This window comes from Streptomyces sp. NPDC055966 (assembly GCF_042269865.1).
Classification (GTDB): Bacteria; Actinomycetota; Actinomycetes; order Streptomycetales; family Streptomycetaceae; genus Streptomyces.
This window is the reverse complement of the sequence record NZ_JBHJYK010000035.1, coordinates 1-55601: the sequence shown is the minus strand read 5'-3', so window position 1 is coordinate 55601 and position 55601 is coordinate 1. Positions and strand designations below refer to the sequence as shown.

Sequence of the window (55601 nt, the reverse complement as noted above, 5' to 3'; positions counted from 1 at the left end):
GGCCCGGCTGGAGGGCCGGGCCGGGGCCGGGGTGCTCCAGCCCTGGCGGGATGCGCGCAAACTGCTGCGCAAGGAGCCCATCACTCCGGTGGGCACCGGACCCGCGTTCCGGGCCGCCCCCGCCCTGCTGGTCGCCACCACCGTCGTGGCCGCCGCGCTGGTGCCGTTGCTGTCCACCGACACCCCGGTCAGCGGGCACGCGGACCTGATCGTGGTGGTGGCGCTGGTCTCGCTCGGCACGCTCAGCCTCGCTCTGGCCGGGCTGGACACGGGCACCGCGTTCGGCGGGATGGGCGCCTCGCGGGAGATGACGGTCGCCTCCCTGGTCGAGCCGACGCTGCTGCTGTCGGTGTTCGCGCTGTCGATACCGGCCGGGACGACCAACGTTCCCGCGATCGTCTCCGGCGCCATCCACCAGCCGGCCCGACTGGCCTCACCGGCCGGGCTGCTGGCTGTCGCCGCCCTCGCCGTCGCCGTACTCGCGGAGACCGGCCGGATCCCGGTCGACAACCCCTCCACCCACCTCGAACTGACCATGATCCACGAGGCGATGGTGCTGGAGTACGCAGGACCCGATCTCGCGCTGGTCGAACTCGGCGCGCAGATGCGGCTGACGCTGCTGCTCGGGCTGCTGTCCTCGCTGTTCGTGCCGTGGGGCATCGCCACCGACCCCTCCTGGGCCGCCCTGTTCGTGGCGCTGGCGCTGTTCGCGGTGAAGGTGGCGGTGCTCGGGGCCGTGCTGGCGTCGGCCGAGGTGATCTGGGCCAAGATCCGCCTGTTCCGCGTGCCCGAACTGCTCGCCGGTTCCTTCCTGCTGGCGCTGCTCGCGGTGACCGCCTCGTACTTCCTGAACGGAGCCGCATGAGCACCGGCCTGTACACCCAGCTCCTCGATCTGGCGTGCGGCGCCTTCCTGCTGGCGGCCGTACTCGTGCTGTGGCGCCGTGAACTCGCCGCGATCGTCCGCGTGTTCGCCCTTCAGGGCGTCGCCCTGGCCGCGATCGGCCTGCTGCTCGGCGCGCATGAGGAGCGGTGGGACCTGACCGCCGTGGGCCTCGCTGTCGGGGTGCTGCGGGCGGGCGTACTGCCGTATCTGATCCGGCGCGCGCTGGCCGCACTGGCCGCCGACCGCGGGAGCGAGGAGGTCCGCGAGACCCAGCCGCTGGTCAACATCGCCGCCTCCCTGCTCACCGCGGCCCTGCTGACCCTGCTCGCCTACGCCGTGGCCCGGCCCCTGACCGACCTGAACCCGACGCCGGCCACCCGCGCCCTGCCGGTCGGCCTCGCCGTCGTCCTGATCGGCTTCTTCGTCCTGGTCACCCGCAGACGCGCACTCGCCCAGGTGGTCGGCTTCCTGCTGCTGGACAACGGCATCACCGCCACCGCCTTCCTGGCCACCTCCGGCGTCCCCCTGATCGTCGAACTCGGGGTCTCCTTCGACGTACTGCTCGCGGTGCTGGTGCTGCAGATCCTCACCACCCGGATGCGGGAGGCATTCGGCACGACCGACATCGACGACCTGCGGGAGCTGCACGACTGATGCCGTATCAATCAGGAGGGGCCGCGCTGCTGTTGGCCGCTCCGGTCGCCGCGCCGCTGGTGGTCGCCGCCGCGTACGCGCTGACCGGGACACGAGCACCTCACGCGCCGGTGGGCGCGCCCGAACAGCCCGTGGCGATCGCGGAGACGGCTCTCCGGCCGGCCGGGGAACCCGAGTCCGGGCCGGTCCCCCGGCGGTATCCGGCGGACTGGGCCGCACTCGCCTCGCCCGTGGCGATCCTGCTGTGCGGGAGCCTGCTGGCGGCGGGAGTCCTCGACAAGGGGCCGCGAACCGCCTACTCCGGGCTGCTGCGGGCCGACGCCCTGACCGCCTGGATGCTGCTCGTCGTCGGGGCCGTCGCGCTCATCGCGTGCGGAACGGCGCCGGCGTATCTGGCGGGCGAGCGGGCGGCCGGACGGGCGAGTGAGCGCACGGTCTGGCGCTACCACGTGCTCGTGCAGGCGTTCCTGGCGGCGATGTGCCTGGCCGTGGTGACCGCCAACCTCGGCGTGCTGTGGGTCGCCATCGAGGCCACCACCATCGTCACCGCGTTCCTCGTCGGCCACCGCCGCACCCGCACCTCGGTGGAGGCGGCGTGGAAGTACGTGGTGATCTGCTCGGCCGGGATCGCGCTCGCCTTCCTCGGTACCGTGCTGATCTACTACGCGGCCCGGCAGGCCGGCATCGCCGAGGCATGGGCACTGGACTGGCCCACCCTCGTGGCCCGTGCCGACCGGCTCGACCCGGCGGTCACCCGGCTCGGCATCACGCTCGTCGTCCTCGGCTTCGGCGCCAAGGCCGGTCTGATCCCCCTGCACGCCTGGCTGCCCGACGCCCACAGCCAGGCGCCCGCGCCGGTCTCCGCGCTGATGTCCGGGGTGCTGCTGTCGGTCGCCTTCGCCGCGATCCTGCGGTACCGGGTCATCGCCGACGCGGCCCTGGGCACGGACTTCACGCGTGTCCTGCTCGCCGGGATCGCCCTGCTCACCCTCGCCCTCGCCGCCGGTCTGCTGCTGGCCCAGCGTGACTACAAGCGGATGCTCGCCTACTCCAGCATGGAACACATGAGCCTGATCGCCCTCGGCGCGGCGATCGGCGGCCCGCTGGCCCTGGCGGCCGTGCTGCTGCACATCGCCGGGCACGGGCTGGCCAAGTCGGCGGCCTTCTGCGCCTCCGGCCGCATCCTCCAGCTGACCGGCACCACCAGGATCGGCCGGGTCCGCGGGCTGCTCGCCCAGGCGCCGTCCCTGGGCGGGGTGTTCGGGTTCGCAGTGGTGGCGCTGATGGCCTTCCCGCCGTTCAGCCTGTTCGCCTCCGAACTCGGCATCGCCCGGGCCGGTTTCGCCGCCGGGTCCGGGCTGGCCTGGGTGACGGCGGCGGCCCTGCTCCTGGTGCTGACCGCCTTCGCCGCACTCGCCGCCCGTAGCGCCCGGATGCTGCTCGGCCCCGCGACGGCTCCCCCCGCCGGCTCGGGCGGGCCGGGCGTGTGGCCGCTGGTCCTGGGCCTGGTGGCCTGCGCCGCGCTGGGCACCGCCACCGGCCCGCTCACCGACCTGCTGCACGCCGCCGCCCAGGCGATCGGAGGCCACTGACCCGATGCGCACCACGCACGAGATCAGCCTCGTCGAACTGCCCCGAAGGGCCGAGGAGTTGCTGACCGGCGGGCACCGCCTTGCCCTGGTCGCCGCCCATCACGACGAACGCGGCATCCGGGTCGTGTACGTGTTCGCGGCGGGCCCGCCCGACACCCGCACCGAGCTGCACGTCCGCCTCGACCCCGACCGTCCCGCACTGCCGACGCTGGCCCATCTCTCCTTCCCGGCGGGCCGGTTCGAACGTGAGATGCGCGACCTGTTCGGCATCGTCCCGCAGCACCACCCGCTGCCCCATCGCCTGGTACGGCACTTCCACTGGCCCCGCGGCTGGTATCCGATGCACCCCGACGCCGGACCGCCGCCGCCCTTCGGCGAACAGGAGGGCCTCTACCCCTTCCTTGAGGTCGAGGGCGACGGCGTCTACGAGATCCCCGTCGGACCGGTGCACGCCGGGCTCATCGAGCCGGGCCACTTCCGCTTCTCCGTCGTCGGCGAGACCATCCTGCGGCTCAAGGCCCGCCTGTGGTTCGTTCACAAGGGCATCGAGAAGCTCTTCCAGGGCCGCACGATCGCCGCCGGTCTGCCGCTGGCCGAACGCGTCAGCGGCGACACCGCGGTCGGCCACGCCCTGGCCTACTGCCTGGCCGTCGAGGAGGCCACGGGCACCGTAGTACCCGCCGAGGCCCAGCGGGCCCGCGCGATGCTGCTGGAGCTGGAGCGGATCCACAACCACGTCGCCGATCTCGGGATGCTCTGCAACGACGTCGGCCACGGCATCCTCAACGCCCATGCCCAGCGTGTCCGCGAACAGCTCCTGCGCCTGAACCGGCGGACCACCGGCCACCGGCTGCTGCGCGGCGGCGTCGTGCCCGGCGGAGCCGTCCTCCAGTCCGTGCCCGACCCGCGGGCCCTGCGGACGATCGGCGAGGACATCCGCGAGATCACCGACCTCGCCCTCGGCCACTCGACCGTGCGCGACCGCTTCACCGGCACCGCCGTCCTGAAGACCCGGGCGGCCCGGGAGATCGGCTGCCTCGGCTACGTCGCCCGCGCCAGCGGCCTCGCCCACGACGCCCGCGCCGCACACCCCTTCACCGACTACGGCGCACGCCTGGACGTCCCCGTCCACACCGACGGCGACGTCCTGGCCCGCTTCCTCGTGCGCGCCGAGGAGATCGACACGTCCCTCGCCCTGGTCCGGCACCTGGCCGACGGCCTCACCGCCGCGCGCACCGTCGTGGGGCTCTCCCCCGCGCCCGGTGACCGGGCCGGTGACGGTGTGGGGCTGGTGGAGGGCTGGCGCGGCACCATCGCCACGCGCGTGGAACTCGCGGCCGACGGCACTCTGACCCGGGTCAAACCGGTCGACCCGTCCTTCTTCAACTGGCCCGCCCTGCCCGTCGCGCTGGCCGACACGATCGTCCCCGACTTCCCACTGACGAACAAGAGCTTCAACCTCTCCTACGCGGGCAACGACCTCTGAAGAGGACCTGCCTTCGGCGGCGGTCCACGCGTCGGGGGTGTCCAGGAGGCGGATGCCGAACTTGGCGGCGCCGAGGGGCTGGGGGTGGATGGACAGGCGTACGGCGTGCGGCTCTTCAGCGCCCAGGGCACGGAGAAGGCGTACTCGACCAGGTGGTGGTCGCAGTAGGGCACACGCACCTCCAGCCCCTGCACGATGCTCAACCGGTCCTTGCCGTAGAGGAGTTGGCGCAGCCAGCGGGTCAGCGACAGGTGCTGCAGCTCGCGCTGACGGTGCTCGGCGGGCGTCTCGCCGTCGGCATGCGGTACGGCGGCCAGGGCACTCGCGTACATGTCGGCGCGGGCACCATCGACGGCACGAGCACCGGCACAGCCAGCAGCGCGGTGACGAGAAGCCGGTTCTCCTCCCGGCGGGCGTCCACGTCCTCGTCGTCCCCGTCGCCCTCGTGGCCCTTCTCGCCCCCGTGCTCCTCGGGCGGTTGCGGCAGGGCGGCCGTGTACCCGGCCTTCTCCACCGCCACGACGAGTTCCTCGGGCGCGATCTGAGGCGGATGGCACACCCGGGCCCGCCCCGTGGCCGGATTGACGGTCGCCGTGACCCCGTCCAGCCTGCCGAGTTTCTTCTCGACCCGCCGCACACATGCCGCGCAGGTCATGCCGCCGACGGTCAGATCCGTTGTCATCAGGGTGACCACGGCTTCCGCACCACCGCACCGGCGCCGGAGAAAGAGGGGGAAGAAGATTGCCGCGACTCGTGCATCAACCGCGTCTCCGGATCACGTCGTACGGCGTCGGCCGGATCGAGCCGTCCCGCTTCATGTGTCGGACCGGCCGACAACCGAGTTCCGGAGAGGAGAGGTGGCGCAGGTCACGCGGGGAACGGTCAGACCCGTACGTCCCGCGCAGCGCACCGCAGGCGAAGGGGAGAAACCCCGCCGGCCGACCGTGGGCGTCCGGACCGTGCGGTCCGGGCGCCCCTTACGGTTTCCGCGTCACCGCGGACCGGCCGTCAGTAGCGAATGACCGGCGGCCGTTGGGCGGGCGTGTGCGGCGCACGGACGGTGCCGCTCGGCGTCATGGAGAAGGAGCCGCCGGACAGCGGTCCCGGTGCATAGCCGCCGCTGGTGAAGGCCTGGGGATTCGTCGCGTCGAACGACTTGCCGTCCACCGTCACACCCGAGAAGTCCAGCTTGCTGAAGGACGGATAGCTCTGGGTGGGGGATTCGATGACCGCTTCGGCGCTGGCGTTGCCGGCGCCGAGGTTCTTGGTGACGTGTTCGGTCCAGCCCTTGGTGTTGTCGGTGAGGGTCAGCGTGTAGCTGCCGCCGCCTTTGGAGACCACTGAGGCGGTGATGCTGTCGCCTTCGGAGACCGGGTTGTTCCAGTACACCGGGGCGGCAGGGTACATCTCGTACCAGGCGGAGAGGACCGGCGACCCGCTGGAGCAGTCGGTCTGTACGCCGGTCTGCTCCACCGTCTGCGAACCGTAGCCGTCCAGGCCGACCCAGGGGGCGAACAGGTCGTTGGTGCTGTTGCACGTGACGTGCGGTTCGGTCCAGGAGCCGCTGATGGTGCCGAAGCTGCCGGTGGCGACGTATCCGCCCCAGTTGCTGTCCTGGAATCCTCCGTCGAGCGGGCCGAAACCCGTACCGGTGGCGGCCGCTGACGTTCCGGCACATGCCGGGACGAGAGCGACGGCGGCGAGGAGCAGCCCCGCGGCTGCCGCTCGGCCGGTGAAACGACTGCGTCTGGTTTCTGTGTACGTGCCCATGTAACCGGTCTCCTGTGGGGGATGGAGTCGATGATCGGGGGCCTGTCAGACCGGGGTTCATCGTGGGTGTGGCCTGCGTGAACCCTCAAGAGCCAGGCGCCAACCGGAACCCGCCATGGCGAGAACATGACACAATGACCGGGTGGCGAGTACCGCTCGTCGAGCCTCGCCACCCGGAGCCGAAGGGCGGTCAGGGTGTTCCCAGCCGGTTTCCACACTGCGTCAGGCGGAGCCCAGCCGCCGGCGCCCATGCGCGCGGCTTCGGGTGGTCTGCTCGAAGGCCTCGGCATTCCTGAAGCGGAACAGAACACCTATCTTCGTGTCCTCGCATCTGCGCACTGTACGACAGCCGATCTCGCCACCGAGTCAGGCATCACGGCGGACCGCGCCGAACGGCTGCTGGCCGCGCTCGCCCGACAGGGCCTGGTCACCCGGCACGACGGCGTCCCGGTCCGCTGGTCGGCCACGGCGCCCGACGTCGCCGTCGAGGCACTGCTGCTGCGCCGGGAGGAGGAACTGCTGCGCACCCGCGGCCGGGTGGGCGAGCTGATGCGGACCTACCGGAGGGCCCAGCCACCGCAGAGTGCCGATCTGGTGGAGGTGGTCACCGGCCAGGCAGCCATCGCCGAGCGCTGGCGGCAGATGCAGGACGGTGCACGCCGTCATCTCCTGCTGTTCGACAAACCCCCGCACATCTCCCCCACCGACACCGAACTGGAGCGCTCCCTGCTGGCCCGTAGAGTGCGGATCCGCGCGGTGTACGAGGCCGGCTCGGTCAGCGCCCCAGGCCGACTGGCCGAGATCCGTGAGGTGGTGGGGGCCGGGGAGGAGGCGCGGATACTGCCCGAACTCCCCTGCAAGCTGGCCATGGTGGACGACCGCTGGGCGATGCTGCCGGTGGCCACCGGCTCCGAGTTGCAGGCCGCGGTGCTGGTCCGCGCCTCGTCCCTGCTGGACGCGCTGACCGGGATGTTCGAGGCGTACTGGCATCGGGCGGTACGGGTGCCGGACGCCGGCGGCCCGGCGCTCCGCGCGGGGAACCGCCGGGGGGAACTGCTGACGCTGCTGTCGGCAGGGTTCACCGACGACAGCATCGCCCGCCAGTTGGGCGTTTCACCGCGCACCGTCCAGCGGTGGGTGCACGAGGTGATGGACGACCTCGGGGCGCGGACCCGCTTCCAGGCGGGCATCCAGGCGGCCCGGGCCGGACTGCTCTAGTACGCCACGGGACGACCGCCACCACCACAGCCGCCGCCGTGAACATGACGCCCGGCCCGCCGCTACGGGGGAGAGCGACGGGCCGGACACTTCACGATGCCAGACTCCCCCGCTCCCGCGACAGAAGCGAAATGGCCAGGCGCACGCTGTCACAGTCGGCGAGCACGACCGGCCTCCCGCTCCACGCCCGTCACGGCTTCAGGCGAGGCCGGACGGTCTGCGTGGCGGTGGGACGGCACGGAGCAGCTCCCACAGGGGGCGTGAGCCGGATGCCCACACCCCTAAGGCGTGGCGGTCGACGACGTGCAGCCGCTGCTGTTCGGCGAAGGCCACGGCGGGCGCGGTGACGCGGCCGTTCGTGACGATCACCGCGATGTCGGCGCCGTGGACCTGGCGGGCGGTGCCGTTGAGGACCTGGAGGTCCGGTGTGCCGACCGCGGAGCCGGCCAGGCCGTTGCGCCGGTGTTTGCACTGGATCACCCAGCGCCGCCCGTAGGGGTCGGTGGCCTTCACGTCGGCGCCGAGGTCCCCGCCGCCGCCGACGCGGAGCGCGTCCTGGCAGCCGTCACGGCGCATCAGGTCCCGCACCGCGTCCTCGAACCGGGTGTGATGCAGGGCGTCCAACTCGGGCAGCGCGTACCGCAGGCCCTGCGCACGCACCGCTTCCCAGCGCGCGCCCTGCTGCCGTTGGTAGAACCAGCCCCCACCGACCAGCGCCGCGAGCACGGCGACGACGGCCAGGATCCACCAGTGCGCCAGCAGCCAGTTCACGACGGCCACCACCAGCGTGATGCCCAGGACCGCGGCCACGAGGAGACCGATCAGCCGGTCGTCCGCACGTTGGCGCCGACTTCTGGCAGGTCTTCGGGTACGCCGCCGCGTCTGCGGGCGCCCCTTACGGGTCCGGGGGCTCACCGGCCGACCCCTCTGACGCCGCTCGCCGGCTGCGTCAGAACGTCGAGGACGCTCCGGCCCGCCGGAGTGGGACGCCGTAACCAGAAGAAGACGACGACCGTGAGCAGCCCTGCCACGTCCATGGTCAGCAACCGTCCATACCTCCCCCGATGACCGGCCATCACCCCACAGGGAACGCGCTGCCGCCACCCCGGCCTTCATGTGTAGCGGCGCCTCGGCGATACGGGAGGCTGGTTGCCGACGAATGGCACAAACCCATCGGACCTGGCCGAATACCGCACCGCAGGTCAGCCGCCGACGCAGCGCACCGCGTCATGCCTGTTCGGGCACCTCATACTGCCCGCCCGGACCTGGCGTCGGCCGGTCCCACCGGTTATCCAGGAGAAGTTGACCATTCCGCCCGGCAGGAGAGGCCCCGTTGCACGATCGCGAGAACGCCAGAGCTGTCGGGACCGACACCGGCCGTGGCCCTGTCCGTAAGCCCGCACCCGCACCTCTCTCGCCACAAACCAGCCTGCTCGGTCTCCAGGGCACGGTCGGGAACGCCACCGTCCTCCAGATGCTCCGCCGGGCCGACCAGAATGTGCCCGCGGTGCAGCGGTCCGCCGTGCACGACGTCCTGCGCACGCCCGGGCGCCCCCTGGACGATGCCACCCGCACCGACATGGAAGCCCGGTTCGGCACCGACTTCTCCGACGTCCGTGTCCACACGGACGCGGCCGCCAAGGCGTCCGCCGCCGAGGTCGGCGCCCGCGCGTACACCAGCGGCCACCACGTGGTCATCGGCGACGGCGGCGCGGACCGGCACACGCTCGCCCACGAACTCACCCACGTCGTCCAGCAGCGCAGAGGTCCCGTCGCCGGCACCGACAACGGGGCCGGCCTGAAGGTCTCCGATCCCTCCGACCGATACGAACGCGAGGCGGAAACCAACGCCAGGCGCGTGCTGAGCACCGTCCCCGTACAGCGCTCGTCCGACGAGGCGGGGGCGCGCCGGCGGACGGGCGGACGCGACGTGGTCCAACGGATGCCGACGTCACCGGCAAGCGCGCAGACACAGGACGAGCAGGTGCAGCAGCTCGGCTTTCTGGTGGCGTTCTACGTCCCTGTGGAGACGTTCGGCGAGAACGGGGAACCGCCTGCCATGCCGACGCAGGCGTGGCTGACCCGGCAGTCCCCGGACGACGTGGATCTGCTGCGGGTCGAGAGTTCGTTCGCGCCGCCACGCCAGTCCTCGGGGCGCAGGGGCAACGCGGTACAGACCCAGTGGTCCGCCGCCTACCAGTCGTCGTTCTTCGTCTACACGATCGAACTCGTCAACGACCCCGGCGGTCTTGTGAGCCGGACCCTGATAGACACCGACGCCCCGTTCACCATTACGCGCAGGATTCCACGCGGTTCGGGCGGGCGGTCCAGTGGGCGCACGTACGCTTTCGGAGACAGGTGGGGCGTCGATCCGTCCTCCGGGCTGAGCAAGGAGACGGCCGCGCAGCTCTACGGGCTGGATCCCGACGGTTACGTGGAGCAGGGCGACGCCGCTCGACAAGGCCTTGCCCAGCTCCCGTCCGACACCACCCAGGCTGTCACCTTCTACGTTCCCGCCGGACGCAACGACCCGAAGTTCCTCAACAACGACCGGCGCTTCATGTCCACGCAGGGATTCGACGCTCTGGGCAACGCCACGAGGTGGGCCACCGCGCTGTCCGCCCGGCCGCAGGTGGACCGCCGTGACGGCCAGCGCAGCACTGCCGCCGCCATGGGCAACACCCAGGCGCATGCGTGGATGGGCCCTGGAAACGGGGGAAGCGTGGGGCAGCTCGCCAAGTACGAGTGGTGCCATCTGGTGGGTGACGGTGACGGCGGCCCGAGCGCGCCGGAAAACCTCGTCATCGGTACCAACGCCGTGAACACGGAACAGTTGGCGATGGAGACCGGCCTGAGGGATCTCGTTCCCCAGGTCCGAGCCCGCGGCTTCGACATCCGGCTCCAGGTCATCGCCTCCTTGCAGGAGGCTCCGATGGAGTCCGAACACTCCCCCTCCGACTTCGGTCTGCCCGACCTGCTGCAGGCCGACTGGATCAGTTACGACATCTCCCTGGTCCCTCTCGGACAGGTGAACGGCCGACAGCGCGCCGTTCACCGCCAGATCATGGACGCGACGCGCGGCACCATCACCGAGTCCGAGTTCGTCGTCCTCCAGGCAACCGTGAAGCGAGCGATCCGGGCCGCGCTGGACGGCTGACGGGGCGGATAGATTGTCGGCGACGGCACCCGGCGGCGGGCAGACGCGTCAGGGGCCCACGGACCGAGAGGGAGCGCCCAGCGTGCACCAGGACGTAACCCGGTCTCTTCCCGCGCCCGGCGGCGCCCTCGTGCCACGCCTGGTCCCGGTGCGCCCACGGGCTGCGGTGCTCCTGCTGCACGGCGGGAGCGAGACCAGCCTTCGTCCCTCGCGCCGCTGGCACCCCGCGGCACTGCGCATGACGCCCTTCCAGCGGGCCATCGCGCTCGCACGGCCGCACGACGACATGCTGATCACCCAGGTGCGCTACCGCGTACGCGGCTGGAACGGCAGCCGCGCCGATCCGGTGGCGGACGCCGACGAGGCGTTGCGCCAACTCGCCGCGCTGGCCGGCCCGGTGCCGACCGTCCTCGTCGGACACTCCATGGGGGCGAGGGCCGCGCTGCACGCCGCCGGCCATCCTCAGGTGTGTGCGGTGCTCGGCCTGGCGCCCTGGTGGCCGAGGGGAGAGCCGGTGCGCCAGCTGACCGGCCGTCGTGTGGTCGCCCTGCACGGCGATCGGGACCGGGTCACCTCCCCCGGTGACTCGGCCGACTATGTGCGCCGGGCCCGGGAGACGGCGGCCGGAGCGGCGATGGCCGTCGTCCGGCACGGTGACCACGCGATGCTCCGCCGCCACCGGTTCTGGCACCGCACCGCCGCGAGCGTCGTCGCGCACCTCGTCGACCCCGACCGCTGTCCGGACCCCCTGCCCGTGGAGTGCTACGGGACGGGGCCCGGTCCGCTGCTGTGACCGGTGTACCCGCGTTGCCGGCGGGGAGGACGCCTAGGAGGCCGCGGTCTTGGCTGCGCTCCTGTCGGCGCGCAGACGCGTGGCCAACTCGGTGACCGCGGCGTAGAGCGGCTCCCGCTGATCCACTCCCCATCGGTGAAGGTAGACGAGAAGCTGGGTGACGACGGTGTCGTATTCCACGACAACGGAGCTGTTGGGGGCGGTCAGTCGCTCGATGTGCATCAGCCGTTCGTGGGTGGCGTCATCGATCTTGCCGCTCGACTTGAAGAGCGTCGCGTAACGGCCGACCCCCTTCATCGGCTCGACGGCATACTGCAACTTGGCCGCGAAGAGGTCCTTCTGCTCGGCGGTCAGCGCCTGGCTCTGATTCAGCAGTGCTTTCAGGCTGTCGATCTGGGCTGTCCGGTCCCTGGCCAGATTCCGGATCTCGTCATCGCTCAGCCCCTGCCTCAGGAGCAGCAGGATCTCACTGTTGCCGTAGGTCTCGCCGGCGTCCACGTGGGTGAGTTCATGGGCGAGCGAGCCGAGGCGCTCCGTCGCGCCTGCCGACTGGGACAGCGCGTGCTTCATGGTGTACTTCTCGGCAGTTCCATCGGGAGAGAGCGAAGTCCCCGGCATTCCGGTCGTGAACTTGACGATGCCGCTGTGCGCGAGCAGGTCACCGAGGACGTCCCGGGTGATCTGCGGAGCGGCGGCGTCCGACCGGATCTGGCCCAGCAGCCGCAGATCGTCCTCGACGAGGCGGCGCCGATCGTCCTCCGACAGGCCGTTGACGACCCCGTTCAGCCAGTTCGCGAGGTTGGTGTTGGCGGCGGAGAGGTCGCTGTCGACGGGGGCGTTGGTGACCTGGATCTGATGCAGGATCGTCTCCTGCGCGGCCAGCAGACCGCGCGCCTTCGCCAGCTGGTCGGCTTCCCGGTCGACGTCGTCCAGTTGCTGGTAGATCTCCGCGTGAGCCGCTACCTGCCGCAGGATCTCCTCGATGACGGCCGGCAGCCGGATCCGGTTGGATTCCGCGTGGCTTTCGGCGACCAGGGCGTCGACCGCCTGTTGGTGCCTTCCCGACTTGGACTGGTCACGGTATTCCTCAGCGGCGCCCCTGAGCGCATCCAGTTGCCGGCGCCTGGCCATGTAGCTGTTCACCGGCAGCTGGTGATAGGCGGCGAGAGCGTCTTCGACCCGTACGATCGAGGAGCCGCGCTTCTCCAGGAGACCGACAGCGGTCCTCCGCCGGAATTCGACGACCGAGATCAGGCGTGCGACAGGCAGAGCGGCCCCGGCGTGGGGGGCCGAGGCGGGTGCGGCAGGGGTGCCGGCCATGACGTCGGCCGCCACTCTTTCCGCCTCGCGCTCGAAGCGGTCCGAGGGATCACTGATGGCCAGCCCGCCACCGGTGTCCGTGCCGGCGACCGGGCCACGGCGCTGCTGGACGACGTGCGTCAACTCGTGGGCGAGCACCTCGCGGCCCGAGTCGGACGCCGTGTCGTACCGGCCTCGCTGGAAGACGATGTGGGAGCCGGAGGTGTAGGCCTGCGCGGCGACCGACGTGGCGGACTCGTGTGCCGCGCGGTCGGTGTGCACGCGGACGTCGGAGAAGTCCGCGCCGAGCGCGGATTCCATGTCGGCACGTACCGCGTCGCCCAGGGGACGTCCGGGAGAGCGCAGTACCTCGTGGACCGAGGCGGACTGGCCTTCGGCCGCGTCGGCGGGCTCTGCCCTGGCCCGGCTGAGTGCCTCGCCGACCGCGGCGTTGCCGATCAGCTGCTGCAAGGCGATCACGGCGTCCGGTCGCAGCGGTTCCGGCCGCGGCGTGTCCGCACGCTCCGGGCGTCGCGGCTCCCTCGACCGCTCCGTGGCGGTCTTGCCCGTGTTCCCGGCCGCGGTGGCATCCTCGGGTTGCTTCTTGTGTCCGCGCACGCCTCTCCTCACCGCACCGAGACTTACCGTTCCGGTGTAGGGCGAGGACGGTCCCGACCGTCAGGTCGAAACGGGCAATGTGCGGGCAGAGTCGATGCCTGGCGGGTTCCGGCTGCGGCAGCTTCGAGCCTTCGGGCACTGAAGTGCGCCTGCTCGGGCCGGCCCTGGCCCCGCGGCGTCCGTGTTCCCGCGCGCACCGCGTCGGTCCTGTGCGGTGGCGGTGCGCCGTCGGTGGTCGTCCGACTCCGGGGTCAGTAGGCGGAGTTGACGTTGTCGATGGAGCCGTAGCGGTGGGCGGCGTAGTTGGCGGCCGCGGTGATGTTGGCGACCGGGTCCGTGACGCTGCGGGCGGTGCCGGAGACGTGGTAGGCGTTGAAGGTGGGGTCGATGACCTGGAGCAGGCCCTTGGAGGGGGTGCCCTTCTGCGCGTTCACGTCCCAGTTGTTCTGGGCGGCGGGGTTGCCGCCGGACTCGCGCATGATGTTGCGCTTGAGACCGTCGTAGCTGCCCGGGATGCCCTTGGCCTTCATGATGCCGAGGGCCTGCTTGATCCAGCCGTCGAGGTTACCGCTGGTGCCGGACTTCTGCCGGGAGATGGTACGGCTTTCACTGCCCGCGACCTTCTTGGAGGCCGTGACCGCATGGGAGGCGGGCGCCTGCGTCGCTTCGGCGGCCTGCGCGGTCGTCGGCATCAGGGTCAGGGCCGCGGCTGCGGCGCCGGTCGTGGTGATGCCGGTGAGGGCGAGAGTGCGCAGGCGGGCGATGCGGGTGCGGGCGGTCATGGTCATGCGGAAGTAACCCTTCGTGGGGGACATGGTCGGTGCAGGCCGCCTCTGACGGCTGCGTGGGGCTGGGCCCCGTGCTGCGGGTGGGAGTGACGGTCCCGGCGGGAATCCGCTCGGTCCGTCGCTTGGTCCCGGCAACGACAGCAATGGTTAGCGGCGGACCCGGCCGAGCGCAATGATGTGACGTACTACGCCACATCGTGGCAATGTCGGAAATGATGGGTTATGACGTATTTATTCCCAGCTCACGCCGCTCCGGTCCTACGATCCCGGATAGGATGTGATCTGGCTCCTATGGGTGGCGTCACGTCTCCAGGCCCCTCGGAGGTGTCGGCAGCGGCCCGGCCGAGGGCGATTCCGGAACCCCGCCCGGGTCGGGGGGCGAACCGGGAATGGGGGCGGCTGAGGACTCGGGCGCCCTAGGCCCCGGTATTGATGAGCGGCTCGTCGCGTGTGAACGGACGGAACCCGACGCCGTAGTACAGCCCACGTGCCTCGGGATGCCCCGGCGCACCCAGACAGGCGACCGTCATGTGACCGGCACCGGCCTCCCGGGCCAGGTGCATCCCGTGCAGCAGCATCGCGCGGCCCAGCCCGAGCCGCCGGTAGTCCGGATGCGTGCCGACCGGCTCGAATTCGGCGGTCCGGTTCGCCTCGTCGAGCCACATGATCGTCGATGCGGCCATCGTTCCGTCCGGTGCCTCCACCAGGAGGTGCAGGTCGCCGCGGTACGGCGGTGTCCGCCGGACACCTTCGTAGGCCTCGGCCGTGTACGTCGTCGGAGCCCAGGCGTCCACATGAGCCTGGACCGCGGCCCGTGGCCCGGCCTCGTCGGCCGTGCGGAACCGGAAACCGTCCGGCAGCACCGGCTGCTCCAGGACATCGAGGTCCCGCACGTTGAGCTGGGTCCAGGAACCGGTGTCGCCGAGCGAGTCCGGATCGGTGTGATTACCGTGTGCCGCCCATCGCGTCAGGGCGAACTCATCGCCAGCGGCCGGCACCACCGTGCGCTCGACGCCGGGCGCCACGGCGTCGTACCAGCCGATCACCTCGTCCACCAGCTCGCGGTGGCCGGGATGAACCTGGTACACCAGACAGGCGCTGGTGACGTCCGCCACCGACCCGTCGCTCCGCCTCGCCCGGTGCGGCAGTCGAGCCCAGCCCCACGCGACCAGATCGGCACCGGAGAACCACAGCCGACGGAGCCAGCTCTCGCCGGCGCGTGCGTGCCCCTTGCCCCAGATCCAGGCCAGCTCGCCGTACGACGCGTCGCTGTTGACCAGGTCGGGACGGACGGCAGTGACCCGCTGCGCCAGGCTCTGCATGAGCTGTACATCCGCAGCCGTCAGGAGCTCGGAGTCATCCATGGTGCGCCACTGTGCCAGTGCTCGGCCAAGCCTGCGAACCATTTTCCAGGGGCCAGGACCTGAGCGGCCGACGGCTCAACTCCCTTGGCGCAGTTCGCCTTTCCCGGCTGGATCAGCGGGAACGGCGGCGTGCGGCGTCCGCGCTCGTCATCCTCCCCTGGGCACCCACCTTGTACCGGCCATGCTCCAGGAAGTACCGCAACGCCTCCGGCGTGCCGTCGTCGAGGGCCCGCTCCGCGGCCGTGCGCAGTGCCGCGCCGGTGGCCGGATCGGCGAGGATCCGGAAGATCGCCACGCGGTCGTCCTCGGCCCGGGCGAGGCGGTAGCCGGTCTCCAGGAAGGCGCGCAGGGCGGCCGGCGTGCCGTCGTCGAGGGCCTTGGTGGCCTCCCTGACGACCGCCTTGTCGTTGTTCTGGCGAGCGACGGCGAGTATCCGGAAGACGGCGACGCGGTCGTCCTCCGCCCGGGCCGCCGACCGGCCGGTCCTCAGGAAGTTCCGCTGGTCCTCGATGGTGCCGTCCATGGCCTTCTGCGCGGCGGCGTAGACCGCCTTGCCGGTGCCCGGGTCGGCGATGATGCGCATGATCGCGATCCGTACCTCGTCGTCGGACATCTCGTCCACCGGGGTGGTCGATCCGTCCGCGTCGGACCTTGCCGCCGCGGAGGTGGTCGAGGCACCGGCCGGGTGGTGCGCGGACGCGGGGGCGGCGGACGCGGGGGTCGCGATCAGGAGCGCGGGCGTCAGCGCGGTGGCCGCGACGGCCAGGGCAGCGCGGGTCAGTCTCATGTGTGGGCCTTCCTTGTGGGGGTCGAGAACACGGACTACGTCCGGAGATCATCGCGGGGAAGGCGCCGGAATCCATTGCCGGAACCAGGAAGTCTTCACGGTGTCCTGGCTGCCGATGCGCAGGCCGCCGACGTCAAGCGCCGCACCGCCCGCAGGAGATGCCCATCGGCGACGGGCCGGCGGGGTCGGCGACGACGTGTTCGACCATGACCGGGTCGCGCGCGGGGGCTTCACCCTCACCGACCACGACCTCGCGGCCAACGCCTTCCCCCTAACGTCCGCCCGTGGCGACGCGTATGACGGACAGTCAGGAATCCCGCTGCCGTCTCTCGCCCGCACATCGCCATGGTGACGAGACGTTCGTGGGAATCGCCGAGGCATATGGCGCGTACCCCGGCGCAGAAGGCGTCGCGGCGCCAGGCGCCGCCTGAGCGACGGCACCATCGTGATCTCCGAGTCCGTCACCCCTCCCCGACCGCATCCGGCGGAACGCAGCCTCGACGGGGGAACGCGTCCTGAACCTCGCCAGCGACTCGGCCGTCGTCATCCCCGCATCGAGCCCGAGGTGATCGCCAACCTGGTCGTCTACCTCGCCTCACCCCACGCCTCCGCCACGACCAGCGGGGCGGTACCGCGCGCCGGCCGTCATGCTGGACCACACTGGAAGGGGAGGCGTGCACAGGACAGGGGGCACAGCCGATGCGTGCATGGGTGGTGGCCCGGCCGGGGCCTGTCGAGCAGGAGCCGTTGCGGCTCGTCGAGCGGCCCGTGCCGGAACCGGGATCCGGTGAGCTGCTCGTGCGGGTGCGGGCGTGCGGTGTGTGCCGTACCGATCTGCACGTCGCCGAGGGTGACCTGCCGGTGCGCCGGGCCGGGGTGACGCCCGGCCACGAGGTGGTCGGCGTGGTCGACGGCGCCGGTGCGGGTGTGAGCGGGTGGGCGGCCGGCGACCGCGTGGGAGCGGCCTGGCTGCGCCGTACGGACGGCACCTGCCGGTACTGCCTGCGCGGGGCCGAGAACCTGTGCCCCGGCTCCGAGTACACCGGCTGGGACGCCGACGGCGGCTACGCCGAGTACACCACCGTCCCGGCCGCCTTCGCCTACAGGCTGCCTGCGGACGTCGACGACGTCGCGCTCGCACCGTTGCTGTGCGCGGGCATCATCGGCTACCGGGCACTGCTGCGGACGTCACTGCCGCCGGGCGGGCGTCTCGGACTGTACGGGTTCGGCGGCAGCGCCCACCTGTGCGCGCAGGTCGCCCTGGCACAGGGAGCGACGGTCCATGTCCTGACCCGCGACGAGGCCTCGCGACGGCTCGCCCTCGACCTGGGCTGTGCGTCGGCCCGCGGGGCCTACGACGAGCCGCCGGAGCCGCTGGACGGGGCGATCCTGTTCGCACCGGCCGGTGAGCTCGTGCCGGTGGCACTGCGGGCACTGGACCGGGGAGGGGTCCTGGCGGTCGCGGGCATCCATCTCAGCGATGTCCCGGTGCTGCGTTACGAGAGCGAGCTGTTCTACGAGAAGGAACTGCGCAGCGTCACCTCGAACACCCGGGACAACGGCCGGGACTTCCTGGCACTGGCGGCCCGGTACGGCGTCCGGGCCACCACACATCCCTACCCGCTCTCCGAGGCGCAGCGGGCACTGAGCGATCTGAAGGCGGGCCGCTTCGACGGGGCGGCGGTACTGCTGAACGACCTGTGAACCCCAGCGCGCCGCGGATCCAGCGCGGGCGGGGATGTCAGGACAGCCACTCGGTGTAGCTGGTGGGGGCGAGGTGGGCGTTCCTGTCCGTGAGGACGTCGCCCTTGACGGCGGCGAACATGCCGGCCGTGGGGTCGGTGACGACGGTACGCTTGTCGCCCTTGCGGGACAGGGTCATCCGGCCCAACTCGTCCAGGGGGTAGATCTCGGGGCCGGCGACGTTCCGGATGCCGTTCAGCGGGGCCCCCGCGGCGACCTCCGCCACCGCGGCGGCCACATCCTTGGAGGCGATGGGCTGGATGGGCGTGGCGGGCAGCCGGACGGTGTCGGCGTCAGCCGTCCAGGACAGGACCGCGTCCATGAAGTCCATGAACTGCGTGGCCCGCACGATCGAGTAGGGGATCGGCCCGGCTGCGAGGATCTTCTCCTGGAGCAGCTTGGCGCGGTAGTAGTCCAGCTCGGGCACCTGGTCCACGCCGACGATCGAGAGGACGACGAAGTGGCCGGCACCGCCCTTCCGGGCCGCGGCCAGGAGGTTGTCCATCGAGGTCTGGAAGAAGGCCAGGGAGGCCTCGTCGAAGGTCGGGGAGTTCGTCAGGTTGACGACGACGTCGGCTCCCGCCACCGCCTCGTCCAGCCCCTGACCGCTGATGATGTCGACTCCGGTGGACTTCGAGTGCGGTACCGCCTCGTGTCCGGCCGCGTTCAGGTCCTTGACGACCTGCGACCCGATCAGTCCGGTACCCCCGATGACTGCGATCTTCATGACATACCTTTCGTCCGGATTACGTGCGCAATATGGCATACGGAACGTCGTGTGGGCGGGGCATGAATCAGCCCGTCGCACCTGTGGACCGACCGAGGAGGGGCCGCGTCAGAGTCCGTCGACGAACGTGACCGTCTCGTCGAGCGGCGCCCGGCCCGTGCGCTCACCATGGACCTTGACGTCCTCATATCCGATCGCCATGCCACAGAAGAGGACGAGGTTCTCCGGCGGTGACAGGACTTCCGCGACGGTCCTGCGGTACTCCGACCACGCCATCTGCGCGCAACTGTGCAGACCTTCGGCGCGGAGCAGCAGCATGACGGTCTGCAAGAACATGCCGACGTCGGACCATTGGGCCGGGCCCAGGTCGCGGTCGATGTAGCAGAACAGGGCGGCGGGGGCTCCGAAACAGTTCCAGTTCTCGGTGGCGGCCCTCCGGCGCGCCTCCCAGTCCTCGCGGGCGATGCCGAGTGCGCCGTAGCGCACCTTGCCGAAGTCGGATCGGCGCTCGCGGTACGGGGACTTCAGGTCGGGCGGGTACATCTCGTACTCCCGCTCGTCCCAGGGGTCGCCTGCGGCCAGCCGTTCGCCGGCACGCTTCTTTATCTCGGCCAGCGGCCCGCCGGTCACCACGTAGGCGCGCCACGGCTGGATGTTCGATCCGGACGGCGCCCAGGCCGCGGCGGACAGCACCCGCTCCAGCGTTTCCCTCGGCACGGGCCGGTCGGTGAACGCGCGCACCGCCCGTCGGCTCGTGACGGCCTCATAGACGTCCATGATCGCCCGCCTCCATCCACTCAACGAGTTCAGCTTCGTTACGCTCAAGATAGTATCACTCGATACCGTATCGAGCTCAACTATCTCGGCGTGGATCTCGGCTCTCGGTGGTGCGCGCGTCGCGACCGGCGCGGCCGGAAACCGGCGCGCGGGCGCCCTTACGCCTCGCCGTCCACGGGATGGGCGAGCCGGGTCAGCAACTCCGTCAGTTGCTCGGGCTCCCCGGCGGCCAGTTCGGCGACCAGACGCTCGGCCAGCGGCTCGGCGGCCACGTGGGCCGCATCGAAGAGTTCGATTCCCTCAGGGGTGATCTCCACCGCCCGCGCCCGCCGGTCCCCCGGAACGGCCTTGCGTACGGCCAGACCCTTGCGCTCCAGGTCGTCCACGACCCGCATGATTCCCGCCTTGTCCGACCCGGTCGCCGCCGCCAGGTCCCGCTGCACCGTGGGCCCGTGGTTGACCAGCACGATCAGCACGGCGAAATGTCGCAACTCGATGCCGAGCGGCCGAAGCGCTTCCCCCATCAGCGCGGCAGCACGCCAGTGAGCCCGGCGCAGCAACAAGCCCAGCGCGAAGGGCGACCGGTCCCCAGGGCGGTCGGTCGCGCGCGGGACGGCGGGTTGACGAGGAGCATTGGCAGCCATGAGGGAACATTACCAGCCATCCACTCATTCGATACGGTATCGAATGAAACCATATGAGGGGTGGCTTTCGCGGGGCCCGGCCTGTGAGATCAGGCGGCAGGTCAGCCGGTGGGACGTGGGGCGCGCAGATGGGCCCGCTTCTTCAGTTCGTCCTCGTCGACCAGGGTGAGCATCGGCTGGCCCGGGGCGCACATCATGACCAGGACGAACCTGGCCGGCGCGTCCGACAGGGCGTTGCCGTCCTGGTAATGGATCACGTCACCACCGGGCTCCCAGAACGTCTCACCTGCCTTGATCACGCGCTCCGGCTCGCCCTCCAGCTCCCACCGGACCGCGCCGTCGATCACGTAGCCGAAACACGGCCCCGAGTGGCGGTGCGGAGGAGTCCCGGGGTCACCGGGAGGCCACTCGACGAGGACGGTCATCCCCGAAGCGCCCTCGGGAATGAACGGCGGCTTGACGTCCGCCAGCATCTTGGGTCCGACCCCGGTCACCGATGCCATCTCGCGTATCTCGCGCACGGTGCTGCACCTCCTGGGCCCTGTCGTCGGACTCCCGCCCGCAGGGGCCAAACGGCACTCCACGGCACTCCGGCCGCAGGTCCGTTCCACCGCCGAGCGGGCAGCGCGCCGGCCTTCCTCGCCTGGACGCCGTTCCGGTTCATCTCACGGTTACACGTTTTCACACTCACGACCGACGGCATCTCGGGGCGCGACCTCGTCCCGCCGGAGGCACCGCCCACGATGCTTCGCGGGCTCGCGCACCCCTCGGCGTTTGACATCGGTGTCGGGCATCCACCACGCCCGGCCTATGTGCAGATCGTCGAGCAGACCGAGCGGGCGCTCCGGATGGGCGTCTTGAAGGTCGGGGACAGGGTGCCCACGGCCAAGCAGGTGCGGCGGCGACCGCCATCAACCCCAACACCGTGCTCCGGGCCTACCGCGGCACGAAGCAGGCCGGCCTGGTCGAACTGCGCCGGAGCCTCGGAACCTTCGTGACGCGGTCGCTCGCCCGGCCCACGCACATGGACATGCGTGAGGTGGCCGAGTTCATCGCCTCGGGCGCCATCGCGCTGCCGCCGCGGAAGAGGTGGCGCAGGGCGCCGCGGCCTCGGCGCCGCCGGCGGCATCGCCGACGGTGGAAGGCATCACCGGCCGCTGTTTCGAGGACCGTGCCGAGGCCGAGCCGGTCGCCGGCGTCGCACCCTACGCCCTGGACGGCTGTGGGCCGTGTCCGAGGATCTCGCCCGGTCGTCGAACCGGCCACGGGTTCCCGGAAGTTACAGCGAGTCCTCGGCGGGGGCGGCGGGGAACGCGTTGACTCCCGTCAGCTCCGCCGAGAGCTCCCACAGCCGGGCCGCCTGCTCCGGGTCGATCGCCCACTCCTTGACGCCGAGGGGCCCGGCGTCGCCCTCCGGCGCGAGTTCGGCGATGTCGCAGTCCTCCAGATAGACGCCACCGATCCCGTCCAGCTGCGGCGAGGTCGCCGCCCACACCTGGGTGGCCGCACCCTGCGGCGGGGTCTTGAAGCCCTTGGGGTTGAGCACGTTGCCGTCCTCGTCGATCCAGCCCCGCTCGATCATCTCCTCCTTGGGCAGATGCCGCTGGAGCGGGGTGATGATGCCACCGGGGTGCAGGGCGAAGGCCCGGACGCCGGCATCCCGGCCGAGCTTGTCGAGCTGGACGGCGAACAGGACGTTGGCGGTCTTGGCCTGACCGTAGGCCTCCCACTTGTCGTAGCCCTGCCGCCAGTGGATGTCGTCCCAGCGGATGCCGGAGAAGTGGTGGCCACGGGAGGAGACGGAGACGACCCGGGCGCCGCCGCGTGCGAGCGCGGGCCACAGACGGTTGACGAGGGCGAAGTGACCGAGGTGGTTGGTGGCGAACTGGGCCTCCCAGCCGGGGCCCACCCGGGTCTCCGGGCACGCCATGATCCCGGCACTGTCGATCATGATGTCGATCGTCCGCCCGGAGGCGAGGAACCGCTCGGCGAAGCCGCGCACGCTCTCCAGGTCGCCGAGGTCCAGCTCGTCCAGTTCGACGCCGGAGATGCCGGCCAGTGCCTGTTCGGCCGTGGCCGGGCGGCGGGCGGGCACGACCACGTGGGCGCCGGCCTTGACCAGCGCCCGGGTGGTCTCCAGGCCGATCCCCGAGTAGCCGCCGGTGACGAGGGCGAGTTTGCCCGTCAGATCGATGCCGTGCAGGACGTCGTCGGCGGTGCTGGTGGCGCCGAAACCGGATCCGATCTTGTGCTGTGCAGTGCTCATGTCCGGAACGCTACGAATTCGAGTGCACTCGAAGTCAAGTCGCGCCCTGCGCGCCCCGCGGGAAACCGTCTCGTACCACACGCGCCTCACGCGAGTGACGGTTGCAGGGTGGCGGGTGTGGGGCCGTCCGGGCGGACGGTGATGCCGTACGCGGCCTTCTCGGGGGTGGAGCTGAAGACCGGTGTGTGGTGCGGCAGCAGGTGTTCGAGCAGGACCGTCGATTCCCGGAGTGCGAACTGCATGCCGAGGCAGGCGCGGGGGCCGATGCCGAAGGGGTAGTACGCGCCGGGCCGGGTGGGGCGGGCGTCCGGGGTGGTGAAGCGCAGCGGATCGAAGCGGTCCGGATCCGACCACAGTCGGGGATCACGGTGGGTGAGGTACGGGCAGACCAGGATGTCCGTACCCGCGTCGACGGCGTAGCCGGCGAGGGTGTCGTCCTCGGTGGCGTGGCGGGGCAGGATCCAGCCGGACGGGTAGAACCGGAGCGTCTCATGGACGAGAGCCTGGACGGCCTCGCGGCGTCGCTCCGATCCTTCACCGCCCGCCGCGAGGGCTTGCTCACGGGCAGCGGGATTCGCGTCGAGGAGCAGGTAGAGCCAGGTCAGGGTGGTGGCCGTGGTTTCGTGCCCGGCCACGAGCAGCGTGACCAGTTCGTCGCGGATCAGCCGGTCCGTGTACGCGGGGTACTCGGCCGCGGCGTCGATCAGGACATGCAGCAGGCCAGGGCCGTCCGGCCCGGTCGACCCGCTGCGCACGGCTTCGATGGCGTGCCGGGCGACCGCGTCGATCCGGGCGAGATCGGCGGCGACGGCGTCCTGGGCGTGGCGGACGTCAGCCGGCAGCGTCGGCAGCGCGGCTGCCACGGAAGCCACGGCGGCCAGTTCACGATCGGTCTCGTCGTCGAGGGGGTGCCCGGTGAGGGAGCGCCAGATGGTGTCCAACGCGAAGCGCCGCATCTCCTGCCCGACGTCGAAGGACTGCCCGGTACGGGCGTACGCGGCCCAGCGTCCGGCGGTGGTCCGGGCGGCCTCGGTGATCCGCCGTTCGTAGCGCCGCATGCCGGTGGCGGTGAACTGGCTCTGCAGCAACCGGCGTTGCTGCCTCCAGGCGGCACCGGTGGCGGACAGGACCCCGTCGCCGATGAGCAGGCGGGCGCGGTGCGACCGTTTGACGTACCGCTCCGGGTGCCTGGCGAGTACGTGTTGGACCGCCTCCGGGTCGGTGACGAGCACGGTGGGAGCCGGTCCCAGGCGGAACGCGGCGACGCCGCCGAACTGCTCGCGGACCTCGGACAGCAGTTCCACCAGTTCGCCGCCCGCCGCACGCCACCGCTCCACCAGTGCGTGACCGGCTTCGGGGACCGGCCACCCCGCTCCGGAAACGTGTGGGAGGGAGCCGGATCCGGCTTCGATGCCCATGCTTCTTCTCCTGGTTCCCTGGTCTCCTGCCCGGCTCGTCTCGCCGAGGCACCAGACGTAGTGTGGGGTGTGTTCCCCGTGATCTGCACGATCACCTTCGCCGGCTGCTGAGTCTCACGAGAAGACTCGTACCATCGCCGTATGAGACGCACGTCGTTCGCGAACTGGCCGTGTTCGGTGGCCAGGACCATGGATCTGCTGGGGGACTGGTGGACTCCCCTGGTGCTGAGGGAGGCCTTCTACGGGATCCGCCGGTTCGACGCGTTCCAACAGGAGTTGGGCATCGCCCGGAACACGCTGGCGGAGCGGCTGCGCAGGCTGGTGGAGGCGGGCCTGTTGGAGAAGCGGGTGTACGAGACACAGCCCGTGCGCCACGAGTACGTTCTGACCGAGTCCGGTCGCGATTTCTACGGTGTCATCCTCGCCATGACGCGGTGGGGCGACCGGTGGCTCGCGGACGAGGAAGGGGCACCGGTGATCACCCGGCACGAGACCTGTGGTCATGACGCCCACGGGGAGGTGGTGTGCTCGCACTGCAAGGAGCCCCTCGCCTGGGAGGACGTCACCGCACGGCCCGGCCCCGGCTATCCCGCGCGACTTCTCGACCGGCCGGCCGTCCGGCGGCGTTTCCGGCTGGATGAGTCGGGGGAAGGCGCGCCGGATCCGGACGCCGGGTGATCTCGGCGTCCGGATCCGGCGCTCGCGGGACGCCGATCACACACGTATGCGGCGGAAGCAAGTGCGCCGGGTGTCTCAGCCGCTCTGCGACGGCTCAGGGCTCGCGTCGACCTCACGGACCAGTTCGATCGCCCTGGCCAGGGTGTCCAGCCGGTCGCCCAGGGTTTCTCCGGCCGGATAGAGGCGTACGGTGGTGACGCCCGCGTCGCGCCAGACCCGTAGCCGCTCGCGGACCATGTCCTCCGTGCCGATGAGCGTCGTACCGAGCACCATCTCGTCGGTCACGAGACCGACGGCGCCGTCCCGGTCACCGCCCTGCCACCGCTCGCGCACCTCGGCCGCGGCCTCGGCCCAACCCTGTCGGCTGTAGGCGTTGTTGTAGAAGTTGGTGGACGCCGACCCCATGCCGCCCAGGCTGAAGGCGAGTTCCTTCTTGCGTCCGGCGATCATGTGGCGGAGCGCGTCCGCATCCGGTGCGAAGGCGACTTCGGCGCCCTGGCAGACGTCGAGGTCCGCTCGGGTACGACCGCTGTGGGCCAACCCCTCGTCGAGGTGGGCGAAGTAGGCGTCGGCCGCGCCCTCGGGCACGAAGCTGGTGCCGAGCCAGCCGTCGGCGACCTCGCCGGTCAGGCGGAGCATCGCCGGGGACAGTGACGCCAGGTAGACGGGGATGTCGTACTCGGCGCGCATCGACAGTCGCATCGGGACGGCCTCGCTGCCGGCCAGCGGGATCGTGAACTCCGCGCCGGAATAGGAGAGTCGGTCGCCGTCGAGGACCCGTTTCACGATCTCCACGGTTTCACGCATGCGCCTGAGCGGCCGGGCGAAGGGCACTCCGTGCAGTCCCTCGATCACCTGGGGGCCGGATGCGCCGAGACCGAGCAGGAAGCGTCCGCCCGACAGGTTGGAGAGGGTGACGGCGGTCTGTGCGACGGCCGCCGGCGTCCGTGTGCCCAGTTGCATCACGCCGGACCCCAGGAGCAGCCGGTCGGTTCGTGCCGCGTAGTAGCCGAGGGCCGAGGGCGCGTCGGAGCCCCACGCCTCGGCGACCCAGCAGATGTCCAGACCCAGTTTCTCGGCCTCGACGACGAAGTCCGTGTGGCCGGACCAGGATTCCCCGCCCGAGGCCTCGATGGTGGTGGCCGTCCGCATCACGCCTCCGCCCGCTGCTTGATCTGCGCCAGCGTGTGCGTCATGGCGCGCTCGAACTCGCGCATGCGCACGAAGACGATCTTCTGTTCCTTCTCCGGCATCCGGTCGATCGCCATGGACAGCCCGGAACGCCCGGGGCCCAATTGCATCCACTGCGACAGTTCCGTCCCGCCGTCCCTGGGCCGAAGCCGGAAACGCCAGACCGCGGAGGGATGGGCCGGATCCTCCACCGCCCAGGCGAGGACGGACCGCGGTTCACACTCGATGACGTGGGACGTCGTCTCCCACCTGCCGAGCGCCTCGTGCTCGCTGCGGCCGACGAACCTCGCCCCCACCGCGGGACCGGCCGCCCCGTCTAGCCATTCCACGGACCGGAGCTCCTCACTCATGCCCGGCATCAGCTCGATGTCGCTGACCATGGCCCACACCGTGTCGGGTGAGGCGTCGATCCATACCCGCACCTCGGTCGTGGGTGTGTCCGCGTAGCACGCGCCCGTCCATTCCAAGACCGCCCGCCTCCTCGTCAATTGTAATCTTGACCTCCAGAGTTGCTTTATGAGACTTACGTGTCAAGGACGCAGGTCCACGGACGACGCCCGTGGGCGGACACGGGCCGGCCACGGGGCGGGGCCGCTGTGCCCGGACCGTACGAGCCAAGCCGGACCGGTGTTCCGCCGGCACGGAACCGGGGTTCTTCGGCCATCTGCCGCTTCGTTCGCGGCGTTTCCCCCTCGCGGCGGGAGCCCGGCGGTCGCCCGGTGAAGGATCCCGACTGTGGAGAGCCGAATATCCCGCAGCGAGAGATCACCCGCCCCCGAGACCGGCAGCGGGCCGGTGGCAAGGGTGAGGGGGCCGTTGTTGACGGTGGGGGTGGAGGAGGAGTTCCTCCTCGTCGATCCGCGGACGCGGCTGCTGACGCCGGTGGCCGCGCCGGTCATCGCGACCGCCGAGGCCAGGCTCGACGACCGGGTCGCCCCGGAGCTGACCCGCTATCAGGTCGAGACGCGCACGGACCCCCACCGGGATCTGGGCACGCTCGCCGAACAGCTCTATGCCAACCGGCTGCACCTGTCCCGCGCGGCCTCCGCCCACGGGGCCGGGCTGGTCTCCAGCGGCACCCCGGTCCTCTCCCCCGCGGGTGCCCCGCCGTTCATGCCCGGTGACCGGTACGAGCGCAGTGCGCGGGCCTTCGGCGCGCTGGACGAGGAGCAGGTGTGCTGTGCGTGTCACATCCACGTGGGGATGGACAGCCGTGAGGAGGCCGTCCGGGTCAGCAATCATCTGCGGGCCTGGATCGCGGTGCTGATCGCGGTGGCGGCGAACTCGCCGTTGTGGGGCGGGCGGGACACCGGCCACGCCAGTTGGCGCACCGTGTGCTGGGCGCGCTGGCCGGCCGCCGGGCCCCCGCCGTACTTCGAGTCGGCCGACCACTACGACGACCTCGTCGCCACCCTGATCGGCACCGGTGTGGTACTCGACGCAGGGGGGATCTACTGGGACATCAGACCCTCCCACCACCTGCCCACCCTGGAGGTGCGGGTCGCCGACGCGGCCCTGACCGTGGACGACACCGTACTGTTCGCCGCCCTGGTTCGCGCGGCGGCCGCCACCGCGCTGGCCGAAGTCCGCTCCGGTCGGTCCGCCCCACGCCCCGACCCCCATCTGCTGCGCGCGGCATCGTGGCATTCGGCCCGCGAAGGCCTCACGGGTACGGCTCTCGACCCGGTCTCCCGCCTGCGCACACCGTCCTCGCGCCGGATGCGCAGCCTGCTGGACTGGATCCGCCCCGCGCTTGACCGGCACGGCGACAGCGCCCTGTTCGACTCCCTGCTCTCCCGGCTCGACCTGCACGGCACCGGCGCGGTCCGGCAGCGCGCCGCTCTGCGGCAGCGGCGGCGCCCGACCGACACCGTCGACTACCTCATCGCCCACACCCTGACGGCTCCGGGCGGCGGTGGCCGGGGGTGACGGCGCCCGGGCACCGCAGGCCGCCGGCGGGCGGTCCGCCGGGCGCCACGGCCCAGGGCGTGAGGCGACGCTCACCGCGGAGACGGCCGCGCACGCCGCGTGCTGCCGGCGCGGGCACCGAAGGGGCGCCCGGACAGGGCCGTGGCGCTACCCGCCGCCGGCGCGGCCGACCAACTCGTCCCGCGCTTCCTCGGACAAGGGCGCGCTCTCGCGGTGCACTCCGTCCGGGCCCGCCGGGAGGCCGTCGCGGCCCGGAGAGGCCGGGCCGTCGTCGTCCGCTTCCCGCGCCGCCGCCCGGCGGGACGGCATGGTGAGCACGGCGAGACAGCAGACGACCAGGGCGATGCCGATCCAGCCCGGCGTGGGGATGCGTTCACCGACGACCAGGACGGCCAGTACGGCGGCGACGGCGGGCTCCAGCAGCGACAGCGTGGTCGCGGTGCTCGCCGGCACGTGCGCCAGACCCCAGCCGAACAGGACGTAGCCGAGGAACATGGGCACCAGGGACATGTAGGCGCCGACGGCCGTGTTGGACCATGAGTCGAGAAGCGGACCGCCGGTCGCCAGCAGTACCGGCATGAGCAGCAGGCCGCCCGCTCCGAACACGGCGCCCATGGCGGCGCGGGAGCTGATGCCCCGGCTGATCAGGCGGTGGGCGGCCCAGGAGTAGAGGGCGTAGGTGAAACCGGCGACCAGGCCGAGCCCGACGCCGAGCACGGTCGACCCCGCGGATCGGGCGCCGGTGTGCTCACCGGCCGCTTCGGCCGCTTCCGCCACGCACAGCAGCGCCGTACCGGACAGGCCCAGCACCGCACCGACCGTCCAGCGGCGCGTGAGCCGGCGCCTGTCCACGACGCGTTCGACGAGGGCCGAGGCGAGCGGGGCCGAACCGATCGAGACCACGGTTCCGGCGGCGACTCCGGCCAGATGCATGGAGCTGTAGAAGGCCAGCGGGTAGACGCCCACCGCCAGGGCGCCGAGCAGCACCGCACCGCGACGCTCGCGCAGCGCGGAGGCTTCCCCGGCGATGCGGGGGCCGGCCATGACGGCTTGGAGCAGGCCGCCCAGGCCCATCGCGGCGGCGCCGATCGCGAGGGGGCCGACGTCGGGGGCGAAGGTCGCGGCGGTGCCGGTGGTGCCCCACAGCACGGATGCCAGCAGCACGCAGAGCGATCCCATGCCGACCGAGCGGGCCGGGCGTCCGGCGGGCCGCGTCACAGTCGGTCCAGGAGGGCGGCCGCCATGGTCCGCGCGTGCTGCAGGCGGGTGTCCACACCCTCCAGGCCGGCCCGGGCCATCGCGCCCTCCAGGAGGAACGCGAGATGCTCCGCCACCGCACGCGCCTCCTCGGGGCGGTCGGGCAGGAGTTGCTCCAGGTGTCCGGCGATCAGGGACTCGACCTGCTCCTTGTGCCGGCGCACGACGGCGCGCCCCTCGTCCCCTGCGGGCAGTTCGGCGGCGGCGTTGAGCAGGCCGCAGCCCCGGAACCCGTGCTCGTAGGCGAAGGCCGCGTGATCGGCATACGCGTCGAAGACGGCGAGCACGCTTTCGCGGGCGTCCCGGGCCTCTTCCAGGCGGCGCCGGTACAGACCGAGCCACTCCTCGTGCCGCGCGTCGAGGTAGGCCCTCACCAGGTCGGACTTGGACGAGAAGTTGTTGTAGAGGCTCATCTTCGCCACGCCCGCGTCCGCGGTGATCGTGTCGATGCCCGTGGCGGACACGCCGTCCGCGTAGAAGCGGCGGGCCGCGGCGGCGAGCAGCCGTTCACGCGCCGGCCGCCGCCTCTCTGTGGACCGTGCTGCCGCAGCGCCGGTCTTGCTCATGACGACCCTTCCCTCCAGATTAGGTAGACCAGTCTACCTAATCTGCTCGGGTGGCGTGCGGGTCAGGTGAGGGGTTCGAGGAATTCGAGCCGGTTGCCGACCGAGTCCGTGCTGTAGAAGCGGCGATGACCGGGGAGGGTGTCGTCCCAGACCACCGGGGCGCCGTGCGCCGCCAGCCGTCCGGCGAAGGCGTCGATGTCCTTCACCCGAAGTCCCGGGTGGGCCTTCTTGGCCGGACGGAAGGGCTCCTCGATGCCCAGGTGGAGCTGGACGCAGCCGTCGGCGGTCGCGAACCAGACGCCGCCGCGCCTGGCCAGCACCGGCGGCTTGGGAATCTCGACCAGGCCCAGCGCATCGACGTAGAAGGACCGCAGGCGGTCCTCGCTGGAGGGCGGTGCGGCGAGCTGGACGTGGTCGAGAGCGACAAGCATGGGGAGCGGCCTCCGGTGAGAAATGTGTCGGATGTGGTTCGGGCCGGCCCGGGGCGCGGGGACGGTGCCCCGGGACGTACCGAATGAGCCAGGGTTTCAAGGAGCGGACCGGTCCGCGCGGCGGGCGGTACACCCCAACTCGTCGGCGCCTTGGCACTTCACGGCGTCTTCCCGGTGGCCTGTGTCCGCGAAGACGCCTCACCGAACGAGGTGCCTCTTCAAACCTTCAGCAGCATAGCCACATAATTGCGCAATCGTGCAATTGACTGGCGAAACCCCGCCCTGAGGAATCGGCGCAGTACGGCTTGCGCGTGCCGGACGGCACGGCGAGCCCGTTGTTCACCTCCATCAGCGCCCGGCTACTCTCTGGCCTGACCGACTCGGATGTCTCTCGGGGGAGTGACATGCACGGTGATGATCCGCGTACCGCCACGGCAACGGCCGAACGGACCCGACGGGCCGAGGACGTGCTGAACATGCAGCGTGCCGCCCGAAAAGGCGGCACCGCGCGACTGCTCCGCTGGCTGGCGGCCCGTACCGGGGCAGCCGTCCTCCTGGTGGACCGCTCGGGCGTCGTGACGTCCCCGCTCCGGTTCCCCCTCGGCAGGGCGGAGCACGCTCTCGTACGGCACGGGGTACGGGAGATCACCGCACGGGGGCTCAAGTCCCTGGCCATCGACGAGGAAGACCTCGTGTGCTTCGTCCTTCCCCTCGACGGCCCGCCGGGCGTCCGCACACCGCTCCTCGCCGCCGTGCTGCGCGGGCCGACGCCGCCCGGTCTGCGGCTCCTGCTCGCGGACGCCACGTCCTGTCTGAGCCTGTGCTGGCAGTTGGAGCACGCCCGGCAGCAGCAGCGGTCGCTCCGGCTCGCCGATGCCCGGACGCGCGAGGCCGTCCTGCATCTGCTGATGAACGGTCAGGTGAGCGCCGCACGCCAGGTCGCCGGGGCGCTGCGCCCCGCACTGCCCGACCTGATGCGGTTGTACGTCGTCGAGGGACCGCCCACGATACGCCGCGCGGTGGCGGACGCGTTGGCCGCCGCGGTCGACGACGCGTGGGTCGTGCCGTGCCCCGTGTACGCCGATCACCTGGCGGTACTGGAGCCCGCCGGTCCCGAGGCGCACCCCGGCATCGCCGCCGAGCCGGTCTGGCTGCGCTCCGTGACGGACACCTGCTGGATCGGAGTGAGCGACCCGCTGCCGTTACGCGACACCGCCACCGCATACGCCCAGGCCTTCCACGCACTGGCCGCCGCACGCCAACGCGCCGAACGGCACGCCTCGTTCGCGGCCGACCCCGACCTGGCCCTCACCATCGGACCCCAGGCGGAGGCCTGGGCCGCTGTCCTCCTCACGCCGCTGCGCACCCACTCCGCACGGCGCTCACAGGACCCGGACGGCAGGGAACTACTGGCCACCGCGGCCTCCTGGCTCAGCTTCTCCTCCCGTGCGACGGCACACCTGAAGATCCACCGCAACACCCTCACGGCGCGCCTCACCCACGTCCAGAGACTCCTGGGCCTCGACCTGAACCGCCTCCACGACCAAGCCGCGCTGGCCCTCGCCCTCCGCGCCATCGCCGCCGGCATCCCGCCCGGCCCGCAGCCCCGCGCGACGGACACCGTGGGGGCGGCGCCCTCCTTGGACGAACTCCTTGCACTTCCCCACGTCGTGGCCTGGGCACAACGCCAGTTCCGCCCGTTACAGACGCCCGGCGTCCCGGACTGCACCGCGCAGACGCTCACCACCTGGCTGCGGCTCGACGCACGCATCGGCCCGACGGCCGCCGCGCTGTCCCTCTCGACGTCCGCGGTGCGCAAACGTCTCGCCCGGAGCGAGGCCTTGCTCCAACGCTCCCTGCTGCGCTCCCCGAGCGCCGTCCACGAGCTGTGGCTCGCGCAACGGGCCCTCGACCTGGCTGAGAGGCGCCGGGCAGGGCGCACGGGCGGCGCCGGAGGCCCGGACTGTGTTGCTCCGGAACCCTCACCTGCCGCACCGTGAAGCGCCCTTGGGCCGCGCGGCATGGGCCGAAGGGCCCCGGGCCGGGTCCTGGCGGCCCGTGGCGGCGGGCGCCGAAGGCGCCGAGGCTGGAGGTGACCGCCACGAAGGGAGCCGGTGAGATGACCTCCGCGACGACCATGAACGCAGCTCTCGACCCCGCGTATCGCGAGCGGCTGATGCGGCTCGCCCGCGAGGTCTCCTTCGAGACCGGGACCCGGCTGTTCGAGGAGGGCCGGCGTGCCGACCGCTTCTGGATCGTGCGCACCGGCAACGTCGCCCTCGATCTGCACGTGCCCGGCCGCCGTGCCGCCGTGATCGAAACCCTCGGACACGGCGAACTCGTCGGCTGGTCCTGGCACTTCCCGCCGTGCCTCTGGCACCTGGGTGCGGAGGCGACGAGCCCGGTGCGGGCCTGGGAGTTCGATGCCGAGGCGGTACGGACGCTGTGCGCCGAGGACGCCGCGTTCGGCCGGGCGATCGCGGTCTGGGTCGGACAGGTGGTCGCCCAGCGCCTGCACGCGTCCCGGGTCCGTCTGCTCGATCTGTACGCCCCCTACGGCAGCGGAGAGCCGGCGTAGCCGCCCGGCCCTTCGAGGAGGAGACCATGGAGACCACCCCGCACCGGGTCAGTGACGTGATGACCCGGGCCGTCGTCGCCGTGGGCCGCAGGGCCCGGTTCAAGGACATGGTCGAGCGCATGGAGCAGTGGCAGGTCAGCGCGCTTCCGGTGCTGGAGGGCGACGGGCGGGTGATCGGGCTCGTGTCCGAGGCCGATCTGCTGCCCAAGGAGGAGTTCCGGGGCAGCGACCCGGACCGGTTCACCCAGCGACGCCGGCTGGCCGACCTGGCCAAGGCCGGGGCGGTGGCCGCCGAGGACCTGATGAGCGCGCCGGCCGTCACCGTGCACGCCGACGCCACGCTCGCCGAAGCGGCGCGCATCATGGCGCTGCGGCACGTCAAGCGGCTGCCCGTGGTGAACGCCGAAGGCATGCTCGAAGGCGTCGTGAGCAGGGCGGATCTGCTGAAGGTGTTCCTGCGCCCGGACAACGACCTCGCCGACGAGATCAGGCGTGACATCGTCGACGTGCTGTTCCCGGCGCCGGTCGAGCCCGTGCACATCACGGTCGTCGACGGTGTCGCGACGCTGACCGGTCGGGTCCAGGACGTCACGGACATTGCGCTCGCCGCCCGGCTGGTGCGTGGCGTCGAGGGCCTGGTGGGCGTGGACTGCCGGCTCACCGCGGCCGGGGAGGGGTGATCCGGAGACAGACGTCGAGCGGGGCCGACGGCACCTTGTCGTCGGCCCCATGGGGACGCATGGTCACCCCGCCGTTCAGCCTCTGCCCCCGGCACCCCCGCTCCCGCCGCTCAGGTTCCCCCACCGCGGTCCGATCCGCTTCCACTCCTCGTCCCATTCGGCCATGCGCCGCCGGATGAGCCGCGTGCGGACCACCCAGCCCGTGCCCCAGGCCCCGGCGCCGACGGACACGGCGACGAGGGCGCCTGTCATGCCCGCCTCCAGCGTCGCCGCGGCGCCGGTGAGCGGTGCGGACACCACCCGGTCCCTCGGGTCCGTCCATATCGTGATCCGGGTGCCCGCCGGAGCTCCCGGGGAGACCTTCGCCCGGCCCGTGTGCGCCGAGCCGTCCGCATCGGTCCACCGGACGGCGGCCCACACCCTGCCGTCGTCGTGTCCGCCCGCGCCGACCGGGGTGCGTGCCGCCGCGTCGGTGAGGACGGCGTGCACCGCGTGCACGCCGAGCGAACGGTCGACGCTCTGCGCGGCCACCGCCCCGGCGACGCCTCCGGCCAGGATCGTGAGCATCCAGATGACGAGCACGACCCATCCTTCGACGACGTCGCTGTGCCGCCGCAGCGGGTTGCGGCGCCAGCGCCACAGCCGCACCGGGCTGACGGTCGCGGGAGGTGTTCCTGCCATCGTCGCCGCCTCCTGCCCTGTGCCGGCGGCGCCGCGTCACGCCGTGCGGGCCCGCCCGGTGCCGGGGAGGCCGGGGTCGAGGTCCGGGTGCCGGGGCGGGCCGGTCAGTGTGCACCGCACGTCGACGACGCCCGGCACGGTCCGCGCGAGCCGGGCGACCAGCGGGATCAGGAAGGTCTCGCGGACCCGCCCGGAGAGTGCGACGACGCCGTCGTGCACCTCGACCCGGACTGTGTCCGCGCGCGGGCCGAAGAGCCGTACGACGACGTCGCGCCGTACCTCCTCGGCGATGTCGGCGTCCGCGCGCAGGAAGACCTTCAGCAGGTCGGAGCGGCTGACGACACCCTTCAGGGCGCCGTCGAGGCCGACGACCGGAAGCCGTTTGACGCCGGTGCGGGCCATGAGGCGCGCTGCGTGGGCGAGGGGGGCGTCGGCTCGCACGGTGACGGCCGGGGCGGTCATCAGCTCACCCGCGGTCACCGCGTCCGCCTTGTACGCGTCGGCGGCCCGCCCCGGTTGCCCGTACCGTCCGGTGACGTCGTCGCTGTACTCCTCCTTGGGCAGCAGATCGGCCTCGGACACGACGCCCACGACCACTCCGCCGTCGTCCAGCACCGGCAGAGCGCTGACCCGCCACTCGTGCATGGCCTGCACGATGTCCTTGAAGACCGCGCCGGTGCGCAGGGCGACGACCCGGTGGGTCATCACGTCGTTCACGACGGTCGGAGTGCCGTTCATGGCGTCCTCCATGGGCTCGGCTGCCGTCCCGGGACACCTTCAAGGCTGCGACGCCCGGGCCGCCCGCGTCATGGGCCGAGTGGGCCCGACACGCCGCCCCCTCGGCCCCGTCGGCCGCGCACTGACTAGCTCAGGGGCGGGAGCGGAACGTGCCACTCCAGGACGGTTCCACCGCTCGCGGGGCCGCTGATGTCCAGTGTCCCGCCGAGTTGTTCCGCCCGCTCGGCCATGTTGCGCAGCCCGCTGCGCCGGCCACCGGCCGCGATGCCCACGCCGTTGTCCGAGACCTTCAGGCGCACCTCGCGGCTGTCGGTCGTGAGCACCACGTCCGCCCGGTTGGCGTGCGCGTGCCGGGCGATGTTGGTCAGCGCCTCCGAGAGCACGGCCACGACATGGTCGGCGAACTCGCGCGGCACGTCGGTGTCGAGCAGGCCCTCCATGCGCACGCTGGGCGCGAAGCCCAGCACCTGCGCGGCCTCGCCGACCACCTGGACGGCCCTGGCCCGCAGGCCCTCGGCCGCGGTGGTCTCGCGGGCCCGCAGGCCGAAGATCGCCGACCTGATGATCTTGATGGTCTCGTCCAGGTCGTCCACGGCCCGCAGCACCCGCTCGGAAGCCTCGGGGTGCTCGATGAAGCGGCCCGCGCTCTGGAGGGTCATGCCGGTGGCGAACAGCCGCTGGATGGCCAGGTCGTGGAGATCGCGGGCGATCCGGTCGCGGTCCTGGAGGACGGCGATCTGCTGGGCGTCCTGCCGGCGTTCGGCCAGTTCCATGGCGATCGCGGCCTGTGCGGCGAAGCCGCGCAGCATCTCCGTCTCCTTGCCCGAGTAGACCGGCCGGCCGGTCTCACGGCACAGCAGCACCACGCCGCGCGCGCCGTCGTCGCCGGTGCCGATGGGGATGGCCACGGCCGGGCCGAGCCCCTGAAAGCGCGCGGGTTCGGGCGAGATCCGCTCGTCGCGGGTGACGTCGTCGCTGGTGACCGGGGCGGCGGCGGAGAACGCCAGACCCATCAGCGTCCGGTCCAACGGCAGCACCAGTCCCCGGTGTGCCTCCGCGTCCACGCCGACGGCGATCTCCACGTTGAGCAGCCCACTGCCCGCGAGCGGCATGGCGACCGCGGCGAGGGCGGAGCCGGAGATCTCCCGGGCCCGTTCCGCGATCAGGTTCAGCGCCACGGCGCGGTCGCTGCCGGACATCAGGCTGTGGGTGATGTCCGCGTTCGCCCTCAGCCAGCGCTCGCGCAGCCGGGAGTCCTCGTACAGGCGGGCGTTGTCGATGGCGACACCGGCGGCGAACGCCAGCGTGGACAGGACCGACTCGTCCTCCTCGTCGAACTCCAGCCCGCCGCGCTTCTCGGTCAGGTACAGGTTGCCGAAGACCTGGTCGCGCACCCGGATCGGAACGCCCAGGAAGCTGTTCATCGGCGGGTGACGGGCCGGAAAGCCGTACGAGGCGGGGTGCTGGGAGATCTTTTCGAGGCGCAGGGGTTCCGGGTTGCGGATCAGCTCGCCGAGGATGCCGTGGCCCTCGGGGAAGGGGCCGATCTCGGCGATCTGCTCGTCGCTGACCCCGATGGTGTGGAAGGCCGACAGGGTCCTGCCGTCCGGGCCGATGACGCCGAGGGCCGCGTACTCGGCGTCCACCAGGGTCGCGGCGGCCTCGACGATGGAGTGCAGGGCCTGTTCCAGGTTCAGGTCGCGGCCGACGGCGAGGACCGCTCCGAGCAGGCTGTGCACGCGGTCCCGGGTACCGCGGACAGCATCGATCCGCGACTGCAGCTCGTCCAGCAACTCGTCGAGCTTCAGCTGCGGCAGCAGGTCGCGGGGCTTGTCGGGAGATCCCACCGTGCTCCTCCCGGTCCCTCGGTTCACGGACCCGGCACCGACGGGTCGTGTCCACCGTATCCCGCCCCGCGCGGGGCGGCACACATGGTCGCGGCAACCGGCCACCCTGCCGGAACCGCCCGGCCCGCCCGCACCGGCCGTGGGCCGAACGGCCCGGTCACCGGGACGGTGGGCACCTCCCCCGCCGACCGGTCCGGACCGACGCTGGAGGGGTACGCAGACCGTACGGCCGAGGAGCTGCGCCATGGTTCGTTACGTGTACGCCTTCCGGGACGGCGACCGGGCCATGGCCGACCTGCTCGGCGGCAAGGGCGCGAACCTGGCCGAGATGACCCGGCTGGGGCTGCCGGTGCCGCCGGGGTTCACCGTCACCACCGAGGCCTGCCGCGTGTTTCTGGCCACCGGTGCGGAGCCGGACGGCATGACGGAGGAGGTGTCCCGGCACCTGTCGGCGCTGGAGGAGGCCACCGGTCGGCTGCTGGGGCAGCCCGACGATCCGCTGCTGGTCTCCGTGCGTTCCGGCGCGCGCTTCTCCATGCCCGGCATGATGGAGACGGTCCTCGACATCGGTCTGACCGACGCCTCCGTGCTCGGCCTGGCAAAGGTGTCCGGAAACGAGCGCTTCGCCTGGGACTGCTACCGCCGGCTCATCCAGATGTTCGGCAGCACGGTGCTCGGCGTGGACCCGGCCCTGTTCGACCAGGCCATGACGCTGTTCAGGGATACGTGTGAGACCCCCGACGGCCTCCGTCCGGACGCCTTCGGCCTCGCCCGGCTGGTGGAGACGTACAAGCACCTCGTCCGCGACGAGACGGGCCGCGACTTCCCGCAGTCCCCCGCCGAGCAGTTGCGGCTGGCGGTCCGCGCGGTGTTCCGCTCCTGGAACGCCGAGCGGGCCCGCCTGTACCGGCGGCGGGAGCGCATTCCGGACGACCTCGGTACGGCCGTCACCGTGCAGCGCATGGTGTTCGGCAACCTCGGACCCGACTCCGGCAGCGGCGTCGCCTTCACCCGCGACCCGGCCACCGGACAGCCCGGCCTGTACGGCGACTATCTGCCGGACGCGCAGGGCGAGGACGTCGTCGCCGGCGTCCGCGACACCGTGTCCCTGGCCGAGCTGGAGCGGCTGGACCCGCGTTCCTACCGGCAGTTGCGCGACCACGCGCAGACGTTGGAGCGGCACTACCGCGACCTGTGCGACATCGAGTTCACGATCGAGCGCGGCACCCTGTGGATGCTGCAGACCCGGGTCGGCAAACGGACCGCCGAGGCCGCTTTCGCGATCGCCGCGGAACTGGTCGGTGAGGGGCTCGTCACGGCCGACGAGGGGCTGCGCCGGGTGGACGGTGACCAACTCGGCCGGCTGATGTTCCCCCGTTTCGACACCCGCGCGGCCGGCCCGGAGATCGCCCACGGTGTACCGGCCTCGCCCGGTGCGGCGGCCGGTGCGGCCGTCTTCGACTCCGCGTCGGCGGTACGGCGTGCCGCCGACGGTGAGCCGGTGGTGCTGGTGCGCGAGGAGACCACCCCCGAGGACCTGCCCGGCATGGTCGCCGCCCGGGCGGTGCTGACCGGCCGGGGCGGCAAGACCAGTCACGCGGCCGTCGTCGCCCGTGGCATGGGCCGCGTCTGTGTGTGCGGCGCGCAGGACATCACCGTCGACGGCGAGGCCCGGCGCTTCACCACACGTGACGGCACGGTCGTCGAGGAGGGCACCGTGGTCTCGGTGGACGGCTCCACCGGTGCCGTGTACGCGGGGTCGGTGCCGCTCGTCGCCTCCGCCACGATGCGGTATCTGGAGTGCGGCGAGCAGGCGGACTGTCTGGTCGCCGCGGTCGCCCGGGCCCTGGAACACGCCGACGCGGTACGCCGGTTGGAGGTGCGGGCCAATGCCGACACCGCCGAGGACGCGGCGCGGGCCCGGCGGTTCGGGGCGCAGGGCATCGGGCTGTGCCGCACCGAGCACATGTTCCTGGGCGAACGCCGCACGCTGGTCGAGGAGATGATCCTCGCGCGGACCGAGGAGGAACGGGACCGGGCCCTGGCGGCTCTCCTCCCGCTCCAGCGGCAGGACTTCACGGACATCCTCCGGGCGATGGACGGCCTGCCCGTCACCGTCCGGCTCCTCGACCCGCCGCTGCACGAGTTCCTGCCCGAGCGCACCGAACTCGCCGTCCGCGTCGCCGCCGCCGAGGCCTCGGGGCGCGGGACCGACCCGCGCGACGTGGAGTTGCTCGCCGCGGTCAACCGGATGCACGAGGACAATCCGATGCTCGGCCTGCGCGGCGTACGGCTCGGGCTCGTGGTCCCCGGGCTCGTGGCGATGCAGGTGCGAGCGGTGGGCGAGGCGGTGGCCGAGCGGGTGCGCGAGGGCGGCTCGCCCCGGGCGGAGATCATGGTGCCCCTCGTCGGTTCGGTCGAGGAGCTCCGGCTCGCCCGCGCGGAGGTGACGCGGGTGCTGGCCGAGGTCGGCGAGGAGACCGGCGTGCCTCTCGACTGCCCCGTCGGCACGATGATCGAGCTGCCCCGGGCCGCGCTCACGGCGGGCCGGATCGCCGAGGAGGCCGCGTTCTTCTCCTTCGGCACCAACGATCTCACCCAGACCACCTGGGGCTTCTCCCGCGACGACGTCGAGGCCGCGTTCTTCTCCGCCTACCTCGACAAGGGCGTCTTCGCCGCCTCGCCGTTCGAGACGCTCGACCGCGAGGGTGTGGGCCGGCTGGTCCGGATCGCCGTCGAGGAGGGCCGTGCGGTCCGGCCGGAGCTGCAGACCGGCGTGTGCGGCGAGCACGGCGGCGACCCGGAGTCCGTCCACTTCTTCCACCGCGTCGGACTGGACTACGTCTCCTGCTCGCCGTTCCGGGTCCCGGTGGCCCGGCTGGAGGCGGGCCGGGCCGCGCTCGGCGGGAGTGGCGGCGGGGACACCAGGTGAGCGGAGACCGGCCATGATCCCAGGAACCGAGCGCGTACGCCGCCGTATCGACCTCGACCGGGTCGAGGCGCTGCGGCTGCTGGGCAGCGTGACCCTGGGCAGGATCGTCTTCACCCGCCAGGCCCTGCCGACGATCCACCCGGCCAGCCACGTCCTGGACAACGGCGACATCGTCATCCGCACCCACGAGGGCGCGGCGCTCACCGCGCACGCCGGGCAGAGCGAGGGCGACGGGGTCGTGGTCGCCTACGAGGCCGACGCCATCGACCCGGTCACCCACCTCGGCTGGAGCGTGGTGGTCACGGGGTACGCCCGCCTCGTCTCGGCTCCCGGTGAAGTGGCCCGTCTGCGCGCCCTGTTGGAGCCCTGGGCGCCGCATCCCGGCACGGACCACGCGGTGCGCATCCGTCCCGAACTGGTCACGGGCGTGCTGCTCACCGATGCCGGCCGGCATCGGCAACCGTGATCCTCGTGCGGCGTGCCCTGGGCCGGCCGGCAGGTCGAGGCACCGCCGGTCAGGCCGTGGGAGCCGTGGGAACGGCCACCTGCGCGTGCTGCTCCCCGCCGAGCACCACCTTGAGCGCGCCGGTCTCGGCGGCGTTGCCGAAGACGTCGTACGCCTCTTCCATCTGCCCGAGCGGGAAGGCGTGGGTGACCAGGTGCCCGGTGGGCAGCCGGCCGGCGGCGGTCATCCGCAGCAGGGTCGGGGTGGAGTAGGTGTCCACCAGGCCCGTCGTGATGGTCACGTCCTTGATCCACAGGTCTTCCAGGTGCAGCGTGGCCGGCCTGCCGTGCACGCCGATGTTGGCGACGTGCCCGCCCGGGCGGACCATGCGGGTGCACAGCTCGAAGCTGTCGGGGACGCCTACGGCCTCCATGACGACGTCGGCGCCGAGCCCGTCGGTGAGGTCGGCCACCAGCTGGGCGGGAGCTTCCCGGACGTCCGCGACCGCGTCGGCACCGAGCCGGTGGGCCGCCTCCAGCCGAGCCGGGGCCAGGTCCACGGCGATGATCCGCTCGGGGGAGAACAGCCGCGCCGTGACGATCGCGGCGAGCCCGATGGGACCGGTGCCGACGACGACCACGGTGTCTCCGGGACGTACCCGCCCGTTGAGGACACCCACCTCGTACGAGGTCGGGAAGATGTCCGCGAGCAGGACGGCGTCCTCGCTGCGGACGGCGCCGGGCAGCGCGTGCACCGACAGGTCGGCGTGGGGAACGCGGACGTACTCGGCCTGGGTGCCGTCGATCAGATGGCCGAGGATCCAGCCTCCGCCGTCCCGGCACTGGCCGTAGCGCTGCTCCCGGCAGAAGCGGCACCGGCCGCACGAGGTGATGCAGGACACCAGCACGCGGTCCCCCGGCCGGACGGTGCGCACGTCGCTGCCGACCTCGACGATCTCCCCCACCGCCTCGTGGCCGAGCACCGTTCCGGGAGGCACCTCGGGCACGTCGCCCTTGAGGATGTGCAGATCTGTCCCGCAGATCGTCACGACTCCGACCTGCACGATCGCGTCGGTCGGCTCCTTGATGCCGGGGTCCGGGACGTCCTGCCAGGAGGCCTGTCCGGGACCGTGGAAGACGAAGCCCTTCATGGCGTTCCTCACTCTCTTCGGTCGGTCCGTCGCGAGTCCGGCGCCGTCCGGCACGGCCCGGAGGCCGCCCCGCACCTTCAGCTTCGTCGGTGCGCGGGACGTTCCGCTTGGGCCGTACGGCCCTCGCACCGGGCGGGCGGTGGCACGGGCGCCCACGGCCCGGACCGGAAGCAGACGGGTGGCGCAGGTGTCCGGGACGGGCCGGCAACCAGGGCCGGACGGCCCTACCGTCGTGCCCGGTGTACCCGGTTCGATCTCCCCATGGCCGAGAAGCACACGGCGCACGCGACCGGCGGGCCCGTCGAACCGGTATCGGCCGTGGCCCGCCACGGAAGCAGCGGCGCGACGGTCGTGACCCTGTGCGGCGAGATCGACGTGCTGACGGCGCCCGCGCTGTCGGAACGGCTCGACACGGTCACCCGCGCATCCCACCTCGACCTGGTGCTGGACCTGCGTCCGGTCGCGTTCATCGACTGCGTCGGACTCGGCGTCCTGTGCCGCGCGCGCAACCGGGTGCTCGCCCGGCAGGGCCGGCTGCGCCTGGTCGCGGGGGACGCGGCCTTCTTGCGCGCGCTGCACGTCACCGGGCTGCGGGACGTCTTCGACGTACACCCCGAGCTCCCTCGGCCCGCGTCGGCACCCGACGTCTCCCCCGGTCCCTGACACGGCGCGGACGGCAGCGCCGCGGCGAGGAGGTGCCCGATGAACGCCAGGAACCCGCTGCGCCGTCGCGAGGACGTCGTGGAGTCCTGGATCGTCCTGGCGATGTGGGTCGTCGTGGTGGTCGGCGGCGCTGTTGCCGCGGTGACGGCGACCCGTGCCGCGCAGGACGTGTTCGCGCAGCAGCGCGCCCACCGGCACGCCGTCCGCGCCGTACTGCCGGCGGACGCGCCGAGCGGCGCCCTGTCCGCCCTGTCGGCGGACGGCCGGGTCCTGGCGACGGTCCGCTGGACGGCCCCGGACGGCACCGCGCACACCGGGCGGACGACGGTCGCCGCCGGTCTGCGTGCCGGGTCCCGCGTGCTGGTCTGGCAGGACGACCAGGGCCGGCTGGCCCCCGCGAAGCCGACGGGACGTGTCGAGGGCGCTGTCGAGGCGGGTCTCTTCGGTGCCGCGGCCGCCCTCGCCGTCGCCGCCCCCGCGTGCGGGGCGGCGACGGTCGCACGGGCGTGCCTGGACCGGCGGCGCACGGCCCGCTGGGACCGGGAGTGGGACACCGTGGAGCCCCGGTGGCGCCACAGGTCCGGCTGACACGACCACGTTCCGTCCCACGCACCCCGCCCCCTACCGGTGAGCCCCCGCCGGGCCGGGCGCGGCACCTCGCACGACGCCGGGTGCCGCGAGCGCCGCTGTCGTGGTCGGGGCCGGTGAGCTGTCCGTGCTCAGCTCTGCCAGCTCCACTCCGCGACCTCGGGCAGGTCTGTCCCGTGGGCGCGGATCCAGGCGTGGTGACGGGTGCGGGCGTCGGCCATGGCCTGGCGCACGGACGCCGCCCGCACGGAGAGGCCCGGGACCCGGTCGATGACGTCCATGACGAGCCGGTAGCGGTCGAGGTCGTTGCGCACGACCATGTCGAACGGAGTCGTCGTCGTGCCGGACTCCTTGTAGCCGCGCACGTGCAGGTTCCCGTGCCCCGTGCGGCGATACGCCAGGCGGTGGATGAGCCACGGGTAGCCGTGGTAGGCGAAGATCACCGGCTTGTCGGTGGTGAACAGGCCGTCGTACTCGAACTCGGTCATGCCGTGCGGGTGCTCCTCGTGCGGCAGCAGCCGGGTCATGTCGACGACGTTCACCACGCGCACCGCGAGGCGGGGCAGGTGCCGGCGCAGGAGCTGCGCGGCGGCCAGCACCTCCTGGGTGGGTACGTCCCCGGCGCACGCCAGGACGACGTCCGGTGCGCCGCCGTTCTCGGTGCCGGCCCACTCCCAGATCCCGGCTCCGCGCGCGCAGTGCTCGCGCGCCTGGTCCAGCGTGAGCCAGTCGAAGCAGGGCTGCTTACCGGCCACGATCACATTGACGTAGTCGCGGCTTCGCAGGACGTGGTCGGCGACGCACAGCAGGGTGTTGGCGTCCGGCGGCAGGTAGACGCGGACGACGTCGGGGCTCTTGTTCAGGACGTGGTCGACGAAACCGGGGTCCTGGTGGGAGAAGCCGTTGTGGTCCTGGCGCCACACGTGCGAGGTCAGCAGGTAGTTGAGGGAGGCGACCGGGGCGCGCCAGGCCAGCTCGCGCGAGGTCTTCAGCCACTTGATGTGCTGGTTGACCATCGAGTCGACGATGTGCACGAACGCCTCGTAGCAGGAGAACAGTCCGTGCCGGCCGGTGAGCAGGTAGCCCTCCAGCCAGCCCTGGCAGAGGTGTTCGGAGAGGATCTCCAGTACCCGGCCGTGCCGGTCCAGGTGTTCGTCGACCGGCAGCAGGCCCGCCTGCCAGGCCTTTCCGCTGGCGTCGAAGACGGCCTGGAGCCGGTTGGAGGCGGTCTCGTCCGGGCCGACGAGCCGGAAGTCCCGGCGCGACCGCGTGTCGTTCATGACCTGTTCGAGGAGGGTGCCGAGGATCCGGGTGGGTTCGTGCAGGGTCGAGCCCGTCTTGTCGACGGGTACGGCGATGCCGTCGAGGGGCGGGAGGGGCAGCTCGCGGACGAGGAGGCCGCCGTTGGCGTGCGGGGTGGCGCCGAGCCGCCTCGGTCCGCCGGGGACGCAGGCCAGCACGCCGGGTACGGGCCGTCCGTCGGCGTCGAACAGTTCCTCGGGCCGGTAGGAGCGCAGCCACTGCTCCAACTGCCGTAGATGCGCCGGGTTTTCACGGACGGCGGGCAGCGGGACCTGGTGGGAGCGCCAGGTTCCCTCGACAGGTTCGCCGTCGACCTCGGCGGGGCCGGTCCAGCCCTTCGGTGTGCGCAGCACGATGACCGGCCAGTGCACCCGGTCACCGGCCCCGTCCTCCCGCGCGGCGCGCTGCGCCTCGGCGATGCGGTCCAGCGCCTCGTCGAACGCCGCGGCCAGGGCTCGGTGCACGGTGGCGGGATCGTCACCGGTGACGTGGAGGGGTTCGTGGCCGTATCCGCGCAGCAGCGCGTCCAGTTCCTCCCGCGGAATCCGGGACAGGACGGTCGGGTTGGCGATCTTGTAGCCGTTGAGGTGCAGGATCGGCAGCACGGCACCGTCGTGGACGGGGTCGAGGAACTTGTTGGAGTGCCAGGAGGCGGCCAGCGGCCCGGTCTCCGCCTCGCCGTCGCCGATCACACAGGCGACGAGCAGTCCGGGGTTGTCGAAGGCGGCGCCGTACGCGTGCGCGAGGGAGTAGCCGAGTTCGCCGCCCTCGTGGATCGACCCCGGGGTCTCGGGCGCCACATGGCTCGGGACGCCGCCGGGGAACGAGAACTGCCGGAACAGCCGCTCCATGCCGGCCGCGTCCCGTGACACGTCCGGGTAGGTCTCGCTGTAGCTGCCCTCCAGCCAGGAGCCCGCGAGGACGGCCGGCCCTCCGTGGCCCGGTCCCCACACGCACAGCGCGTCGAGTCCGCGCGCCGTGATGACGCGGTTGAGGTGGGTGTACACGAGGTTCAGGCCGGGTGAGGTGCCCCAGTGTCCGAGCAGCCTCGGCTTGATGTGCTCGGGCCGCAGCGGCTCACGGAGCAGCGGGTTGGCCATGAGATAGATCTGGCCCGCCGCGAGGTAGTTGGCGGCGCGCCAGTGCGCGTCGAGGGTGCGCAGTTCGTCGTCCGTGACAGCGGTGTGTCCGGTGGGTTCGATCAGCTCGGTGGGTTCGATGGGTGCGGTGTCGTCCTGGTGAGCGGCCTTGGGCATGGGAACCTCGGATTCGTCGTCCGTTGTCGGCCATTTTGCCGGTTTGATCAGGAAAGTTCGGGTACGACCGCCACCGGGCACGCCGCATGGTGCAGGACGCCGTGGGCGACGCGGCCGAGCTGGAGTCCGTGGTGTCCGGGCCGGCGCCGGGCGCCGACGACGAGCAGATCGGCTTCGCGGGACACCGCGATCAGGGCGTCGCGGGCGTACCCCTCGACGGTGCGGCGGTCCACGTCGAGGCCGGCCGGCGCGACCCGCAGGACCTCCTCCAGGATCTCGGCGGCCTGACCCTCGTGGACGTCCGCCGGTTCACCGGTCGCGTGCACGGGCCGCCGCCATGCCCGTACGACCCGGAGGGGCACGCTCCGCAGCAGGGCCTCCTCGGCCGCGAACCGCGCGGCGGCCGATTCCGCCGGCTTCTCGCCGGCGCCGAGGACGACACGGCCCCGGATCCCGGCGCGGGCCTGGTTGTCGTGGCTGCCGCGCAGCACGACGACCGGGCAGTGGGCGTGTCCGGCGACCGTCACGCTCACGGATCCGAGCAGCGCGTCGGCGATCTCGCCACGGCCACGGCATCCCACCACCAGCATCAGGGCGGCACGGCTCTCCCGGATCAGCACGTAGTCCGGCTCCTCGGGCAGCACGTCCGTCGTCACCTCGACCTCCGGCTGCCTGCGGCCGGCGCGGCGCGAGGCGACGGCCACGATGTCCTCGATGAGCATGCGCTCGGACGGCTCGTCCGGGTCGGGATCGAGCAGTGCGCCCTCGTAGCGTTCCCACAAGGACGCGTGCACCAGCCGGAGCGGCGCCCCGCGCAGGGCGGCCTCGTCGGCCGCCCAGTCCACGGCTCGCAGACTCGGCTCCGAGCCGTCCACGCCGACGACGATCGGAAGATCCGTCATGGTTCTCCTCTCCGTTCCACTCGTCTCTGCTCGTCTCCACTCGTCCGCTGCGGGTCAGCCGTGCGGGACCACGGCGACGGGCGCCACGACGTGGTGCAGGACCGCATGGGTGACGTGGCCGAGGTGGGCCCCGAGCGGGCTGGTGCGGATGCGCCGGCCGACCACGGCGAGGGAGGCGTCGCGGGCCGCGGTGACGAGGACCTGCGCGGCACTGCCGCAGCGGCTCGCCTCGATGACGTCGACGTTCGGGAACTTCCGCCGCCAGGGCCGTACGGCCTCGGTCAGGGCGGCCGCCTGACCGCGGGAGAGCGTGCCGGAGAGTTCCGCGTCACCGTAGAAGCGGTAGAAGGCGGTGGGCGGCTCGGGCCAGCCGTGCACGATCCGCAGGGGAGCGTCACGGCGTGCGGCGGCGTCGAAGGCGAACTCCAGGAGCGTCTCGTCCACGTCGTCGGTGTCGAGGCCGACGACGACGGGCCGGAAGGGGGTCGCGGCCGACGGGATCCCCACGGGGTCCGCCGAGTGTTCGTCGGCGGCCTGCTCTCCGGCCCGCACCAGCACCACCGGGCGAACGGCGTGGGCGATGACGGACAGGCTGACCGAACCCGTCATGAACCCGCCGATCCCGCCGAGACCGCGTGAGCCCAGCGCCAGCAACTCCGCGGCGCCCGCCGCCTCGGCCAGGACCTCGGAAGGCTCGCCGGTGACCTGCTCGGTGATCACTTCGAGACCGGGGTGGCGCAGTCGCAGGCCCTCCGCGGCCTCGGCCGGAATCCTCTCCGCCCAGTCCTGGCTCGTCTCGGCGCCGAGCAGCGGAGCCTGCGCCACGGGCAGGGGCGCGGGCTCGAAGACATGGAGGATCTTCAGCGGCAGATCGCGTAGCCGCGCTTCGCGGGCCGCCCATTCGGCGGCGGCACGGCTTTCGGGCGAACCGTCGAGACCTGCCGTGACGGCTCGGGTCATGGCCTCCACCTCCCGGGACGAGGAATCCGATACCAGCGTGGTGACACCGCCGTCGCGGGGTCAGGGGCCGCAGGTCCCTGCACAGAGCCGAACGGCCCCCTTGCGGAGCACGAGTGACGCGCGCATGACGTAACGCACGGGCACCCGCCGGCCCGCCCGCAGGGCCGGGTGGCCCCTGGCCGGCTTCACCGCACCGGCACAGGCTGGAAAGGGCAGGACCGGCACAGGACCCACGGAGTTCACCATGTACGGCACCTCGCGCATCGTCAGTGATGTCATGACCCAGACGGTCGCCGCCATCGGCCGCCGGGCCCCCTTCAAGGAGACCGTGCAGCTGATGCAGGACTGGAAGGTCAGCGCGCTGCCGGTGATCGAGGGCGAGGGCCGAGTGGTGGGCGTGGTCTCCGAGGCCGACCTGCTGACCAAGGAAGAGCTGAGGGACGACCCCGATGCCGCCTACCTCCAACTGCGTCAGCCGGTCGACGTGGCGAAGGCCGAGGGCCTGACGGCAGGCGACGTGATGTCCTCCCCGGCGCTCACCGTACGGGCGACCGCCACCGTCGCCGAGGCCGCCCGGATCATGGCGCGGGGTGGCGTCAAACGGCTGCCCGTCGTCGACGAGGCCGGGCTGCTGCAGGGGATCGTCAGCCGCGCCGACCTGCTCACGGTCTTCCTTCGCGACGACGAGGACATCGCCGGGGAGGTCCGGCGGGAGATCGTGTCGTACCTCTTCCCCTGTCGGCCTCGGCCGTCCAGGTGGAGGTGCGGGACGGCGTCGTGACACTGGCGGGCCGCATCCGCGACCGCGCGCTGGTCCCGGTGGCCGCACGCCTGGTGCGGGCCGTCGAAGGAGTGGTGGACGTGCGGTTCGACCTCGTCCACGAGGACCCTGTAGCGAGGGGGGCCGATCGGCCCTAGTGCGTGCGGCGCCGGCAGGTCATGATCAGCGTCACGGACAGTCGCAGTCTGTTCGCCACCGGGGAACGAGGGGTCGCCATGACCGAGCCACGCACCTTCACCGAGCAGGACCCGATCCGGGTGTTCCTGCTGGACGACCACGAAGTGGTCCGCCGTGGACTGACCGATCTGCTCGACGCCGAACCGGACATCCGGGTGGTCGGCGACGCGGACACCGCGGAGCACGCGCTCACCCGCGGCCCCGCGCTGCGCCCGCACGTCGCCGTACTGGACGTCCGGCTGCCCGACGGCGACGGCATCACGGTCTGCCGCGAACTGCGCGACCGGGTGCCCGGGCTGGCGTGCCTGATGCTGACCTCCTTCGACGACGAGGAGGCCCTGCTGGACGCGATCATGGCCGGGGCGTCCGGCTATGTCCTGAAGCAGATCAAGGGCTCGGACCTCGTCTCGGCGGTCCGCACGGTCGCCTCGGGGCAGTCGATGCTGGACCCCGCGACCACGGCCCGCCTCATGCGTTCCCTCCGGGATCCGGGCGCGGCCCCCTCGATGCCGCCGGAGCTCGCGAGCCTGTCGCCCCGGGAGCGGGAGATCCTCGCCCTGATCGGCGACGGCCTGACCAACCGTGAGATCGGCAAGAAGCTGTACCTGTCGGAGAAGACCATCAAGAACCACATCTCGCGGATGCTGTCCAAGCTCGGCGTCCAGCGCCGGGTCCAGGCGGCGGTCCTCGCGTCCCACCTGGAGCCGCAGGGCTCGACGGGGCGCTCGGACCACTGAGGCCCGGGAGACTGCCGACGACCGGAGTCCGCCCTGCCGAGGACCGGCGGGCCCGCTGTGGGGACCAATGGCCCCTGGCAGGCCGGCACCGCTGGGACCTTCGATGGAATCGGCGGCGCCGCCCGTCCGCGGCACCGCGGGAAGGAGACGAGAGCGATGACGGCTCCCGCACGGACGACGGCTCCCGTACGACGTCAGGACGAGGACCGGGCCGCGCGGCCCATCGACAGGCGGGCCGGGGCGGTCGTACGCGAACCCGTATACGGCTGTGGCGAGTTGGCGGCTGGAGGCGGCCGTGTCCCGGCCCGGTGACCGTCTTCCGGTCGTGGTGGGCGTCGATCCCGATCCCGCCCGGCGCACGGCGCTGGCGTGGGCTGCCGACGAGGCCGCCCGTCGTGGCCTGCCACTGCGGGCGGTCCACGTCGAGGGGGTGCCGACCAGGGGCCTGCGGGGGCGCGAGGTCCCGCCCTCCTGGGAGGAGTGGAACGAGTCCCTGCACGGTGCGGGAAAGCACGTGCTGGAGCAGGCCGGGGACTTCGTCGCGGCCCGGCATCCGCGGTTGGAGCTGGACGTCCTGCTGGCGGAGGGCGATCCCGCGTGGGTGCTGCGCGAGCAGAGTCGCGACGCCACCGCGGTCGTCCTGGGATCGCGCCATCTGAGCCGGGGCCAGGAGGTGTTCGGCTCCGCATCGGTCGCCCTGCCGGTCATGGCGCACACGCGCTGCCCCCTGGTGGTCGTGCCCGAGCCGGAGCACATCACTCAGGACCCGGCCTGCTTCGTGGTCGGCGTCGACGGCAGCGCGCACTCCGTCGCCGCGGTCGACATGGCGTTCGAGGAGGCGGCCCTGCGCGGCGCCGAGCTGCGGGCCCTGCTCGTGTGGGAACCCGGGCCGCTGAGGATCTTCGACGAGCACGCGCCGCAGCAGGAGGCCCGCCGGCTGCTCTCCGAGGTCGTGGCGGGCCGTCGCGACCGCTTCCCCGAAGTCGAGCTGCGTCACGAACTGGTCGTCGGACATCCCGTGCAGGTGCTCACCGAGGCCTCGGCCCATGCGCTGGGCCTGGTCGTGGGGACCCGGGGGCGCGGAGGTTTCACCGGCATGCTGCTGGGCTCGGTCAGTCAGGGCGTGCTGCACCACGCCCGCTGCCCGGTCATCGCCGTCCCGTCCCCCGGGTGAGCCGCCGGACCGGCACGAAGGGAAGTCACCATGACCGCACCGTCTCCTGGCGTGGACACCGTCACCGCGCTTGTGGCGGACGCCGGTGCGGCGCCCTCGCTGCACAACGCACAGCCCTGGGCGTTCCGCTACCTGCGCGACAGCGATGTCCTGCGCCTGTACGCCGACCTGGAGCGCGCTCTGCCGCGGACCGACCCCGACAACCGGGGCCTGCACGTGGGGTGCGGCGCCGCGCTGTTCAACCTGCGGGTGGCCGCCGCCGCGGCGGGGCTGGCGCCGACCGTGCGACTGCTGCCCGATCCGGCCTGCCCGGAGTTCCTCGCCGAGGTGCGGCTGCACGGCACCGGAGCACCCGACGGGTCGCTCGTCCCGCTGCGGCCCGCGATCCGCCGCCGGCACTCCAGCCGAGTGCCGTTCCGCGACGAGGAGATCCCGGCCGCCGTGCGCGAGCGGCTCTGCGAGGCGGCCCGCGCCGAGGGTGCGCAGCTGGTGTTCCCCGGCGCCTGGCACGTGCGGTCGATCCTGGAACTCGTGCGGGACGCCGAGGGCAGGGAGGCGCTCGACCCCGGACTGCGTCAGGAGACGGCCCGGTGGACGCACACGGAAGCACCGGATGCCGTCGCGGTGCCCGACGGCATCCCTGCCGATGCGTTCGGTCCGCGCCAACCCACCACCTCCGCCCCGGTGCGTGACTTCGCCGCGGGCCGCCCGGTGCCCGGACGAGGCTGGGCGCCCTTCGAGAAGAACCCGAACGTCGCTCTGCTGGGCACGGCCCGCGACGAGCCCGCGGACTGGCTGTGTGCGGGCCAGGCACTGGAGCGGGTCCTGCTGCGGGCCACCGCGGACGGACTGGTCACCTCGGTCACGTCCCAGCCCTTGGAGTGGCCGGAGATCCGCTGGGCCGTACGCGATCCCGTCTCGGACATGGCGTACGTCCAGATGGTGATCCGGCTCGGCCACGGCCCCGAAGGGCATGCGAGCCCACGGCGAGCGGTGTCGGACCTGCTCGACGTGCTCTGACCCCGGCTCACGGCCGAGCTCACCGGTACAGGAGCCGCGTGGAAGCCGGCCCAGGGGGTCGCGGTCGACGCCGCGGTCATGACGACGTGGTGCGCACGATCACGACCGGGCAGTTCGCGTGCTGGGACACGTGCTGGCTGACCGAACCGAGGAGGGCGCGGGCGAATCCGCCCCTGCCCCGGCTGCCGACGACGAGTACCTCGGCTCCCTCGGCGGCGCGCAGCAGGACGTCGGCGGCGTTGCCGTGCACCACGTGGGGCCGGACCGAGCGGACCGCGTCCGCGCCGAGTACGTCGGTCAGCTCCTCGCGCAGCGTCTCCCGGGTCTCCTCCTCGTCGACCTCCATGTCCACGGCGGGCGCCGACCAGCCGTGCAGGCCCGGCAGCTCCCACGCCGCGACGGCGTCCACGGTGGCGTCCAGCAGGCCGGCGTAGCGTACGGCCCAGCGCAGGGCCTCGTACGAGGACGGCGACCCGTCGACACCGACCACCACCCGGCGCTCGGAGACATCCTTGTCCATGCGTGCCACCTCTCCTTCCGACGCCTCTTCGGACGTGCGCGCCGGCGCCGTACTCCACGCTGCGGGACGCATCGCCGCACCGCCAGAGAAGTGCATCCGGCGGCATGACGCGCGGCGGCGGACGCGGTCAGTGACGCTGCGGCACGACCGCGACCGGGCACGAGGCGTGGTGCAGCAGGGTGTGGCTCACCCGACCGAGCTGGAGTCCGAAACGCCCCGCTCTGTGCCCCGCCCCGATGATCACGAGATCCGCGGCCGCCGACCGGTCCACGAGGATCCTGCCCGCCGTGCCTTCAGGAGTGGCCCGGCGCGTCCGGACGTGCGGATACGCGGTGGCAGCGGCGCCGAGCAGATCGTCGAGCAGCGCCGAGGCACGCTGCGCGTGGGTGTCGGCGGCCGCTGCGCGGTCGCCGATCCGGTCGTGGGCGGGCCTGCGCCAGGCGCGCACCACGTCCAGCACACAGCCGCGCACCTCGGCCTCACGGAAGGCGAACCGCACGGCCTCCGCCCCCGTGTCGGCATCCCCGAGGCCGAGCAGGATCCGCTCGTGCGTGCCTGCGAGGCCTGCCGGGTCGCCCCGCACCACGACCACCGGGCAGGGCGCGCGGGCAGCCACGGCCAGACCGACCGACCCGAGCAGCATGCCCTGCAGCCGACCACGCCCACGCGACCCCGTCACCAGCGCGAAGGCATGGTCGCCCGCGCGCACGAGGGCGTCCGCCGCGTCCTCCGGGAGGATCTCGGTGGTGACCTTCACCTCGGTGGCGCGCCGGGCGGCACGGTCGGCCGCGGAGGCGACGATGTGCTCCGCCAACAGCTGCTCGGAGGGGCGCTCGTGGCCCGCTGCCGGCAGGCCGCCCTCGTAGCGCTCCCACAGGGAGCCGTACACCAGCCTGAGCGGAAGACCGTGGCGCACGGCTTCGGCCACGGCCCAGTCGACCGCCGTCAGACACGAGTCCGACCCGTCGACGCCCACGACCAGAGGGAGCGTCATGTTCCCCACCGCCCTTCATGGGGTCGCCGTGGCAAGCAGTTCGGGGGATCCAGCGCGCCGGACGGGTTGCCGGGGCCGGTTCACTCGCGGTGCAGTACGACCTTGAGCGCTCCGGTCGTGGCACCGTGCGCGAACAGCTCGTAGGCGTCCTCCATGCGGCTGAGGCCGAAGGTGTGGGTGACCAGGCCGGAGACGGGCAGGCGTCCGCAGCGCAGCAGCTCCAGCAGCCACAGGGTGGCGGACGTGTCCACCTGACCGGTGCTGATCGTCACGTTCTTGCGCCACAGGGACTCCAGATGCAGCGTCGCCGGCTTGCCGTGCGAGCCGATGTTGGCGATGTGTCCCCCCGAGCGGACGGCGCGCGTGCACAGCACGAAGCCGTCCGGATCGCCCGAGGCCTCGATGACCACGTCGGCGCCCGGCCCCTCGGACAGCTCGGCGATCATCGCGCCCGGCGACTCGGCGGCGTCGGCGCCGACCCTGAGCGCGGTCTCCAGCCGGGCGCCGGCCAGGTCCACGACGACGATCCGGCGGGGCGAGTAGAGCCGCGCCACGATCACCGCGGCGAGGCCGACGGGGCCCGCGCCCACGACGACGAGGGTGTCTCCCGGGGACACATGTCCGTTGCGGACCCCGACCTCGTAGGCGGTGGGGAGGAGTTCGGCGAGCAGCACGGCGTCGTCGAGCGGGAGATCGGACGGACAGCGGGTCACGGAGTGGTCGGCGAACGGCACCCGCACCAGCTCGGCCTAGGTCCCGCCGATCAGATTCCCCAGGATCCATCCGCCGCCCCCACGGCACTGGCCGTACCTGGCCGCACGGCACTCCCCGCAGTCACCGCAGGCCGACACGGACGACACGATGACCTGGTCCCCGGGGCGCAGCCGGTGGATGTCGGCGCCGACGTCCACGACCTCGCCGACGGCTTCGTGACCGAGCACCGTCCCGGGTTTCACCTCGGGAAAGTCCCCCCGCCGGATGTGCAGATCACTGCCGCACACGGTGGTGGCGTCGATGCGTACGATCGCGTCGGTCGGCTCCTCGATCACGGGATCCGGGACGCTGTCCCAGGAGGTCTGTGCCGGGCCGTGGTAAACGAGCGCTCGCACGGTTCTCACTTCCTCGCTCCCCCTCTCCACGGTCACCCCCGCCGTACTCCCGGGCAACACGGCCCCGTGCGACCGTGCGACCACGCGCCCCGCGTGGCAGGTTGGATACAGCACCCCTGTGAGGAGAGGGCGGCGATCATGCGAGCTCACCTCGGCGACCTGCTCGTCATCGACAGCCCGACGACCGGCGCCACCACGCGCGACGGCAAGATCGTCGGACTCCACCACGAGGACGGAACGCCCCCGTACGACGTGCGTTGGTCGGACACGGACGAAGTCACCCTCGTGTTCCCGGGGCCCGACGCCCACATCCGTCACCTTGAGCAGGTCGGGCCGGCAGCCGCCGCACGAGGGACGCGGCCCGGCACGGACGAGGCGGAGGCCGGGTCCCTGACCGCCTCTCCGGCCGGGACGGCGAATCCCGGCGACATCGGCCGGCGCGTGGGGGCCGAGCGCCGCAGGAGGGGGCTCAGCCGGGAGGAGACGGCCGGCCGCGCCCGGATGTCCCCCGACTACCTGGCCTACCTGGAAGAGCGGCCCGCGGATCCGACCATGGCCACGGTCATCAGGCTGGCCGACGCCCTGGGCACCACGGTCACCGCGCTGCGCGGCGGAGGCATGGATCTCCCACCGGGACAGGGCCACGCGCTGCTCCACCCGCAGCTGCGGGATCTCAGCCCGGACGAGTGCCGCGAACTGCTCTCGACGCACGGTGTGGGGCGCGTCGCGGTGTCGTCCTCCGACGGCCGCCCGGCGGTCGTCCCGGTCAACTACGAGGTCGTCGACGACGCCATCGCCTTCCGGACCGCACCCGGTTCCGCGCCGGCGGCAGCCGCGGGCAGGGAGGTCGCCTTCGAGGTCGACCATGTGGACGAGGCGCTGAGCCAGGGCTGGAGCGTGCTCGCGGTCGGCCCCGCGAGCGTGGTGACGGAGCCCGGGGCCGTCCACCGGCTCACCGAACGGGCCCACACCAGGCCGTGGGCGGGCGGCGGGCGCGAGATGTGGGTGTCGATCCGGCCCACGCACCTCACAGGCCGTCGGATCACTCCGGCCGACCGGTAGCCGGCCCCGGTGACAGGAGCCCGGTCAGCCGGAGGGGCTCCGGGCGGGAAACACGGTGGCTTCGTCCTCGGCCGTCGGCGCTGCGTCCGCGGTGACGAGGATCCGTACGTCCCACGGGCCGGGCTCCAGCGGGGCACGGGCCGGCACGGAGCCGCCGTCGAGGACGGGCTGGAGTCAGTCCAGGTCGAAGCGGCCGTCCTCCGGAGGGGAGAGGGACACAAGGAGCGGACGCGCGCCGCCGCGGTAGTGCGGCGCGGCCCGAAGGCGTCGTAGCGCGGCATCCCGGCCCCCTCGCGTGCCTGCCTGCTGACACGCGAGACGGCCGGCGGGTTCTCGCCGAGTGCGGGCCGACGACGCTCTCGCAGCCCGCCTGTTCACGGGCGGGTGAGGGTGTGTCAGACGGTCGGCTTCTGGACGGCGGTCGGCTTGGTGGTGAGCAGGGCCGTGATCTCATCGGCGAGGTGCGGGCCGAGCTCGCCCCAGCCGTCCTTGTAGCCGTAGACGCCGGCCAGGGTGCGGGCCTCGTAGTCACCGTTCATGATCTCGATGTCGTTGGCGGTGATGAGTGCCGGGTGGGCGACCCCGAGGGCTGCCGAGACCTTGGTCAGCTCCCTGCGCAGGGTGCGCAGGTAGACAGCGGCCCGGGTGGCCTTCGAGGCCGGGTCGAGGCCGCGGGCCAGCCACTGGTTCTGGGTGGCGATGCCGGTGGGGCACTTGTCGGTGTGGCACTTCTGCGACTGGATGCAGCCGATGGACAGCATCGCCTCACGGGCCACGTTGACCATGTCGGCCCCCAGAGCGAAGGCGACCGCGGCGTTCTCGGGCAGGCCGAGCTTGCCGGAGCCGATGAAGGTCAGGTCGTCGGTCAGACCCAGCTCGGCGAAGGCGCCGTAGACCCGGGAGAAGCCCATCCGGAAGGGCAGCGACACCGAGTCGGTGAAGATCAGCGGCGCCGCCCCGGTGCCGCCCTCGCCGCCGTCGACGGTCACGAAGTCGACACCGCGGTCGCCACGCGCCATCAGCGCGGCCAGCTCCCGCCAGAAGCCCATCTCCCCGACCGCGCTCTTGACCCCGACCGGCAGACCGGTCTCGGCGGCGATCAGTTCGACGAAGTCGAGCATCGAGTCGACGTCGCTGAACGCGGTGTGCCGCGACGGGGAGGCGCAGTCCTTGCCGACCGGTATGCCGCGGATCCGGGCGATCTCCGGGGTCACCTTCGCGCCCGGCAGCATCCCGCCCAGCCCTGGCTTGGCCCCCTGCGAGAGCT

The 55601-nt window shown here is 72.2% G+C and carries 50 protein-coding genes and 4 pseudogenes (1 of these 54 running past the window's edge); 24 read left to right on the top strand and 30 right to left on the bottom strand.

Features of this window, described 5'->3' with window-relative positions; translation table 11 throughout:
• The 4 genes in view from ACFC8N_RS44805 to ACFC8N_RS44790 are tightly spaced (at most 4 nt apart) and all read left to right on the top strand, a layout consistent with a single transcriptional unit that may run on beyond the window.
• Window positions 1–865 carry the 3' portion of a respiratory chain complex I subunit 1 family protein gene (locus ACFC8N_RS44805; protein ID WP_376295433.1) on the top strand. 92 nt of this gene lie to the left of the window's left edge, so only the last 865 of its 957 coding nucleotides appear in the window; the start codon falls outside the window, past its left edge; the stop codon is at window positions 863–865.
• Window positions 862–1539: a hypothetical protein gene (locus ACFC8N_RS44800; RefSeq protein WP_356039179.1), complete on the top strand. Its 678-nt coding sequence runs from the start codon at window positions 862–864 to the stop codon at window positions 1537–1539. The genes ACFC8N_RS44805 and ACFC8N_RS44800 overlap by 4 nt, the downstream gene beginning before the upstream one ends.
• Window positions 1539–3131: a proton-conducting transporter membrane subunit gene (locus ACFC8N_RS44795; protein WP_376295432.1), complete on the top strand. Its 1593-nt coding sequence runs from the start codon at window positions 1539–1541 to the stop codon at window positions 3129–3131. Before ACFC8N_RS44800 ends, ACFC8N_RS44795 begins: the two co-directional genes overlap by 1 nt.
• 4 nt (window positions 3132–3135) lie before the next feature.
• Entirely contained in the window at window positions 3136–4617 is a 1482-nt protein-coding gene (locus ACFC8N_RS44790) for an NADH-quinone oxidoreductase subunit C (protein ID WP_356039187.1), read from the top strand.
• Here ACFC8N_RS44790 and ACFC8N_RS44785 read toward each other — a convergent pair.
• From ACFC8N_RS44785 to ACFC8N_RS44775, 3 genes and pseudogenes are all read right to left on the bottom strand, one after another.
• Complete coding sequence (locus ACFC8N_RS44785; protein ID WP_376295431.1) at window positions 4596–4949, bottom strand: asparagine synthase-related protein; 354 nt, start codon at window positions 4947–4949, stop codon at window positions 4596–4598. The two genes, ACFC8N_RS44790 and ACFC8N_RS44785, sit on opposite strands and share 22 nt — an antisense overlap.
• Before the next feature lie 5 nt (window positions 4950–4954).
• Window positions 4955–5299, bottom strand: a pseudogene (locus tag ACFC8N_RS44780) (cation transporter); the annotation flags it as partial.
• Between the two features lie 326 nt (window positions 5300–5625).
• Complete coding sequence (locus ACFC8N_RS44775) at window positions 5626–6387, bottom strand: G1 family glutamic endopeptidase (RefSeq protein ID WP_376295429.1); 762 nt, start codon at window positions 6385–6387, stop codon at window positions 5626–5628.
• A 249-nt stretch (window positions 6388–6636) separates the two neighbouring features.
• On the opposite strand from ACFC8N_RS44775, the gene ACFC8N_RS44770 reads away from it, so the two are divergent.
• On the top strand, window positions 6637–7605 hold the full coding sequence (locus ACFC8N_RS44770) for a helix-turn-helix domain-containing protein (RefSeq protein ID WP_356039191.1): 969 nt from the start codon (window positions 6637–6639) through the stop codon (window positions 7603–7605).
• A gap of 198 nt (window positions 7606–7803) precedes the next feature.
• On the opposite strand, the gene ACFC8N_RS44765 is transcribed toward ACFC8N_RS44770, so the two are convergent.
• Window positions 7804–8520: a restriction endonuclease gene (locus ACFC8N_RS44765; RefSeq protein WP_362818061.1), complete on the bottom strand. Its 717-nt coding sequence runs from the start codon at window positions 8518–8520 to the stop codon at window positions 7804–7806.
• Window positions 8521–9079: 559 nt separating this feature from the next.
• Here ACFC8N_RS44765 and ACFC8N_RS44760 point away from each other — a divergent pair.
• Together ACFC8N_RS44760 and ACFC8N_RS44755 are read left to right on the top strand one after the other, a co-directional pair.
• A complete protein-coding gene (locus ACFC8N_RS44760) occupies window positions 9080–10762 on the top strand; it encodes a DUF4157 domain-containing protein (RefSeq protein WP_376295428.1) in 1683 nt (560 codons plus the stop codon).
• An 82-nt stretch (window positions 10763–10844) separates the two neighbouring features.
• Window positions 10845–11555 (top strand): alpha/beta hydrolase, encoded by a 711-nt coding sequence (locus ACFC8N_RS44755; RefSeq protein WP_376295427.1) that lies wholly within the window; start codon window positions 10845–10847, stop codon window positions 11553–11555.
• Between the two features lie 33 nt (window positions 11556–11588).
• On the opposite strand, the gene ACFC8N_RS44750 is transcribed toward ACFC8N_RS44755, so the two are convergent.
• The 4 genes from ACFC8N_RS44750 to ACFC8N_RS44735 all read right to left on the bottom strand — a co-directional run bounded on the left by ACFC8N_RS44750 (window position 11589) and on the right by ACFC8N_RS44735 (window position 16411).
• Window positions 11589–13472 (bottom strand): DUF4157 domain-containing protein, encoded by a 1884-nt coding sequence (locus ACFC8N_RS44750; RefSeq protein ID WP_356039201.1) that lies wholly within the window; start codon window positions 13470–13472, stop codon window positions 11589–11591.
• Between the two features lie 251 nt (window positions 13473–13723).
• Window positions 13724–14260, bottom strand: coding sequence for a transglycosylase SLT domain-containing protein (locus ACFC8N_RS44745; RefSeq protein WP_376295451.1), 537 nt, complete (start codon window positions 14258–14260; stop codon window positions 13724–13726).
• A gap of 416 nt (window positions 14261–14676) precedes the next feature.
• Complete coding sequence (locus ACFC8N_RS44740; RefSeq protein WP_376295426.1) at window positions 14677–15624, bottom strand: GNAT family N-acetyltransferase; 948 nt, start codon at window positions 15622–15624, stop codon at window positions 14677–14679.
• A gap of 112 nt (window positions 15625–15736) precedes the next feature.
• On the bottom strand, window positions 15737–16411 hold the full coding sequence (locus ACFC8N_RS44735) for an ALF repeat-containing protein (protein WP_376295425.1): 675 nt from the start codon (window positions 16409–16411) through the stop codon (window positions 15737–15739).
• A 699-nt stretch (window positions 16412–17110) separates the two neighbouring features.
• Here ACFC8N_RS44735 and ACFC8N_RS44730 point away from each other — a divergent pair.
• Window positions 17111–18115, top strand: a complete 1005-nt coding sequence (locus ACFC8N_RS44730) for a zinc-binding alcohol dehydrogenase family protein (RefSeq protein ID WP_362818050.1) — start codon at window positions 17111–17113, stop codon at window positions 18113–18115.
• Window positions 18116–18152: 37 nt separating this feature from the next.
• Here the strand turns inward: ACFC8N_RS44730 and ACFC8N_RS44725 are convergent, their stop codons facing one another.
• The 4 genes from ACFC8N_RS44725 to ACFC8N_RS44710 all read right to left on the bottom strand — a co-directional run bounded on the left by ACFC8N_RS44725 (window position 18153) and on the right by ACFC8N_RS44710 (window position 20805).
• Entirely contained in the window at window positions 18153–18881 is a 729-nt protein-coding gene (locus ACFC8N_RS44725; protein ID WP_356036371.1) for an SDR family oxidoreductase, read from the bottom strand.
• Between the two features lie 108 nt (window positions 18882–18989).
• Complete coding sequence (locus ACFC8N_RS44720) at window positions 18990–19658, bottom strand: nitroreductase (RefSeq protein WP_356036369.1); 669 nt, start codon at window positions 19656–19658, stop codon at window positions 18990–18992.
• 158 nt (window positions 19659–19816) lie between these two features.
• Complete coding sequence (locus ACFC8N_RS44715) at window positions 19817–20302, bottom strand: MarR family transcriptional regulator (protein WP_356036366.1); 486 nt, start codon at window positions 20300–20302, stop codon at window positions 19817–19819.
• Window positions 20303–20403: 101 nt separating this feature from the next.
• Complete coding sequence (locus ACFC8N_RS44710) at window positions 20404–20805, bottom strand: cupin domain-containing protein (RefSeq protein ID WP_356036388.1); 402 nt, start codon at window positions 20803–20805, stop codon at window positions 20404–20406.
• Between the two features lie 240 nt (window positions 20806–21045).
• Between ACFC8N_RS44710 and ACFC8N_RS44705 the strand changes: the two are divergent.
• Window positions 21046–21320 (top strand): annotated as a pseudogene (locus tag ACFC8N_RS44705) (GntR family transcriptional regulator); the annotation flags it as partial.
• Between the two features lie 261 nt (window positions 21321–21581).
• Here ACFC8N_RS44705 and ACFC8N_RS44700 read toward each other — a convergent pair.
• Entirely contained in the window at window positions 21582–22568 is a 987-nt protein-coding gene (locus tag ACFC8N_RS44700; protein WP_356036364.1) for an SDR family NAD(P)-dependent oxidoreductase, read from the bottom strand.
• An 86-nt stretch (window positions 22569–22654) separates the two neighbouring features.
• Window positions 22655–23986: a cytochrome P450 gene (locus ACFC8N_RS44695; protein ID WP_376295422.1), complete on the bottom strand. Its 1332-nt coding sequence runs from the start codon at window positions 23984–23986 to the stop codon at window positions 22655–22657.
• Window positions 23987–24127: 141 nt separating this feature from the next.
• On the opposite strand from ACFC8N_RS44695, the gene ACFC8N_RS44690 reads away from it, so the two are divergent.
• A complete protein-coding gene (locus ACFC8N_RS44690; protein WP_376295420.1) occupies window positions 24128–24664 on the top strand; it encodes a winged helix-turn-helix transcriptional regulator in 537 nt (178 codons plus the stop codon).
• Between the two features lie 75 nt (window positions 24665–24739).
• Here ACFC8N_RS44690 and ACFC8N_RS44685 read toward each other — a convergent pair whose 3' ends face one another.
• Window positions 24740–25816, bottom strand: coding sequence for an LLM class flavin-dependent oxidoreductase (locus ACFC8N_RS44685; protein WP_376295418.1), 1077 nt, complete (start codon window positions 25814–25816; stop codon window positions 24740–24742).
• Entirely contained in the window at window positions 25816–26322 is a 507-nt protein-coding gene (locus ACFC8N_RS44680; protein ID WP_356036353.1) for an SRPBCC family protein, read from the bottom strand. The genes ACFC8N_RS44685 and ACFC8N_RS44680 overlap by 1 nt, the downstream gene beginning before the upstream one ends.
• Window positions 26323–26680: 358 nt before the next feature.
• Between ACFC8N_RS44680 and ACFC8N_RS44675 the strand changes: the two genes are divergently transcribed.
• Entirely contained in the window at window positions 26681–27784 is a 1104-nt protein-coding gene (locus tag ACFC8N_RS44675; protein ID WP_356036385.1) for a glutamate--cysteine ligase, read from the top strand.
• A 147-nt stretch (window positions 27785–27931) separates the two neighbouring features.
• Here the strand turns inward: ACFC8N_RS44675 and ACFC8N_RS44670 are convergent, their stop codons facing one another.
• The 3 genes from ACFC8N_RS44670 to ACFC8N_RS44660 form a co-directional block, all read right to left on the bottom strand.
• Entirely contained in the window at window positions 27932–28948 is a 1017-nt protein-coding gene (locus ACFC8N_RS44670) for a DMT family transporter (RefSeq protein WP_376295416.1), read from the bottom strand.
• A 50-nt stretch (window positions 28949–28998) separates the two neighbouring features.
• Complete coding sequence (locus tag ACFC8N_RS44665) at window positions 28999–29607, bottom strand: TetR/AcrR family transcriptional regulator (protein WP_356036347.1); 609 nt, start codon at window positions 29605–29607, stop codon at window positions 28999–29001.
• A 62-nt stretch (window positions 29608–29669) separates the two neighbouring features.
• Window positions 29670–30038, bottom strand: coding sequence for a VOC family protein (locus tag ACFC8N_RS44660; protein WP_356036345.1), 369 nt, complete (start codon window positions 30036–30038; stop codon window positions 29670–29672).
• Between the two features lie 404 nt (window positions 30039–30442).
• Here ACFC8N_RS44660 and ACFC8N_RS44655 point away from each other — a divergent pair, with 404 nt between their 5' ends.
• From ACFC8N_RS44655 to ACFC8N_RS44645, 3 genes are all read left to right on the top strand, one after another.
• On the top strand, window positions 30443–32038 hold the full coding sequence (locus tag ACFC8N_RS44655) for a helix-turn-helix domain-containing protein (protein ID WP_356036342.1): 1596 nt from the start codon (window positions 30443–30445) through the stop codon (window positions 32036–32038).
• Between the two features lie 119 nt (window positions 32039–32157).
• The gene (locus ACFC8N_RS44650; protein ID WP_356036339.1) at window positions 32158–32616 is read left to right on the top strand and encodes a cyclic nucleotide-binding domain-containing protein; all 459 of its coding nucleotides are present in this window, start codon (window positions 32158–32160) and stop codon (window positions 32614–32616) included.
• Between the two features lie 26 nt (window positions 32617–32642).
• Entirely contained in the window at window positions 32643–33296 is a 654-nt protein-coding gene (locus ACFC8N_RS44645; protein WP_356036337.1) for a CBS domain-containing protein, read from the top strand.
• Between the two features lie 75 nt (window positions 33297–33371).
• Here the strand turns inward: ACFC8N_RS44645 and ACFC8N_RS44640 are convergent, their stop codons facing one another.
• The 3 genes from ACFC8N_RS44640 to ACFC8N_RS44630 form a co-directional block, all read right to left on the bottom strand.
• Window positions 33372–33977 (bottom strand): hypothetical protein, encoded by a 606-nt coding sequence (locus tag ACFC8N_RS44640; RefSeq protein ID WP_356036334.1) that lies wholly within the window; start codon window positions 33975–33977, stop codon window positions 33372–33374.
• 36 nt (window positions 33978–34013) lie between these two features.
• Complete coding sequence (locus tag ACFC8N_RS44635; RefSeq protein WP_356036331.1) at window positions 34014–34715, bottom strand: CBS domain-containing protein; 702 nt, start codon at window positions 34713–34715, stop codon at window positions 34014–34016.
• Window positions 34716–34840: 125 nt separating this feature from the next.
• Window positions 34841–36562: a GAF domain-containing protein gene (locus ACFC8N_RS44630; RefSeq protein WP_376295412.1), complete on the bottom strand. Its 1722-nt coding sequence runs from the start codon at window positions 36560–36562 to the stop codon at window positions 34841–34843.
• A 244-nt stretch (window positions 36563–36806) separates the two neighbouring features.
• Between ACFC8N_RS44630 and ppdK the strand changes: the two genes are divergently transcribed.
• Window positions 36807–39494, top strand: coding sequence for a pyruvate, phosphate dikinase (ppdK, locus tag ACFC8N_RS44625; RefSeq protein WP_376295410.1), 2688 nt, complete (start codon window positions 36807–36809; stop codon window positions 39492–39494).
• Between the two features lie 13 nt (window positions 39495–39507).
• Window positions 39508–39960, top strand: a complete 453-nt coding sequence (locus tag ACFC8N_RS44620) for a pyridoxamine 5'-phosphate oxidase family protein (protein ID WP_356036323.1) — start codon at window positions 39508–39510, stop codon at window positions 39958–39960.
• A 49-nt stretch (window positions 39961–40009) separates the two neighbouring features.
• Here the strand turns inward: ACFC8N_RS44620 and ACFC8N_RS44615 are convergent, their stop codons facing one another.
• Window positions 40010–41089 (bottom strand): zinc-dependent alcohol dehydrogenase family protein, encoded by a 1080-nt coding sequence (locus tag ACFC8N_RS44615; RefSeq protein WP_376295408.1) that lies wholly within the window; start codon window positions 41087–41089, stop codon window positions 40010–40012.
• 261 nt (window positions 41090–41350) lie between these two features.
• Between ACFC8N_RS44615 and ACFC8N_RS44610 the strand changes: the two genes are divergently transcribed.
• Both ACFC8N_RS44610 and ACFC8N_RS44605 read left to right on the top strand, forming a co-directional pair.
• A complete protein-coding gene (locus ACFC8N_RS44610) occupies window positions 41351–41752 on the top strand; it encodes an STAS domain-containing protein (RefSeq protein WP_356036317.1) in 402 nt (133 codons plus the stop codon).
• 39 nt (window positions 41753–41791) lie between these two features.
• On the top strand, window positions 41792–42340 hold the full coding sequence (locus ACFC8N_RS44605) for a hypothetical protein (protein WP_376295406.1): 549 nt from the start codon (window positions 41792–41794) through the stop codon (window positions 42338–42340).
• A gap of 131 nt (window positions 42341–42471) precedes the next feature.
• Here the strand turns inward: ACFC8N_RS44605 and ACFC8N_RS44600 are convergent, their stop codons facing one another.
• From ACFC8N_RS44600 to ACFC8N_RS44590, 3 genes are read right to left on the bottom strand one after another with little or no spacing between them, the layout of a single operon-like run.
• Window positions 42472–44898, bottom strand: a complete 2427-nt coding sequence (locus ACFC8N_RS44600; protein ID WP_376295404.1) for a phosphoketolase — start codon at window positions 44896–44898, stop codon at window positions 42472–42474.
• A gap of 47 nt (window positions 44899–44945) precedes the next feature.
• The gene (locus ACFC8N_RS44595) at window positions 44946–45800 is read right to left on the bottom strand and encodes a universal stress protein (RefSeq protein WP_376295402.1); all 855 of its coding nucleotides are present in this window, start codon (window positions 45798–45800) and stop codon (window positions 44946–44948) included.
• Window positions 45801–45854: 54 nt separating this feature from the next.
• Window positions 45855–46760: a universal stress protein gene (locus tag ACFC8N_RS44590; RefSeq protein WP_356036308.1), complete on the bottom strand. Its 906-nt coding sequence runs from the start codon at window positions 46758–46760 to the stop codon at window positions 45855–45857.
• Window positions 46761–47004: 244 nt separating this feature from the next.
• On the opposite strand from ACFC8N_RS44590, the pseudogene ACFC8N_RS44585 reads away from it, so the two are divergent.
• The 5 genes and pseudogenes from ACFC8N_RS44585 to ACFC8N_RS44565 all read left to right on the top strand — a co-directional run bounded on the left by ACFC8N_RS44585 (window position 47005) and on the right by ACFC8N_RS44565 (window position 50649).
• A pseudogene (locus tag ACFC8N_RS44585) lies at window positions 47005–47678 on the top strand (CBS domain-containing protein).
• A 78-nt stretch (window positions 47679–47756) separates the two neighbouring features.
• Window positions 47757–48455: a response regulator transcription factor gene (locus tag ACFC8N_RS44580; protein ID WP_356036306.1), complete on the top strand. Its 699-nt coding sequence runs from the start codon at window positions 47757–47759 to the stop codon at window positions 48453–48455.
• A 156-nt stretch (window positions 48456–48611) separates the two neighbouring features.
• Entirely contained in the window at window positions 48612–48767 is a 156-nt protein-coding gene (locus ACFC8N_RS44575; protein ID WP_376295400.1) for a hypothetical protein, read from the top strand.
• Window positions 48751–49629, top strand: coding sequence for a universal stress protein (locus ACFC8N_RS44570; protein ID WP_356036303.1), 879 nt, complete (start codon window positions 48751–48753; stop codon window positions 49627–49629). Before ACFC8N_RS44575 ends, ACFC8N_RS44570 begins: the two co-directional genes overlap by 17 nt.
• Before the next feature lie 30 nt (window positions 49630–49659).
• Window positions 49660–50649 carry an Acg family FMN-binding oxidoreductase gene (locus tag ACFC8N_RS44565; protein ID WP_356036301.1) on the top strand — a complete coding sequence of 330 codons (990 nt, stop codon included), beginning with the start codon at window positions 49660–49662 and terminating at the stop codon, window positions 50647–50649.
• Between the two features lie 76 nt (window positions 50650–50725).
• Here ACFC8N_RS44565 and ACFC8N_RS44560 read toward each other — a convergent pair whose 3' ends face one another.
• From ACFC8N_RS44560 to ACFC8N_RS44550, 3 genes and pseudogenes are all read right to left on the bottom strand, one after another.
• Entirely contained in the window at window positions 50726–51169 is a 444-nt protein-coding gene (locus ACFC8N_RS44560) for a universal stress protein (RefSeq protein ID WP_362818017.1), read from the bottom strand.
• A 127-nt stretch (window positions 51170–51296) separates the two neighbouring features.
• On the bottom strand, window positions 51297–52163 hold the full coding sequence (locus tag ACFC8N_RS44555; protein WP_356036296.1) for a universal stress protein: 867 nt from the start codon (window positions 52161–52163) through the stop codon (window positions 51297–51299).
• 80 nt (window positions 52164–52243) lie between these two features.
• A pseudogene (locus tag ACFC8N_RS44550) lies at window positions 52244–53272 on the bottom strand (alcohol dehydrogenase catalytic domain-containing protein).
• Between the two features lie 138 nt (window positions 53273–53410).
• Here ACFC8N_RS44550 and ACFC8N_RS44545 point away from each other — a divergent pair.
• Window positions 53411–54334, top strand: a complete 924-nt coding sequence (locus ACFC8N_RS44545; RefSeq protein ID WP_376295397.1) for a pyridoxamine 5'-phosphate oxidase family protein — start codon at window positions 53411–53413, stop codon at window positions 54332–54334.
• A gap of 395 nt (window positions 54335–54729) precedes the next feature.
• Here the strand turns inward: ACFC8N_RS44545 and ACFC8N_RS44540 are convergent.
• Window positions 54730–55601 (bottom strand): FMN-binding glutamate synthase family protein (locus tag ACFC8N_RS44540; protein ID WP_376295395.1); only part of this gene is annotated, 872 nt, incomplete at its 5' end.

Excerpts from the sequence above, each read along its gene's own strand:
- ACFC8N_RS44800 (WP_356039179.1), top strand. The coding sequence starts at position 862 with ATGAGCACCGGCCTGTACACCCAGCTCCTCGATCTGGCGTGCGGCGCC.
- ACFC8N_RS44795 (WP_376295432.1), top strand. The coding sequence starts at position 1,539 with ATGCCGTATCAATCAGGAGGGGCCGCGCTGCTGTTGGCCGCTCCGGTC.
- ACFC8N_RS44790 (WP_356039187.1), top strand. The coding sequence starts at position 3,136 with ATGCGCACCACGCACGAGATCAGCCTCGTCGAACTGCCCCGAAGGGCC.
- ACFC8N_RS44785 (WP_376295431.1), bottom strand. The coding sequence starts at position 4,949 with ATGTACGCGAGTGCCCTGGCCGCCGTACCGCATGCCGACGGCGAGACG.
- ACFC8N_RS44775 (WP_376295429.1), bottom strand. The coding sequence starts at position 6,387 with ATGGGCACGTACACAGAAACCAGACGCAGTCGTTTCACCGGCCGAGCG.
- ACFC8N_RS44770 (WP_356039191.1), top strand. The coding sequence starts at position 6,637 with ATGCGCGCGGCTTCGGGTGGTCTGCTCGAAGGCCTCGGCATTCCTGAA.
- ACFC8N_RS44760 (WP_376295428.1), top strand. The coding sequence starts at position 9,080 with ATGCTCCGCCGGGCCGACCAGAATGTGCCCGCGGTGCAGCGGTCCGCC.
- ACFC8N_RS44745 (WP_376295451.1), bottom strand. The coding sequence starts at position 14,260 with ATGACCATGACCGCCCGCACCCGCATCGCCCGCCTGCGCACTCTCGCC.
- ACFC8N_RS44740 (WP_376295426.1), bottom strand. The coding sequence starts at position 15,624 with ATGGATGACTCCGAGCTCCTGACGGCTGCGGATGTACAGCTCATGCAG.
- ACFC8N_RS44735 (WP_376295425.1), bottom strand. The coding sequence starts at position 16,411 with ATGAGACTGACCCGCGCTGCCCTGGCCGTCGCGGCCACCGCGCTGACG.
- ACFC8N_RS44730 (WP_362818050.1), top strand. The coding sequence starts at position 17,111 with ATGCGTGCATGGGTGGTGGCCCGGCCGGGGCCTGTCGAGCAGGAGCCG.
- ACFC8N_RS44725 (WP_356036371.1), bottom strand. The coding sequence starts at position 18,881 with ATGAAGATCGCAGTCATCGGGGGTACCGGACTGATCGGGTCGCAGGTC.
- ACFC8N_RS44720 (WP_356036369.1), bottom strand. The coding sequence starts at position 19,658 with ATGGACGTCTATGAGGCCGTCACGAGCCGACGGGCGGTGCGCGCGTTC.
- ACFC8N_RS44715 (WP_356036366.1), bottom strand. The coding sequence starts at position 20,302 with ATGGCTGCCAATGCTCCTCGTCAACCCGCCGTCCCGCGCGCGACCGAC.
- ACFC8N_RS44710 (WP_356036388.1), bottom strand. The coding sequence starts at position 20,805 with ATGGCATCGGTGACCGGGGTCGGACCCAAGATGCTGGCGGACGTCAAG.
- ACFC8N_RS44700 (WP_356036364.1), bottom strand. The coding sequence starts at position 22,568 with ATGAGCACTGCACAGCACAAGATCGGATCCGGTTTCGGCGCCACCAGC.
- ACFC8N_RS44695 (WP_376295422.1), bottom strand. The coding sequence starts at position 23,986 with ATGGGCATCGAAGCCGGATCCGGCTCCCTCCCACACGTTTCCGGAGCG.
- ACFC8N_RS44690 (WP_376295420.1), top strand. The coding sequence starts at position 24,128 with ATGAGACGCACGTCGTTCGCGAACTGGCCGTGTTCGGTGGCCAGGACC.
- ACFC8N_RS44685 (WP_376295418.1), bottom strand. The coding sequence starts at position 25,816 with ATGCGGACGGCCACCACCATCGAGGCCTCGGGCGGGGAATCCTGGTCC.
- ACFC8N_RS44665 (WP_356036347.1), bottom strand. The coding sequence starts at position 29,607 with ATGAGCAAGACCGGCGCTGCGGCAGCACGGTCCACAGAGAGGCGGCGG.
- ACFC8N_RS44660 (WP_356036345.1), bottom strand. The coding sequence starts at position 30,038 with ATGCTTGTCGCTCTCGACCACGTCCAGCTCGCCGCACCGCCCTCCAGC.
- ACFC8N_RS44655 (WP_356036342.1), top strand. The coding sequence starts at position 30,443 with ATGCACGGTGATGATCCGCGTACCGCCACGGCAACGGCCGAACGGACC.
- ACFC8N_RS44650 (WP_356036339.1), top strand. The coding sequence starts at position 32,158 with ATGACCTCCGCGACGACCATGAACGCAGCTCTCGACCCCGCGTATCGC.
- ACFC8N_RS44645 (WP_356036337.1), top strand. The coding sequence starts at position 32,643 with ATGGAGACCACCCCGCACCGGGTCAGTGACGTGATGACCCGGGCCGTC.
- ACFC8N_RS44640 (WP_356036334.1), bottom strand. The coding sequence starts at position 33,977 with ATGGCAGGAACACCTCCCGCGACCGTCAGCCCGGTGCGGCTGTGGCGC.
- ACFC8N_RS44635 (WP_356036331.1), bottom strand. The coding sequence starts at position 34,715 with ATGAACGGCACTCCGACCGTCGTGAACGACGTGATGACCCACCGGGTC.
- ppdK (WP_376295410.1), top strand. The coding sequence starts at position 36,807 with ATGGTTCGTTACGTGTACGCCTTCCGGGACGGCGACCGGGCCATGGCC.
- ACFC8N_RS44620 (WP_356036323.1), top strand. The coding sequence starts at position 39,508 with ATGATCCCAGGAACCGAGCGCGTACGCCGCCGTATCGACCTCGACCGG.
- ACFC8N_RS44615 (WP_376295408.1), bottom strand. The coding sequence starts at position 41,089 with ATGAAGGGCTTCGTCTTCCACGGTCCCGGACAGGCCTCCTGGCAGGAC.
- ACFC8N_RS44610 (WP_356036317.1), top strand. The coding sequence starts at position 41,351 with ATGGCCGAGAAGCACACGGCGCACGCGACCGGCGGGCCCGTCGAACCG.
- ACFC8N_RS44605 (WP_376295406.1), top strand. The coding sequence starts at position 41,792 with ATGAACGCCAGGAACCCGCTGCGCCGTCGCGAGGACGTCGTGGAGTCC.
- ACFC8N_RS44600 (WP_376295404.1), bottom strand. The coding sequence starts at position 44,898 with ATGCCCAAGGCCGCTCACCAGGACGACACCGCACCCATCGAACCCACC.
- ACFC8N_RS44595 (WP_376295402.1), bottom strand. The coding sequence starts at position 45,800 with ATGACGGATCTTCCGATCGTCGTCGGCGTGGACGGCTCGGAGCCGAGT.
- ACFC8N_RS44590 (WP_356036308.1), bottom strand. The coding sequence starts at position 46,760 with ATGACCCGAGCCGTCACGGCAGGTCTCGACGGTTCGCCCGAAAGCCGT.
- ACFC8N_RS44580 (WP_356036306.1), top strand. The coding sequence starts at position 47,757 with ATGACCGAGCCACGCACCTTCACCGAGCAGGACCCGATCCGGGTGTTC.
- ACFC8N_RS44575 (WP_376295400.1), top strand. The coding sequence starts at position 48,612 with ATGACGGCTCCCGCACGGACGACGGCTCCCGTACGACGTCAGGACGAG.
- ACFC8N_RS44565 (WP_356036301.1), top strand. The coding sequence starts at position 49,660 with ATGACCGCACCGTCTCCTGGCGTGGACACCGTCACCGCGCTTGTGGCG.
- ACFC8N_RS44560 (WP_362818017.1), bottom strand. The coding sequence starts at position 51,169 with ATGGACAAGGATGTCTCCGAGCGCCGGGTGGTGGTCGGTGTCGACGGG.
- ACFC8N_RS44555 (WP_356036296.1), bottom strand. The coding sequence starts at position 52,163 with ATGACGCTCCCTCTGGTCGTGGGCGTCGACGGGTCGGACTCGTGTCTG.
- ACFC8N_RS44545 (WP_376295397.1), top strand. The coding sequence starts at position 53,411 with ATGCGAGCTCACCTCGGCGACCTGCTCGTCATCGACAGCCCGACGACC.